This is a genomic window from Saonia flava, assembly GCF_011927795.1.
Lineage (GTDB): Bacteria > Bacteroidota > Bacteroidia > Flavobacteriales > Flavobacteriaceae > Saonia > Saonia flava.
Map to the genome: position 1 here is coordinate 1,666,404 of NZ_JAATJJ010000001.1, position 57,671 is coordinate 1,724,074.

A 57,671-nucleotide genomic window follows, 5' to 3' on the forward strand; every position below is an offset into this window, starting at 1 on the left:
GTTTGTACATTCCATGATTTACAATTCCTCTTATAACATGGGCCAAATCATCGTCATTGGTAAATATGGCACCCCCATCTCCGTAAGCCCCAAGATTTTTTGATGGAAAAAATGAAGTGGCAGAAACATGACCAATAGTGCCTGCTTTTTGTGGTTTTCCTTGATATGTACAGTCTGCACCAATGGCTTGTGCATTATCCTCAATAACATATACATTATGCTTTTGAGCTATTTGCATTACAGCATCCATATTTGCACATTGCCCAAACAGGTGGACAGGAACTATAGCTTTAGTCTTAGGCGTAATAGCCTTTTCAATAGCTTCTGTGTCTATATTAAAAGTATCTGGCTCAACATCAACCAAGACAGGTGTCAGTTGCAAAAGTGCAATTACCTCTACCGTTGCAGCAAATGTAAAATCCGACGTAATAACCTCGTCACCTGGTTTTAGGCCCAGTCCCATCATGGCTATTTGCAGGGCATCCGTACCATTGGCACAAGGGATTACATGCTTTACGCCCAAATAATCTTCTAACTCTTTTTGAAAGGATTGGACTTCTGGACCATTTATAAAGGCGGATGTTTCTAAAATTTGGGCAATGGATGAATTTATTTCTTCTTTTATGGATTGGTATTGACCGTTAAGGTCTACCATTTGAATTTTCCTCATTTTTAAGGGTTGTCTTAACAATTATACAAAAATACGGAACCCATGCCAATGTATTTATGTAAAGAAGCTTAATTTAGCACTAAACAATTCCAGAGTGCATTTTATCTACAATATTATTTCCCATATCACTTGGTTCTTTCTTACAATCCTTGCCTTGCTAAACCCAAAAATGAAGCTTTTTGTGAAAGGAAGAAAGCAAACATTTTCCATATTAAAAAAAGAAATTAATAAAGGGCATGATGTTATTTGGGTTCATGTGGCCTCTCTTGGTGAATTTGAACAAGGGCTGCCCATCATAGATGAATTGAAGCTCACCTACCCAAGCTATAAAATATTGGTTACTTTTTTTTCCCCTTCCGGGTATGAGGTAAAAAAGAATACTCCATCAGCAGATGCTGTTACTTACCTGCCCATGGATACCAAAACAAATGTTCAGCACTTTTTGGATTTGACACAGCCTAAATTGGCCATTTTTGTAAAATATGAGATTTGGCCCAACTACCTTAAAGAACTAAATAAAGGAAACATTCCCACCATTCTTATTTCAGCCATTTTTAGGAAAAACCAGATTTACTTTAAGCCTTATGGAAGTTTTATGAAAAGGGCGCTAGGCAATTTCAATTATATTTTTGTTCAAGATAAAAATTCAAAAAAACTTTTGAAATCCATTAACATCATAAATGTTTCAGTTTCTGGGGACACTAGGTTTGACAGGGTTTCAAAAATTATAAAACAGGACAACTCCCTGAATTTTATGGAGCAGTTCAAACAAAATACCACTTGTTTTGTTGCTGGCAGCACATGGCCCGAAGATGAAGAAATTATTGTAAGTTATATTAATTCAACAGAAAACAAACTAAAATATGTGTTGGCTCCACATAAAATAAATAAAGACGAAATTACTTCCTTAAAAAAAAGCATAAATAAAAACACACTGCTTTATTCTGAAATAACCAACCAGAACCTATCGGATTTTGATGTGCTGATTATTGACACCATTGGTCTTTTGACAAAAATATACAGCTATGCCTCCATGGCCTATGTGGGTGGAGGATTTGCTACAGGCCTTCACAATACTTTAGAGCCCGCAGCTTTTGGCATACCAGTTATCATTGGCCCAAAATATAAAGGATTTAAAGAGGCTGAAGAACTGGTAATTGAAAAAGGTATTTTGACCATCGCCAATAAAGTTGAATTTCAAAATACTACGAATCTGTTGATTGAAAACCCTGATTTTTGCAGTAGAACTGGAGAAATCAATTCTAAATATGTTTTAAAAAACAAGGGTGCCAGCACTTTGATAATAGAACATATTTGTTCTCTTTTATAGTAATTTTCTTGAATTTTCACTTCTATCTTTTGTTTTACCATCATAGAACATATTAAAATTTTACTTTCATTTTTTTTGTTAGTTTTACCAGAACCAACAAACTAATACCCATGAATTCCAAAATTTTTCGCATTTCCCTCACTGCAGCGCTATCTGGCTTTTTATTTGGGTTTGACACCGTTGTAATCAGTGGTGCAAATCTGCCTATTAAGGAACTTTGGAATACTTCTCCATGGTTTCATGGCACCTTTATAATGTCCATGGCTCTTTGGGGAACAGTAATTGGTTCTCTTTTTGGCGGAGTTCCTTGCGAACGTTTTGGAAGAAAGAAAACCCTCTTTTGGATTGGAATATTATATGCTTTATCTGCCATTGGTTCGGGATTGGCAACAGACCCCTATATGTTTTCATTCTTTAGATTTATTGGTGGACTGGGTGTTGGTGCATCCTCGGTAGCAGCCCCAATATATATTTCAGAAATATCTACTGCAAAAAATAGGGGTAAGTTAGGAGCATTATATCAATTTATGCTCGTTTTGGGTATTCTAATAGCTTTCATTTCAAACTATTTATTAATAGGGGTCGGTGGTGAAAATGATTGGCGCTGGATGTTGGGAATTGAGGCTATTCCCGCTATTCTATATACTGTTTTGGTTGTTAAAATTCCCAACAGTCCACGATGGCTGGCCATTACAAAACAGGATGATAGAGGTGCGCTAGAGACTTTAAAACAACTTTACACCGAAGAAGATGCCTTAAATAAATTAAAAGAAATTAAAAGTGATATTTCGACAAAAAAGGTGAAAGAAAGTCTGTTTTCTGGAAACTACAAAACGCCTTTGATTCTTGCTTTTCTTATCGCTTTTTTTAACCAACTTTCTGGAATTAACTTTATTCTTTACTATGCCCCAGAAATATTGGAAAGAGCGGGGTTGGCAACTCAAGAATCACTTTTTAGTTCAATTGCTATTGGACTTATAAATCTAATTTTCACATTTGTAGGTGTTTGGTTAATAGACAGATTAGGAAGAAAACAATTGATGAAAATAGGTTCTTTTGGGTACATAATTAGTCTTGGTATGGTGGGCTGGTGCTTTTATAGTGGTGCAAGCTCTACCCTTCTCCTCATTTTTATTTTGGTCTTTATAGCATCCCATGCTGTTGGCCAAGGTGCTGTTATATGGGTCTTTATCTCCGAAATATTCCCTAATAAGGTGAGGGCATTCGGTCAATCATGGGGTACCGGGACACATTGGGTATTTGCCGCAATCATCACTTTGGTCACTCCTATTTTTTTAGATGCCGACAATGGCATCTTTAAAGATAATCCATGGCCTATTTTTATATTTTTTGCAGGTATGATGGTCCTTCAGTTATTGTTTGTATTGTTCATGATGCCGGAGACCAAAGGAATCTCTCTGGAAGATTTGGACAAAAAACTAAATAAAAGGAAATAGTACTCAATGATATGAATGGATTCGTTAATCGAGCATATTTACCAATTCTAGTATAAGCATCTGTATTTCAAGACATTTATCGAGTATTTTGCCGAAAAACTAACTGAATAAGCAACAATTTATTACATTGTAGGAAATTATATGAATTATGGAAGAATTATCTTTTGGCACCAAAATACTCAATACATTCCTTAGGTTAATGGTATTTGTTTTGGTAGGCATTTTAATTGCCGTTGTGGTCTGCCTAATTTTAGCAGCCTTTGGGTTCTTTTAACACCTAATTATCCCATAATCTTAAACTCTTCTTGAATGCCTATTATACTACTATTATTCATAAAAAAAGCTTCCAAAATAGGAAGCTTTTTTTATAGAAAATTTATTGCTTTAACCTTATAAAGGCACTTCTCTGGTCAAAACCTTTATTATAAAAAATATAGTGATTGATAGTACCAAGCAACAAATTGCGGCTATTCTGTCCTCTGTGATGAACTCCTTTTTCAAATTTAGAATCAAAGTCTTCATAAGTAGATAATTTTATACAAAGTTGGCAACAAACGCTATAGAGAGGAATAAAAGTTGACCAAGTGATAAAATTGTAGACCAAAGGTAATGTCAAGGGAATTGGTCGAAAATAAGTGCTATTGACCCATTTTAATGTTTTAAACCGGTCTTGACTATTTGTTTTTTAACAAAAAAATCATAATTAACTAAAACAGTGCCTTTTGCCTTATAATTCTCCAATGTCTTTCAAGATTTGGCTTAAAAATCAGAACTATTGAACAAATTCCAAAAATAAACAGAATTACCCCAAAAAATACAAAGAATGGGGATAGCGAATGATAATAATACCTGGTTAAACCATAACCCGTAATACTACCATAAAGTATAATGGAGTGAACCACATAAAGAGATAGTGTTTTTTGTCCTATTTTAAACAATAATGGATGTTTAAGGTGATTCCTAAAAAGTAAAAAAAATGTGAAAACAAAAAGTACATCTCCTAAACGGGCAAGGGCATAATTATTGTCCAAAATGGTATAAGAGGAGAAAATTAAAATAGAGCCTATTATAATCATTGCCAATATAATATCCCTATAGAAACTCTTCTTTCCGTTAAACCTATTAAATAAAACAGATAAAAAACCACCAAAAGTTGCATAGGCAAACCATGGTATTATTGTGAATACCGAACCATTTTTTACAGTAAAATAATTATTGAAAATAGTTGGCATAAAAGAATAATCCCATTTTTCCAATTTAAACTTAAACAATAAAAGACCTAGACTTATATTAAGTAAGATCAATGGAAATACTATTTTTTTTGTTTTATAGGTAAGTAAATAAATTATAACAATTAATACGATAGAGAGTCCAATACATTGCAGTACATGAACAATGTAAAATTTATCGTTGATGGTTCCTTGTAGCAAGCCTTTAAAATTCAACTGCAACAAATAACCTATGCCCATTAATTGAAGCCCCCTTATAAAACCTTTTTTTACTCTTGGGTTTCTTATTCCTAGAGAATGTTTTTTCAACAGAATAAATGTGAAAACAAAGCCAGAAACGGCAAAAAAAACAGGAGCGGTAATTCCTCTAAAATAGTCCCAAACGGAAAATAGAAAAAAGTCCTTATTCTTATAATCATTAGACAGCAAAGATGCTACAAAATGACCTTGAAGCATCATAAGTATTGCCCATGCGCGCATCGCGTCAATAAAGTGCAATCTACCTTTTTGAAGGTCATTCCCTTGAATCATTATATAAAAATGTATGGCGAAGGTAGAATAATAAGTATGAAAAACTCCTTGGATTTCATTATTAAAATGAAGACCTATCACAAAAAAACCTTGTTTCCAAAGAGCTATTCTAAAGAGTTGAGGCGGAGAAAATAAAGTTTTCACATCTTACAACAGTAGACCTTTTTTCTAAGGAAAATCTAGCACTATCATTTGTAGGCTTTTGGCATATCTTGAGAGTTTGTTGCACTTAAGATCAAAAGCTATTTTAAACTATCAATTACACTCCCACAAGTCAACATAGCATCACCAAAATACGGATTGCGCACTTCCTTTTCGGCACTTAGCCATTTAGCACCTTTATTGCTGTCCGCCATAGGGCAATGCTGTACATATATTGCATTATTCACGAATTTTAGACCTGAAGTGATAGCAATTATATTCTCATTAAAAATAACGAAGTGCGCTCGTTGATTTTCCAAATCTTTCTTTTTAGCAATAGCCTCAAGCATTTCCATACCTTTAACCAAATGTGCTTTTTCCATCGCACCTAAGTCTTTAAGGTTGAGCTTTTTTAGCTCGGTCAATATTGTTTTTGCCAGATAGGCGGTTTGGTCAGAATCACTGGCTACAAAAGCGTCCTTTAATTTTAAATAGGAAACCAAGATTGTTTGAAATTCGTTTTGAAATCTATCTGGAAACTTCATATCCCTTGTACTTTCTATTCCACCTTTTTCTTTAATGTCCTGCATCCCTATATGACCTTCATGCCCCGTCATTGTTTTTCCGGCTTTTTTGTTCATCATACTTTTTTTACCTTTTAACTGAGCGGTAGCATCCACAGAAAAAGTACCATTGGTAACTATCTCTTCTCCTAACGAAAGACCTGAAATCACTTCCATTTGTTCTCCTTTTCTGGCACCAACCGTTACCTCTCGCATTTCAAACACAGGCTCATCAGCCTTTACTTTTAGGTACACCACTGAACGCTCTCCTGTCCACATCACTGCACTTGAAGGAACAGATAAGGTTGCCACTTGTTCCAAATTTGGACTTGTCATTATTTTTCCCATAACGAACATCCCCGGTTTAAAAATATCGTTTGAATTCCTTAATGTTGCTCGCACTGTTACAGTTCTGGTGGAATTATTCAGTACAGGATCTATAAAAGAGATTCTACCTTGAAATAGTTCATCGGGATAAGCATTACTAACAATACTGATTTTTTGCCCTTGACTAATTTGAGACAATTGGTTCTCATAAGCATCAAACTCTACCCAAACAGTATTCAAATTGTTTACTTTAGCAATAGGTTGTCCTTTTTTTACATAATCGCCTTCTGCGCTCATTACTTCTGAAACTGTTCCTGAAACCGTTGTATAAATAGGGAAATTCTCTTTTACCTTCCCCGAAGTTTCAATGGTATTGATTTGACCTTCTGAAAGCTTCCATAGCTTTAATTTATTCTTAACTGCGTTATATAACTGTGGTTGTGATGACTTTAATGAAGCTGCTGTCAATAATTCTTGTTGGGCAGCGACCAATTCTGGGGAATAGATAGTGGCCAAGAGTTGGCCATTTCTAACTTTTTGTCCTTCATAGTTAACATTCAATTGTTCAATCCTACCGTCAAAATAACTTGCTTGCAAAGCAACAGCTTCCTTGTTGACAGCAATCTTTCCCGAAAGACTTATGGTACTATTAACTTCATCTGTTTGGCCTCCCACTACAGTAGTTTGAATGTTGGCCAACGCCAAGGCGTTATCAGTCATTTTAAACTGCCCAGGGGAAAGGCCATCGGCTCCAGCTTCGGCAGGAATTAAATCCATGCCGCATAAGGGACAATCACCAGGTTCGTGCTGCATAATCTGTGGGTGCATTGAGCACGTCCACATTTGGTCCGCAGTTTCACCAGCATGGTTATGGGTAGATATTGTTTTTTCCTCGGTACGTATGCCGAAGATTAGGTAACCTGCCAAAAGTCCGGTTATAGCTGCAACTGCAATATAAATACTAGTCTTTTTCATTAATTCCTTTTTAATCGTTTCTTAAGTTTTATAATGGAAGTAGAGCTTACATACCAAAGTATAAAGCCACTAAACACTGTAATTAACCCCAAGAGAGAAAATGCTCTTAATACCGTAGTGTTGAAATTATCCCTACCCTCATAGTCCATCGTATGAGTCATCCATAGAAAATCAAAAATGCGCCAACTACGATGACGTACTGTTTGGAACTTGCCATCTATGACAGACACATAAGCCTTTAGATTATCATCGCCTTTATAAGATATTACATAGGCTGGCAATAGCTTCTCACGGTATTCATGATGTTTGCCTACTTTGTCAATCAGAAATATTTTAGAAACCTCTAATTCATCTTTCATACGAGTATTGGCAATGTATAAAGCTTCCTTTTCACTAACACCCGACTTTACCGTGCCATCCAAGGCATTATAGAGTTTGTCATTGTTAATCCAATAAAACGGTACTCCATCGATATCTCGAATTTCTATGTCTCGAATTCCATCGGAATGTTTTAATTCTGAAGGTGCAATTAAGTTCTTAAACGCCTTGGGCCGGTATTTCAAATTCTTAAAATGATCACCATGAATATTATCGATATCCGTCCAACTAAAATATAATCCACTTATCGTCCAGAACAAAAACTGTATGCCCAAAAACAATCCCATATAGCGGTGTATTTTTCTAATTTTTCTTGCTGTATGCCTATTTACCATCCGTTTTAAATTTTTATTCTTCTTAATCTTAATGCATTTGCTATAACAGATACTGAACTAAAACTCATGGCCAAAGCAGCAATCATTGGTGAGAGCAAAACACCAAAGAATGGATATAACACTCCTGCTGCAATAGGTACGCCAAGTGTATTATAAATCAATGCAAAAAATAAATTCTGTTTAATGTTCCCCATTACCGCATTACTTAAATTTAGAGCTTTCACTATACCGTTTAAATCTCCTTTTACCAAGGTAAGGGCAGCGCTTTCAATAGCAACGTCCGTTCCCGTTCCCATTGCAATGCCCACATCACTTTTTGCCAATGCAGGGGCGTCATTGATACCGTCTCCAGCCATAGCTACTACTTTGCCCATAGACTGTAATCGTTCCACCTCTTTTAATTTATCTTCAGGAAGCATACTCGCATTAAAATCTGACAAATTGAGTTCTCTGGACACTGCCTGAGCTGTATCGCGGTTATCACCAGTAAGCATAATTACATCGATTTCCATATTCTGTAGCTCCTTGATAGCCTTGGCACTGGTCTCTTTTATTTTGTCACCTATCACCACATACCCCAATACTTCACCATTTACCGCTAAATAGGAAACTGTTTTTCCTTGCTTTTGGAATTGCTTGGCTTCAGCCTCCATTTCTGAGGATATTTTAGCTCTTTCATGCTCCATCATTTTGGGATTACCCAAACCTAATTTCATATTGTCTACGAAACCTTGGACTCCTCTTCCTGTTATAGCCTTAAAATTCTCGGCTTTCTTAACATTTACCTCTCTTTCAGCCCCATAGGCCACCGTTGCTTCGGCCAAAGGATGCTCACTATTGCTGTTAAGGGCAACAATAAACTGAAGGATATCGATTTCACTAAAACGGTTGTCAAATGCTCCTACCTTTTCAACGGTTGGCTTGCCTTCAGTAATAGTTCCTGTTTTATCAATAATAAGAGTGTCAACCTTGTTCATTTTTTCAAGAGCTTCGGCATTTTTAATGAGCACACCATTTTGAGCGCCCTTGCCCACACCAACCATAACAGACATTGGTGTTGCCAATCCCAATGCACAGGGGCAAGCGATTATCAAAACGGCTATGGCATTTACCAAGGCATAGACATAACGCGGTTCTGGTCCCAAGATGGCCCAAACCGCAAAGGTAATAACTGCAATTAGTACCACAATTGGCACAAAATAGGCCGAAACTGTATCTGCTAGTTTCTGAATGGGCGCACGACTACGGCTTGCTTCGTTGACCATGGCAATAATCTGTGAAAGTAGGGTATCACTGCCTACCTTTTTAGCGGTCATCAAAAAAGATTGATTCCCATTTATAGTTCCGCTGCTCACCTTATCTCCTTCATTCTTGTTTACCGGGATTGGCTCTCCTGTAATCATGGACTCGTCTACGACACTAGTCCCTTCCTTAATCACCCCATCAACCGGAATCTTATCCCCTGGCTTGACTTTAAGCACATCCCCAATTTCGATAGTATCAATACTAACTTCAACCTCTTCTCCATCTACTACTTTTACCGCTTTGTTAGGAGCCAGCTTCAACAATTCCTTTACGGCTGAATTTGTTTTGCTGTGAGCTCGCGCTTCTAACAATTGTCCCAATAAGACAAGTGTCAAAATCACTGTAGCTGCTTCAAAATACACATGCACATTCCCAGATTCTGTCTTGAACTGATCTGGAAACAAGTCTGGAAAAACCAACCCAAATACACTAAACAACCACGCTACACTAGCACCAATTCCTATAAGGGTAAACATATTGAGTTTCCAGGTTTTGATGCTACGATAGGCACGTTCAAAAAACATCCATGTGGCATAAAAAACCACTGGCATGGAAAGCACAAATTGTATCCAGTTCCATTGCCACTGTTCCAAAATGGAGTACAAAGGGTTGTCCGGAATCATTTCACTCATTGCAATCAAGAAAATCGGTAACGTAAATACCGTGGCAACCCAAAACTTTTTCGAAAGTTTGTTATAGGTCTTTTCTTCTGCGGAAAGGTCTGGTTCCATTGGCACCAAGTCCATACCGCATATAGGACAGCTTCCTGATTCATCTTTAACCACCTCGGGGTGCATGGGGCAAGTCCATTGACCTGAATGGACGGACAAAGCTGAAAGACTTTGTTCCTCAACCAAGTCCATACCACATATAGGACAATCCCCCGGTCTGCCATACGTCTTATCACCCTCACAGTGCATTGGACAGTAAAAAGTTCCAGTTCCTTTGCCTTTCGATTTCACTTTATCATCTATTTTAGGGGGATGATTGTGTTCCCCTGGCAAATGAATACTATAGACACCTCCCTCATTTTCTAGAGCCTTCTGAAGGGTTTCTATATTGATATGGCGATTCATTTCGATAATAGCATCCTTTTTTTCTAAATCAACAGTTGTATTAATTACACCATCAACCGCATTAAGTGTTTTCTCAACATGATTTCGACAACCATTACAGCTCATTCCTTGTATGTGATATATGTGTTTCATAGTCCTAAATTAGCTGATCTAAGGTACCTCGAATCTTTTCAAGGTGTTAGCACAATTGTGGGTAATATTTATACTATTTTGTCATATGGTTTTCTATTCCATTCCCTAGCTTTTTGGTATGCCCCCATTGACATTCCCGTTGATGTTTTGAACTGCTTAGCTAGATGGCTACTACTGTTATAGCCCAATTGGTAGGCTATTTCCGAAAATGTCTTATCCCTCATTTGAATAAGTTCCTTGGCCTTCTCTATTTTTAGGCCAATAAAATATTTCTCAATGGTAATTCCTTCATGGGCACTAAACAATTTGCTTAGCACGGAATAATCCCTGTTTATTTTATCCCCAAGATATTCCGAAAGATTTTGATTCATAGTCTGGTTTTTTAAACCGATTATCAAGAGGTTTTTAATTGTGTTGATTATCTTTTCTTTATGATCAACCACAAGTTCAAAACCATTACGAACCAAAATCTCTCGGATCTTGTTTATTTCAATATTCGAATCCTCTCCAAATTGAATTTCTCCCAATTCAATATGGGTAACACGCAATCCGTTTTTTTCCAACTCGGATTTCAAAACAGATTTACACCTGTCGCATACCATATTTTTAACTTTAACAGAAGTCATTGGGAATTTTTTAGTTTTTCTTAGTGTTTATGCCCGTCTTTTTGGTGTTCTTCATTGGCCACATAGGCCATCCCACATTTTGGACAGGTTCCTTCTGTATCACTGCCACTGCCCTCACAATGCATTGGACAAACATAGGCCGATGCATATTCCTTAGCCACTTCTTCAGTAGTTTCTGATTGCTCAGTGGTGGTTTCATTGTTTTTTTCTGCTTTTCCTTTGCACGAAACTGAAAGAAAAAATGTTGCTAAAAAAGCGATTGTTACTAAAGTTTTGATTTTTGTGTTCATTGTTTTAAAATTTACTTGTTTATTAAATAATTGATAAGGGCAGATTGTACGTAATACAACCTAACCGATTGAATTTGATTGAGTTGAAATTTTAATTGTAGCTCTTGAATCTCCAGAACATCTTCAAAATCGATGGTTCCTGTTTCATAATTTTTTATAAGTATTTGTTCCGCATCTTTGGCTTGTTTCAAGTTTTTGGCTTGGATATTGAAGGCAATTCTGGCTTCATTCCGTTGTGATACTGCTTTTGCAAAACTAGACTCTAATACATTCAATCGTTCCTGCTTTTGGAGCTCTATTTCCTGCCTGCGCAACTCATTCTGTTTGGTACGGGAATCGTAGCGTTTGTTGAACATTGGAACTGAAAGTGAAACCATGGGCATAACAATATCTTTTCCATTATCACCAAATGTCATATTAGGTCGTTCCTGCACGGGAACATAATCCAACCCAAAGCCAAGCATAGGTGAACTTTCTTTTTTATTAAGCAATTCTGCATGGGTTACAGTCGCATACATCTTATCAAAGCGCAGTAATTCTGGGTTTAATTGCAAGCTATCTAAAGTAATAGGATCAATTTCCGGTATGCTCATACTAGAAACAACATCAACAGCAATACCAATGCCTCTATTTAATAATCCATTAAAAGCGGCTTGTTCTGCCAGGAATTCTTCTTGCAACACTTCCTTTTGTTGTTCTATTTCATTTTGACGTATCTGTAATCGTAATACATCCACCGCACTTGCCTTGCCAACCTCAACAGAGGTAAGTGCCAATTTTTCATAAGTTTGAAGCAACTTAATATTTTCGTCCAAGACATCTTGCTTGGCTTTTAGACTATATAATCTATAGTAGGATCTAGCCACGTCCAAGGTCAGTTTTCGTTTAACAATAACATAATCAACATAATCTGTCTCAGCCATTGTCTCAGCATACCTTTGCCTAGCGGAGACCGTACCAAACCAAGGCAACATCTGCTTAGCTGAAAATCTTGCTCGTTGTGCTCCAGTTCGGGTTTCGGGCTCGCTCACAAAATAACCAGCGATAAACTCCGTATTGGGTAACCAATTGGCCTCATTCACCTTTTCCTGTGCAATGTTATAGTTCAGTTGATGAGCTTGAATAGTGGGATTGTTGGACTGTGCTTCTTCTATATAGGATTGTAATTGCTGTGCCTTTCCAATTGCACATACAAACAACATAATCATGGTTACACATATACTTTTCATTTGCTTGCTCTTTTGAGTTGATTTTCTTTTTTCCAGCTAAATAGAACAGGTACCACAAATAGGGTGATTAGGGCAATGAGCATACCTCCAAAACTTGGTATGGCCATTGGTATCATAATATCACTCCCTCGTCCCGTGGATGTAAGAATGGGCAATAAGGCCAATATGGTTGTGGCCGTAGTCATTAAACAGGGCCGTATTCGTTTTTCGCCTGCTTCTATCACAGAATCACGAATACCCTGAGCATTATCTGGACTGTTACGGTCAAAGGTTTGAGTTAAGTAAGTGGCCATTACCACACCATCATCTGTTGCAATTCCAAATAGGGCAATAAACCCTACCCATACCGCAACACTTAAATTAATGGTTTGCATCTGGAACAAATCCCTTAGGTTTTCGCCAAAAAAATTAAAATTGAAGAACCATTCCTGTCCGTACAACCATATCATTACAAAACCTCCTGCAAAGGCCACGGCTATTCCCGTAAATACCATTAAGGACGTCGTCACACTTCTGAATTGGAAATAGAGAATCAAAAAGATGATGATAAGGGACAAAGGCACTACCAATGATAAAGTTTTTTCTGCACGAAGTTGGTTTTCATAGGTGCCGGTAAAGCCATAGCTTATTCCTTTGGGAACTGTTAGCTCACCACTATCAATCTTTGCCTGAATGGTCTTCTGTGCGTTTTCCACTACGTCCACCTCAGCAAAACCATCCATCTTGTCAAAGAGGACATAACCTACCAAAAAGGTATCTTCACTTTTAATAACTTGTGGCCCTTGTTCATATCGAATGGTGACCAACTCACTTAATGGCACAGGACTTCCCTTGGCCACAGGAACATAGATTCCTTTTATATCATCTGGATTACCTCTAAGTTCTCTAGGATAGCGAACCCTGACTGCATATCGCTCTCTGCCTTCCACAGTTTGGGTCAAAGGCATTCCACCTACAGCTATTGACAATATGCGCTGTACATCTTCAATAGTTATACCGTATCTAACCAAACGCTCCCTGTCTATATCAATCAATAAATAGGGTTTTCCTACAATTCGGTCTGCAAAAACTGCTTGTTCCTTAACACCTTCCGCTGTTTTAAGAATTTCTTCCAATTGCAGGCCGAAGGTTTCAATTTGTCTCAAATCTTGACCTTTCACCTTTATACCCATTGGAGCACGCATTCCAGTCTGGAGCATTACCAATCGGGTTTCTATGGGCTGTAGCTTCGGGGCAGAGGTTACCCCTGGTAATTTTGTGACCTTAACTATTTCATTCCATATGTCATCAGGTGACTGTATCTTAGGTCGCCAATTACGGTAATATTCACCGTTTTCATCTTCAATTAATTGACCTCGGTCTGCTTTAAAAGCTTTATTCAAATAGCTTGAAGCGTTATTTACTTCCATATTTGGATTAGCTACCACCTTACCATTTTTTAATTCAAAAAAACGGTCTTTATTTATACGGAAACGTTGGGGTTTTCCATCTAAGTTCAATTCATATTCTGAGCGATACTGTATTAAGTTCTCGTACATTGATAGTGGTGCGGGGTCCAATGCAGATTCTGTCCTACCTGCTTTTCCTACCACGGTCTTTATTTCAGGAATACTGGCCACGGCCATATCTAGCTGTTGCAATACTCTTTTGTTTTCTGCGACTCCCGAATGTGGTAATGAAGTAGGCATTAGCAAGAACGAACCTTCGTTAAGAGAGGGCATGAATTCTTTGCCCGTATTGCGCATTATCAGCACACCAAAAATCACAATGGCCGTAGGCAGGGCAAGAAAAAGAAACTTGTTTTGCAAAGCCCATCTTAAAATGCGGGTATAATACATTCGAAATACCCAAAAGGCAGCCAACAGACCACAACTAATGAATGACACGAATATAAGATTCATAATAATACTCCGATCAAAACCTAAGGGTCGCCAATACACTGCCAACAAAAAGACAATGGTAATGACAGAGACAATTATGGCACCTAAATTGTATTCCTTAAGAGAAATTACACCTCTAAGGGATAGTATTGCCAACACTCCAAAAACAACAAGTAACAATCCTAGCCAATAACCTAATAGTACTGCTAAAACCCCCAGAACAATTAAGGCTCCACTAATGATATACCTAAAAATTGATTTAAGATTTCGTTTTTTGAAGAAATAGGCGGCAAATGGAGGTATTAAGAACAATGCAACAATTATAGAAGCAGTTAATGCCATTGTTTTGGTAAATGCCAAAGGGCGAAATAATTTACCTTCAGCACCAATCATTGTGAATACAGGAACAAAACTTATGACAGTGGTCAGCACCGCAGTTAAAATTGCTCCGGAAACTTCAGCTGTGGCATTATAGACAACGGTATTGATAGATAATTGCTTTGAATCTTCAAGAGTATTGTTATCATCAAGATGCCTAATGATATTTTCAGAGAGAATAACCCCTACATCAACCATTGTACCTATGGCAATGGCAATACCTGACAAAGCCACTATATTGGCGTCCACTCCAAATAATTTCATTGAAATAAAAACCATTAAGACCGCTACGGGCAATAATCCTGAAATCAAGATGGAAGCACGGAGGTTAAATACCATAACTATGATTACCAAAATAGTAATGAGAATTTCAAATGTCAAGGCCTCATTAAGCGTACCAAGAGTCTCTTGAATCAATTCCGTACGGTCATAAAACGGCACAATGGTTAATTGAGAAGTACGCCCATCTTTTAGTTGCTTAGTAGGTAAACCTGATGAAAGCTCTGCAATCTGGTCCTTTACATTATTAGTTACTTCCAATGGATTAGCACCATATCTTGCCACCACAACACCACCTACAACCTCGGCACCTTCTTTGTCCAATACCCCACGGCGTGTGGCCGGCCCTAAATTGACTTTGGCAACATCTTTTATCCTTATGGAAGTAAAGTTTTCAGAAGTGACAACGGCATTTTCAATATCAGCAATGGACTTTACATACCCGAGTCCCCTTACCAAATATTCAGCTTGATTTATTTCTAAGGTCTGTGCCCCAATATCCTGATTGGATTGTTTGACAGCCTTTATCACATCACTCAAATGAATACCGTATTGCCGCATTAATTCTGGGTCAACATCAACTTGATATTCTTGAACGTAACCACCAATGGAAGCAACTTCGGAAACACCAGTAGCTGAAGAAAGTGCATATTTCACATAATAGTCTTGAATACTTCGTAGTTCGTTCAAGTCCCAACCGCCTGTTACATTTCCATCCTCATCACGACCTTCTAAGGTATACCAAAAAATCTGACCTAATCCTGTTGCATCTGGACCTAGCGATGGGTTTACACCATTTGGCAAAAGTCCAGCTGGTAGGGAATTGAGTTTTTCAAGAATCCTACTTCGTGACCAGTAGAATTCTATATCTTCCTCAAAAATGATGTAGATGCTTGAAAACCCAAACATTGAAGAACTTCGAATTGTTTTCACCCCTGGAATACCCAATAAAGAAGTGGTAAGCGGATATGTAATCTGGTCTTCGATATCCTGTGGGGAACGCCCATCCCATTTGGTAAATACAATTTGCTGGTTTTCCCCAATATCTGGAATAGCATCTACCGCCACAGGGTCACTGGGCAAAAAACCTACATTCCATTTAAAAGGTGCGTTAACAATGCCCCAACCCACAAAGAGGGCAAGCATTAGAACTGCTACAAGTTTGTTCTCTATTAGGAATTTTATTGCTTTATTGAGCATATAAATTTGGTTATTAGATAATTACACTAGGTAGTATATTTAAATTGACAACAACGCATTTGGCCCAAAACAGTTAACTGCTGGGCTAATTCATTTTATCTAATAAATCAAATCAAAAATGTCTCGTAAAGAACCTGAAAGTCCTTATTGAGCAGGGGGGGGGGATTTACTACAAAAGAGGTGAAAGAAAGATCGGAACTTTCAAATAAGCTTATATAAGAATAAACATAACTCACCAAGAATGTTTGTTGTTCAAAACTTACTTTAACAACATTGTCCTTTAAATCATCCTGACCCTCCATAATAATTTGCTTATCGGCACAACAGGACGTTTTCTCAATTTTGTCACCACATTTTTTGGAAGGTTTCATTTGCTCCATTCCACAGGCTGCGGCTTTCTCAAACAAAGCCACATCAACCAAAGTATCTCCACAATAATGCATATCCATGGTAAAAGACAATGTTGAGAACAACACTATCGCCGACATGCAAATTGCTGATATTTTAATAAAAAGCTGCTTCATTTAACGAACAAAGTTACTAAATTTAAACAAATGTAAGATTTTGTTTAACAGTAGTTTTACTTTATAAATATAATAACGAGAAAATATGATTAAGATTATATTGAGGTATAATTCATCAAAAACACATTTTCTACTTTAATAAAAAAAGCCTCTCCAAATGGAAAGGCTTTCAATAGTACAGGCGGAGAGACTCGAACTCTCACACCTTGCGGCACTAGATCCTAAGTCTAGCGTGTCTACCAATTCCACCACGCCTGCGTTTCCGTTAAAAACGGGATGCAAATATAAAGCAAAATTTCAATTTAAAAATGCTTCACCTTTAAAAAATCCTTTTAGTAATTTTGAGACAGATAAAAACTTCTATGAACAACATTACATCATACATAAAAGAAAATAAGGAACGATTTCTTAATGAGTTACAGGAACTTTTAAAAATACCTTCCATAAGTGCAGACTCTGCCTATTCCAAAGACGTTTTAAAAACTGCAGAAGTCATAAAAATTTCTTTATCAAAAGCTGGTTGCAACCTAGTGGAAATTCATGAAACCGCAGGATATCCTATTGTTTATGGGGAAAAAATAATTGACCCCAAATTACCCACCGTATTGGTATACGGACATTATGATGTACAACCACCAGATCCAATAAAATTATGGGATTCACCTCCTTTTGAACCTGTTATTAAAAAAACTGCTTTACATCCAGATGGCGCCATTTTTGCCCGCGGTGCATGTGATGATAAAGGACAAATGTATATGCATGTAAAGGCATTGGAATTTATGACCGAAACCGATCAGCTTCCCTGTAATGTAAAATTCATGATTGAGGGCGAAGAAGAAGTGGGCAGCAACAACCTTGCACTATTCGTGAAGGAAAATAGAAATAAATTAAAGAATGACATTATTCTCATTTCCGATACTGGAATGATTGCCAATGATGTACCTTCCATTACAACTGGACTAAGAGGATTGAGTTATGTAGAAGTTGAAATAACTGGACCCAACCGAGATTTACACTCAGGTCTCTATGGTGGAGCGGTAGCTAACCCAATTAATATACTCTCCAAAATGATTGCATCCTTACATGATGAGAACAATCATATAACAATTCCTGGATTTTATGATAAGGTAGAAGAACTTTCCAAAGCTGAAAGAGCTGAAATGGCCAAAGCACCTTTCTCATTGGATGAGTATAGAAAAGCCTTGGATATAGATGCCGTTTATGGCGAAGAAGGTTACACTACTAATGAACGCAATTCCATTCGCCCTACTCTGGATGTCAATGGAATTTGGGGAGGATATATTGGTGAGGGAGCCAAAACAGTCATTGCCAGTAAAGCGTATGCAAAAATTTCTATGCGTTTAGTGCCCAACCAAGATTGGGAAGAGATTACAGAATTGTTCTCAAAACATTTTGAAACAATTGCTCCCAAAGGCGTTACTGTAAAAGTAACACCTCATCACGGAGGTCAGGGTTATGTTACTCCTATTGATACTATAGGCTACCAAGCAGCAAATAAAGCCTACACCAAAACCTTTGGTATTCCTGCAATTCCACAGCGTAGCGGTGGCAGTATTCCTATTGTTTCTCTATTTGAAGAGGAATTGGAAAGTAAAACCATTCTTATGGGCTTTGGTTTGGACAGTGATGCCATACATTCCCCCAATGAGCATTTTGGTGTTTGGAACTATTTAAAGGGAATAGAAACCATCCCCTATTTTTACAAATATTTCACTGAAATGAACCGATCCTAAACCATAAAATTTTATGCTAACACAAGAATTTAAAGCGGAGTGGACTACAAAAATGAAAATAGTATTTAGATTTATTTTCGCTTATTTCTCTTTATATATTTTCTTAATGTTCGTGGGTGGTTTATTTGAAACACCCTTTAAATGGATTGGGAAGAATATTTTTAATTTCTCTTATAATTTTGAAGTCAGTGGAAATGGAAGCGGTGACAATACGTATGCATACATAAGTCTTTTCGTTGGAATTATAGCAACCATAATAATCACAATAGCATGGTCTATTCTTGATTCCAAAAGAAAAAGTTATAACAAAGCATTTTACTGGTTTTTAAAAATCCTTAGGATTTTTATCATTATGGCTATGTTACTTTATGGGTTTGTAAAGGTCTTTCAAATACAATTTCCTTATCCTTCATTAACACGAATGTTAGAGCCATTGGGGAATTTTTCCCCCATGGGCCTTGCGTGGACCTATATGGGGTATTCCAAAGGTTTTAACCTGTTTACGGGTTCTTTGGAAATCATTGGTGGTTTATTATTGATTCCTCGTAGAACGCAAACATTGGGGTCTTTTTTGGTCATGGGTATTATGACTCATGTTGCGGTGATGAATTTTATGTTTGATATTCCTGTTAAAATATTATCTGTACATTTAGTTTTAATGTCTGCTGTAATTTTCATGACAGATTACAGACGCTTTGTAAATGTTTTCTTTAAGAATAGACCTGTAGAACAATATGAGTATTATGACCCAGTAAATGAGAGGGGTTTTGATAAAATAGTTTTTTGGGTCAAATCTATAGGTTTAGCCTTACTGATTATAATAGGGTGTATTTTCGGATATAGTACTGAAAAAAGTAATGGGACGAAAAGAGAAAAACCTTATTTATATGGTATGTGGGAAGCCAAAACCTTTATAAAGAACAATGATACCTTACCCCCTTTAATCACAGACGATTATCGCTGGCATTATTTAATTGTAGATTACAAAGGAAGAGCCACAATAAAGACCATGACAAACAACAAGTTATATTACACCTTTGAACCAGATACGACAGCATCAAAAATTAAGATGTACCTAAAAGATAATGAATTGGATATATCAAACTATCAATATTCATATCCAAACTATTCCCAGTTAGAATTAGAAGGATTCAACAATAATGATACATTGAAAATTATTTTTAAACGTAAAGATTTGGATGATTTTTTATTGCACTCAAGAGGGTTTCATTGGATCAACGAATCTCCTCTAAACAAATAGTCTTATATTTTCTTTACATACTTGGTGATAATCACAATTTGTTGTGCCCCAACTTTACCTTCAATATATTCAGCATTTTCACAATCTAAAGAAATTCTTCTTACCGCTGTACCTTGCTTGGCAACCATGCTGGAACCCTTAACCTTAAGGTCCTTAACAAGCACCACATTATCGCCGTTTTCCAAAACCACCCCATTTACATCTCTATGGACAATCTTATCCGCCTCGGCAACACCTTCTCCGGTGGCTTTTGCCCACTCTAAAGTTTCATCATCCAAATAAAGCATATCCAACAAATCCTGTGGCCATCCTTCAGTTTTTAAACGAGAAAGCATTCTCCACGCAACTGCCTGTACAGCAGGGTACTCGCTCCACATACTATCATTTAAACAACGCCAATGGTTGGCATCTGTAGCATCTGGGTTCTCTATTTGATCAATACAAATTTCACATGCCAACAAACTCCCATCCACTCCACCTGTAGATTTAGGTGGGACTTCATAAATTTTTAAATTCTCATTTGCTGTACATAATTCGCAGATAGAACCGCTTCTTGCCTGTAAATCCTCTAATAGACCCATTCTTTGTTTTTGTGCTGCAAAACTACATCTATTTTCTGTATAGAATCAGTTCTTTTCCAAATAGCCATTATCCAATAACCAGTCGGCCATACGCTGTGGCCACGAAGCCAAAGTTTTTAGTTCTGTACGATACCCCATATTAAAGGCATGTCCTCCTTTGGCATAAATATGGGCTTCAACTGGCCTATTCACTTTTCTGTATCCATTTACTATTTTAACAACAGGGCCCGAACAGCATTCATCATCATTGGCAACCACCATAAATGCAGGTGGTGCATCACTCGGAAACTCATCAGGAATTCCCAGTGGCCCAGGATAAACCAAAATTTGAAAATTGGGTTTTCCGTTCATTTTATCAATCCCATTTTTGGCTTGTGGATTTCCATCACCATTCCCATAAGCCACCATGGAAACTACCTCCCCACCAGCAGAAAAGCCGAACATCCCTATTTTATTTGGATCTATATTCCATTCTTTGGCATTCTTTCTAATGGTTCGCATGGCCCTGTATGCATCTTCCTTGGCATGTACATTTAAATCATAGGGAGACCCTTCCTCGCGAGCTAATCTATATTTTAATACAAAAGCGGTAATTCCAAGTTTATTAAGATACAAGGCTGCATCTTTCCCCTCGGCATCAAAGACCAATTCCCTATGGCCACCTCCTGGGCATATTAAAACCGATGTTCCATTGGCAATACTATCAGGAGCTTTGAAAGCTGTTATGGAGGGGTTGTGCACATTTTTTACCCACCAATCCTTTGCCTGCTCTGGCTCATTTTTTAAATGCTCAAAACCAGGCGCCCCGTTTTCCCAGAGTGGGATAACAATAGGTTCATTTTGGGCATAACCAATAATCGAAAAAATAAAAAGAGAAATTATAAGGAAGGTTTTCATTTTGTTTTGGTGGTTTTAATATCCTTAAAAATAGGGAAATACCCTGTTCCGCTTCTTAAAAGCATCATAAATTTAACTCTACGTTTGTAGAATTCAAATATTTATTCTATGTTTGTAGAACAAATTCTAAAAACGTAGAAATGCAATTGTCAAAATCCGAGGAAGAGTTAATGAATATTCTTTGGAAGCATAAAAAGGCTTTCATGAAGGATTTATTAGATGCCTATCCAGAACCAAAGCCCGCTACAACTACTGTAGCTACCCTTTTAAAAAGGATGGCGGATAAGAACTTTATAGATTATAAAAGTTATGGCCGTTCAAGGGAGTATTATCCTTTGGTTAAAAAGAAAGACTATTTTTCTAAACATGTAAACGGGCTCATTAAGAACTTTTTTAATGATAGTGCCTCACAATTTGCATCCTTCTTTACCCAAGAAACCAATCTTTCTAAAAAAGAGTTGGAAGATTTAAAAGCTTTAATAGACAACGAAATCAAAAAGAAATAAATATGCTGGTCTATATTTTAAAATCTGGAGGTTGCCTCGCCATTTTATTCTTGTTCTATAAATTGTTTTTAGAGAAAGAGAACATGCATAGGTTTAAGCGTTTTTACCTACTGTTGTCTTTAGCACTGGCACTGATTATACCAACTCTAGTGTTCACAGAATATATTGAAACAACAGAATTGACTAATTCCGAAATTGTACATTTTACTTCCAACTCAAATGAAGTTATAAACGTACCTCCTGCTTTGAAATCGGATATTTTGGATATAGAACCCCTTTTATGGGTTGTCTATTTAATAGGGCTATTTTTCTTCGGAATTAAATTCACGAAAAATCTATTTCAGATTTTATGGAGAGTCCGTAAAAATCCAAAGCAAATATTGAATCGTTTTACTCAGGTTTTACTTCAAGAAAAACTTCCGCCCCATACGTTTTTTAAATACATCTTCTTGAATAAGAAAAAATTGGAATCCAATAAAATCCCAAAGGAAGTTTTGTTACATGAAGAAACCCATGCCCAACAAAAACATAGCTATGACGTTGTTTTTATTGAGCTATTACAAGTGGTTTTTTGGTTCAACCCCTTTATATATCTATTTAAAAAAGCCATAAAATTGAACCATGAATTCTTGGCCGACCAAGCCGTTTTGCAAAAGGACATTACTACAAAAAACTATCAAAATACACTGCTATCTTACTTATCTCATGATAGCCAAAAGAAGTATCAGCCAGAATTGGCCAATGCCATCAATTATTCATCAATCAAAAAACGATTTACAATCATGAAAACAAAAACATCAAAAAAAGGGGTTTTATTTAGAAGTCTTTTGCCCATACCATTAATAGCTCTATTGCTTTTTGGGTTTAGTGAGACCAAAATAATTCAAAAAGAAAATGAAGCTATTAATATCTCGACTGAATTAAATTACCCCATTGAAATAAGTGGAGAACAATTATTGGAATATAATGTGTTAGCCAAAAAATATAACACACTTCCAATTGAAAAGAGAGTCATTCCTATAGAAGATTTGAAGGTTTTGGAAACCCTATACAAAAAAATGTCTGACGTCCAAAAACGGGGAGCTCAACCTTTTCCAGAATGCCCTCCAACAAAACCACAGAAGACTGTCAAAGAAATCATTATAAACATAAATAAGAACGGTCAACTTTTGGTTCAATCCGATTTAGTTAAATTAGAAAATTTAGAGAATTATTTGTCAAAAATAAATGCCCATTTGTCTTTTGATGAGAGAAAGAAAATCATTAGATCGGTCATTAAAACAGACCCAAAAACCCCTAAGAATGTCATTGAAAAAGTAGACAAAATTCTTACTGAATATGGTTCTGCCACAATAAACTTTATAGGAGTAGAATCCGGTATTACCAAAAAAATACAAGAAAGTGCCACCAGGAAAGAAATGGCGGAATACACCAAATTAGCAAAAAAATACAATGCCATGTCTAAAAACAATTTTGAAGTTAAATCTAAAGAAGTTGAACGACTTAAGTATATATATAACAAGATGTCCGACAAACAAAGGGCTGACGCAGAATCTTTTCCAGATTTTCCTGCACCCCCACCAGCACCTAATGCACCAGGGGCAGTTAACTTACCACCGCCACCACCAATGAAATTCCCGGTAACAGACTCAGAAGTTGCCAAAATAGAATCGTCGCCTGCCATATGGCCAGAAAGTCTACGTAATGCATCTCCGCCGCCACCAACCCAACAGAAAAATGGCTATAAAAGTGCTGCTATTGATAGCATAATTAATAACAAGGAAATTGCTGCCATTGATAAGATAGATTTCTATGTGTCAGAACCACCAACTCCTCCAACACCTCCTTCACCTTTGGACCATGCCATAGAAATGGCCAAACAAGGTGCTACCTTTTATCATGGAAAAAAGAAAATTACGTCTGATGAGGCCATTTCCCTATTAAAAAGAGACGGTGACTTGAGCATGGAAGTATCCAGAAAAAACAACAACCCTCCAGTGGTCAAAATCAGTCGTTACTTGAATTAGCATTTATGTAATATCATAAATTTATCCTAAAGCCTCGGAAATCGGGGCTTTTTGTGTAACAAATCATCGCAAACCACGTTCTAATATTTTATCAATCAATTGAACACTGTTATGATACAACGTTTTTTTATCCTTTGCTCCGGGGCAGATACCAACATTCTTAAAGATTGCTCCAAAGGAGAACAAAACAAATATGCCGGTATTGGCGCCACTGTTTTCTTCACAGCTATAATGGCATTTATTGCAAGTAGTTATGCCCTTTATACTGTTTTTGACAACATCTATACCTCTATTTTCTTTGGGTTGATATGGGGGCTTCTCATTTTTAATCTAGACCGATTTATTGTCTCTACCATTAAAAAGCGAGACAGCTTTAAGAGTGAGTTGTTACAGGCATCCCCAAGAATATTATTGGCCGTTATCATTGCTGTGGTGATATCCAAACCTTTGGAAATGAAAATTTTTGAAAAGGAAATCAACCAGGTATTGTTGGAACAGAAAAATGAGCTTACTCTGGCCAATAAAGACCAAATTGCATTACAGTATGACCCTACGATTGCAAATCTAAATCAAGAAATTTCAAATCTAAAGACTGAAATCAACACAAAAGAAGCGGAAACCAATGCTTTGTACGACACTTATATTTCTGAAGCTGAAGGAACAGCAGGAACAAAACTTCTGGGCAAAGGACCTGTTTATAAAGAGAAGCGAGAAAAACATGATGCCGCCTTATTAGAACTAGGACAATTAAAAGAAACCAATGCCCAAAAGATTGCCGGTATAGAAACCCAAATTGCCAATCTTAATTTGGAATATGCCAATACAGTAAAAGATTCCCAACCCATTATAGATGGTTTTGATGGACTTATGGCTCGTATCAATGCGCTTGGAGAGTTGGCATGGTTCCCATCCTTTTTTATCTTTCTGTTGTTCTTGGCCATTGAGACTTCGCCAATAATCGCCAAACTTTTGGCTCCAAAGGGAGAGTACGATCTTAAATTAGAGGAAGAAGAAAGTGTTCTTAAAACTTGGGTAACGCAAAAAGTAGAACAGAGAAAACTATTACTTTCCACGGATGGGGAATTGAACGAGAAAGTTTATTCGGATATAAAGTCTGAAGAAGAACTCTATATGTACAAAAAGAAAAAAGCAGAGGAATTGCTAAAGCTACAAGCAAACCGTTTTCATGATATTCAGGTAAAAAGTCTTTAAAATCTTAGTTTGCTTATTTAGTATTGGGTATAAAAAAAGGATTGCAGAAAAGCAATCCTTTTTTATTTAGCTTTTAATTTTTGTGGACATTTAAACGGTTAACGAACACTATTTACTTTTTTGGAACAAAAACCCTTTAAGCAATATGGGTTTTTAAATCCAAAATAATTTCTTTTTGGTTAATGCTTATGTCACATAACTGATAGGTCTCTCCAAAGTCATTAGTTTTAATGAATCCAATGTACTTTTTTATTTTTTGCTTCTTTATCATTTTGAATGGTATTAATTAATACCTCAAAAATAGTTCCTTCAACAAATTAAAATTAATGGATTTAGTTGGTTGGAAAGTTTGGCGCGTTTAATGGTGAAAAACTGGAGTTAAATAAAAAACGCACCCTTTAAAAAAGGATGCGCTTTAATCAAACCAACTATATCTACTAACTATGATAATGAAATGCTATTTTGGCCAATTGTCCTACAATTTTAACTGAGTCCTTCATGGAAAGTTTGGACCCATCTGCATGTATCCATCGCTTCAATGGCTGCTCACAAATTAGGCTCTTGGCTTTTTCTTTTCCATAATGGTTTCTCATTCTCATAAAAATTTCAACATCAAATAACCATCTGGTAATAAATTTCTTAGTGAACAATAAATCAACTATATCCTTATCCATTATTTTGGCACCACATTGGGTATCGTTGAACTCCATTCCCAAAATTCGTCTTATAATAAGGTTTATGGTCTTACTAATTATTTTTCTTGCTGACTCCTTAGTAATGTTTGCACCCATTCTGCTCATGCGAGAGCCACTTACTATTTTAAATTCGGAGTTTTCCAATGTTTTGACCAAGTCATCAAAATCTCTAAAGTCAGTTGATAAATCTGCATCCAAATATCCTATGTAATCCAATTGGGGGTCTTTTGCCAAATGAAGCACACCCTGTCTTACGGCCTCAGCTTTACCTCCATTTTTTTCACAATCATATATGCTTATGGTATTTTCATGACCTTTACGCAGTTCTTCCAATACTTTTAGAGTATTATCCGTACTACCATCATTTACAAAACATAAGTGATACCCAAGGTTTTCGTAAGCAAAGTCCTTAAACGCCTCGCCAGACAATCTTTCCTCTTCATTATAACAAGGTATAACAACACCCACACAATACTGTTGGAGCATTCTTGTTTTTTCCTTTTCCGAAGATGTATTCCCAGTTACTTCATTCCCCAAAATCCTCTTTACCCTAGCAGCCACTTCACTGAGGCTTACCGGCTTTTTCATATAATCATCTATTCCCAGGTCAAAACCGCTAACTATAATGTCATCATCTGTATTTCCAGACATTACCATAATAGGCGTTTTGGATTTTCTTTTGGTTCTAATATGTTTAACCACATCCAGCCCAGACATATCGGGCATATTTATATCGACTATGACCAAATCTGGTTTAAAGGAGTCAAATAAATCTTGCCCAGCTTTTCCCCTATCCGCAGTTTGCACTTCGTATCCCAATTCAACTAATCGCTTCTCAAGGGACATTAGGATTAGTTGTTGATCATCAATAGCTAAAATCTTCATAAGTATTTGGTGGATATTGTTAGTTACTTTATACTCTTAACCGAGAACGATATTAATCTTATATCTTGTTAATTGTTCCATAATTAAGATGAATGCCCATAATGGCTAGTTTACTGACTATGTAGTATAGACGATTGGAAATTTTATATCGAAATTCATTTGTGTAATCTTTTTCTTTCAAAATAACGGAATATATTCTTTATTATTGTGATTCTTTTTCTATATTAATATTATTATCTTTATCTAAAAGATATTATTCCTACATATACTTCTGAATGAAGAAAACCAATACTCTTTTAGTCCTTGCACTAATTGTTGGCATTGCATTTCATGGTTCTGCTATTTTTTTCACCCTTGAATACACCTATGATGCACTGATACATTTGTTTTTTGCCGATCATTATGCCAATAGTTGGTTTGAGCCGTGGGATTTTAGGTGGTATACTGGATTTACGGTCCAAGCCTATCCCCCTCTTGTACATCAGGCAATAGGTTTACTGTCCCATATTGGTGGTTTAAAGTTTGGTCTTTTCACAGTTGGCCTACTAGCCATAATTCTATTTATTACTGGGGCCTATCGTTTTGGTGTTCTTATAACTGGTGACAGAAAAATTGGGGGCTACACAGCCTTGTTGGCAGTTTTTTCTTCCACTTTCATAGAAACACTCCACATTTTTGGTCAATTACCAAGTATTGCTGCGCTTTCTATTCTTATGCATGCCCTTCCGGAAATATATTTATGGCTTAAAACGGGTAAATACAAATATTTGCTTACATCTCTTTCTTTGACAGCTGTAGCGGTTACCTCTCACCATGTAACCCCAATATTTGGTATGGTGTTCTTTATTTTTCCGCTCATTGGAATGGTAATTATGGACGATTCCATGGACCGGGTGAAAGATGTAAAGAAAATCACTTTGAAAGTGTTTTTAATTTCATTTAAAAAGCTATTTTGGAGAATCGTAACTTTTGGATTTTCTTCTCTTTTCTTAATCATCACCTGTATTTTGCCCTATTGGATCAACTCCAAAAACAACCCAATAACACAGGTCCCTATTCCACATGGTTCCCGGGACAACTTTTTAGAAGTGACTTCCTCTGGATTAGTGTTTTTTGTTATTCCATGGGGAATTCTTCTGTTTATACTGCCCTACTTTATGTATAGGTTCTATAGCAAAAGATATTTATTTTTTGGACTTTCATTTTCAATGTTGACTTTATTGGGCACCGGTGGCACCACACCTCTTCCTCTAAAACTATTGGGTGAAACGGCCTTCAATATTTTAACCTTGGACCGCTTTACCTTGTGGGCAACCATAATGGCATTGCCCATATTTGGAGAATTCATGTACAGAATTGTAGAGGGGGATATAAAAACCTTGATGCAAAAAAAACTTGGTTCCGTGTATCACCGCATTATGGGTGGTGTAATCATTGGAGGAATGTTATTTATGGTGATATTCACAATGAGTTTGGGTTACTTTAGACCCTCCCAGCCACAAAAAATAAAAATGTTGCCCATTGTAAATTTCTTAAACCAAGACCAACATGACAAATGGCGATATTTACCTCTTGGATTCGGGGATCAAATGGCATGGTTATCAGCACAAACCAAAGCCATGACAGTTGATGGCAATTATCATTCGGCCAGAAGATTGCCAGAACTTACAACAAGGGCTATAGAAAGAATAGAAAATTCCAAATTTAGGGGGGTTGAGGGCATTGGATCACTACAACAATTTTTAACAGTACCAGAAAAATATAACCTCAAGTACATTTTCTCCAATGACAAATTTTATGATCCTATATTGTATTTCTGTGGATGGCACCGTTTGCAACAATTGGAAAATGGTATAATGGTATGGGAAAAATTAAATGTTCCACCTTTACCCAGCATTATCTCCAAAGATGATGTTTCTACCACATTAAAACTTATGTGGGGAATTATTCCTTTATCAACCGTCTTAATTGCTTTTATTATCAATATTCAATTGATATGGTATAGAGTTCTAAAATCAAAAAAAATAAGTCCCCCTGATTATATGACCTATAAAAAGGATTACAAAAATTTTCCTTTTGGGCTAGTTATTATAAATCATATTTGGGCGGCAATATTGTTGCTTTGTCTAGCTTATGGCATGTACCTATTCTATATAAAGAATACAACCCAAATATCTCCCGATAACGTTGTTAAGGCCTATTATGATGCTTTAGATTTTAAAGAATTCCAAAGGGCACATTCTTATTTGGACCCAGAAAGTGATGTTACTTTAGCTCAGTATATGTTAGAAGTTTCTGTAACAGATGGTATTCTAAGTTCATATGCCAAATTAGATTCTATTGGCATTGAAATTATAGACAAAAAGAAGAAAAGTGCGAAAGCTAAAATTAGCACACAATGGATAACACCTTTGGAAAAAGTTTATAAAAATTATTATCATGAATTACTAAAAAGAAATGGTCAATGGTATATTAAGCCTTCTAAGTTAGACAATGATATACCTCCTGATCAGCTTTTTGTGGCTAATGGCTCCACTTTTTATACCCATGGTAGACGTCGAATTACAACTCAACAAACACACCATGAAGATATTTTAAAGCAACCGCTTTTAGAAATATTATCAGCCAAATTAGTACAACTAAATGGTCAGTATAGTATTATTGGTGAACTACAAAATGTTGATGATGTACCATCAGATGTTGTTTTAAAGGCAACTTTATACAACGATGATAATACGGAGCTGGCCAACTTTAATGCAAAATATCATATTAAACATAAGTTGATGCCCAAGGAAACCACTCCTTTTAAAATTAATTTTGAAGGTATAGCATGGTCTTCAACAAAAGATACTATTCCTCCAACATTTAATCCTGATGAATTTACACCAATTAGCTTGGAGGAACAACCAACTAAATTTAACCTTCAATGCGCAGGAAATGTAGCCATTACCGACCTGTATAAAAGTGTATCATTACAAGAGTTGGAATATACTGACCATGGCATAGAAGGATCTTTATTTAATTCGGGAATACAGGAAGTCACTATACCACAATTATTAATTTCCTATTATAGTTCCGATGAAGAATTAATTTGGGTAGATCACCAATTTTTAATAGATGGGGTTAGAGTCCAACGTAAACAGTTTTTTAATTACCACCCTAGGGACATTTCCAATATAAAATTAATTAATTCCAATATGGAAAATTGCTTTATAAATGGGACATTAAATTCGGAAATAGCAGAAAAAATAAATCCGAATAGAAATAAGGAACATATTATAAAGCAGTCGCAACCTTTTAAAGGAAATGGATATGATTTTATAAAATTTGATATTAATAGTTATATAGGAAATCCAAAATAGGATGAGGTTAAAACATATATTTTATATTCTATTATTTACTACTTCTTTATATACATTAGGATATAAAAGCAGTGGTGACTCACCTACATCCGTTCTTAAAACAACAAAAACAGATTATATAGCTGGTGACCCCATAACATTAGAATTTGAAGCCAACACTTCACTAGATCTAAAGTTGATTCTTAAAAATTCCAATGGAACAAGTATAGTTGAGCCATCTAAAAATGGAAACAAGCATCTTTTTGTTATTCCAAAAAATTTTACAAAAAAATCTGGCCCTTGTTACTGGAGGCTTCTTTTTAAAGGACAAATAACTTCTCAAGGAATTTTAAATATTACTCCAAATATGGACAACCCCGTCCATATAGAATCATATTTTGGTCCTAGATCCATAATTGCTGGGAATAAAGATTATTCTATGTTGGTTGTAGTGCCAACTGACTTATATGACAACCCTGTACCAAAAAGCACCAAGGTAAGTGTGAAACATCAATTTGAAAATAACATTCAAATTGATAGCATATCTACTGGAAATCTGTATGCCTCAAAAATGATTTTCTCTACTGAAAAAACAGGAAGAATCTTGGTTTCCTCCTCTTGTGAAAATATAAACTCGAAAGAATTTACCTCAAAGGTATTTCCATCTACTGCAATGAGTTTTGAAATTGATTACAAAAGGGAGCATAAATTCGCAGATGGGAATCAAGTTGTGGAATTTTCCACATCCATTATAAAAGATAAATTTGATAATGTCTTGAGTAATGGCACCATGGTCTACTTCATAATAGAAAATAATGATGGTTACCAACTAAAAACAATGGGAACCACACTAAATGGAATAGCTAGTGCCAAAATGTTACATCCCACTCAAAAAGAGTCATGGAAAATCAAGGCATATATTACAGGAGCTTCTGAAAGTAATACTCTAGAACTAAATTTTGATGCTGCAATAAAAAATTACAAAGTTCACATTTCTGAAAACAACAGAGAAATTGTTATTGGTCCATTAGAAAGTTTTATGGATCAAGTAGTGCCCGACGGCATTCCAATTAAAATGGGCATTTATGATTTAAACAAAAAATTAGTGGATACCAAAATAATTACTTCTCGTAAAGGAATGGGAAAATTCACTTTGAGCAACGATTTTTTTTCACATGGAAACTATTTTTTAGAAATTAAATCCGCAGGTATTACAAAGAAATTCAATATAGAATTAAAATGAGCAAAAGAATAAACAGGAATATTTATAGAAGTTTATTAATACTTTCATTTTTAGGAATCAATGGTTTAATTCTATTTGGGTTAAGCACTACCTTATCCTATTTAAATAGTGGAGCAGACAGAAGTTCAATGCTCCATTTGGAAGCCAATTTAGATGAAAGTTATCTTCCTAAAATGAATTGGGACAGGGCCAAAAATTTAGGAAGGCCAATTGGAGATCAAACTTTAATGGAAATTGAAAAAGATTATTTAAGTGCATGGCATGTTCGCAATATGGCTTATAAAAGCAACGACCCCTTTGGAATTCATGATTATTATACGGATAGTGCAAGAGTAAAGTTATTTGATATTATTAATCTTAATAAAGCAAATGATATTGAATTAAACACAACAACATTGGCACATAATCCAAAAATTGAATTCTATAGCACTGATGGAACTTTAGTTGTAATATCGGACAATAATGTTACATCCTATGAAGAAATTTATAAAGCCGATAAGTTGTTGGTTAAACAAAGGGACACAACCAACTATCAGATTATGATGCTTCTTGAAGATGGATTTTGGAGAATTCGCCATTTAGAAATTAATTCCAAAGAATTGGAAACCGTACAATTGGAAACCCAAGACTCTATTAATAGGGTTGAAGATATAAATTCAATTAAGGGAGTAAATTATTATCCAAAAGATAGTCCATGGGATATGTTCGGAAAAAAATTTAATGATAGTATAATAGATGCCGATTACAAATTAATAAAGAGTATGGGGCTCAATACCATAAGAATATTTATACAATATGAAGATTTTGGCAAAGCCAATGTTTTAAAAGAAAAATTGGACAAACTGAAAGTAGCACTTGATTTAGCTCAAGAAAATAATATAAATGTCATTGTTACATTATTCGATTTTTATGGCAATTACGATGTGTCCGATTGGACGATTACTGATAGACATGCTGAGCAAATTGTTACCATTTTTAAAGACCATAAAGCCATAATTGCATGGGACATTAAAAATGAGCCAGATTTGGATTTTGATTCAAGAGGAAAAGAAATGATATTGGCCTGGTTGGAAAATATGATTCTTAACATTAAAAATTGGGACAAAAATCACCCTGTAACCATTGGGTGGTCCAGTCCCCAAGCAGCGATTAATTTATCCAAAGAGGTAGATTTTGTTTCCTTTCATTACTATCAAGACCTCAATGCTTTTGAATATGCCATGGACAATTTAAAACTAGAAATCCCTAATAAACCTATTGTGCTACAAGAATATGGAATTTCATCGTATAGTGGTATTTGGAATTTATACAAAGGATCTGAAAAAAAACAAGCAGCATATTATGAGCAAATACAAAAGGTTATAAAAGAAAAAAATATTCCATATGTTTTTTGGACTTTATTTGATTTTGAAGAAGTGCCTGTAGATGTGGCGGGCAGATTACCTTGGCGAACAAAAAAACAACATTACTTTGGCTGCATTGACAAAAAGGGTAATAAGAAAGCTTATTTTAAACATTTAAAATAAAAAAGGGAGCAATAAGGTAATTTACCCCGCCCCCTTTTTTGCCTATCCACCTAAAATTATTTTTCAAAGTGCAGCACTGTTTTTTTCTCTACCATAAGTTCGTTCGAACCTTTATACTTCTTCTTGCTTATTTTGTTAAAGTGGTCCAAATACATTTCTGTTATTTGTGACATTGGCAAAGAACAAGCAGCTCTATAATTAGCCATTCCTAAGGCCCTTCTATATGCATCGTTAGAGATTATATTCTCTATCGCATTTGCAAGTGATTCAGAACTATCGGCATCGAAAAATTCTCCCTTATAACCCTCCTCTTCAATTAATGTGCTCAAATCTCCCAAATCTGGCAATGCAACAGCACAGCCATAGCTCCCAGCTTGGTGCAATACTCCGGAACTTCCTGTGGTGGATGTATATGGGAATACTGTCACCGCACAATCCCCAAAAATCTTTGGAACATCCTCTTCCGCCACATATCCTGTAAAACGTAGATTTTTAACATCCTTATATTTCTGGGCAACTGCATCTAAATAACCAGGTGTATTGGGGCTATCTGTCCCTGCAATCACAATTTCCATATCCTCATCGCTTCTACTTCTAATTTTCTCAACGGCATCAATAAGAATTTCTACTTTTTTGTACGTTCCAAACTTACCAAAGGCCATAATTTGCTTTGGTCCTTTTGGAAGATTATAAGTGGGTTCTGGTGGAGTTTCAAAAGCACCGTGTGGTACCAAAGCAATATTCTCTGCTTTATATTTATTTTCCAAAATGGTTACATATTTACTTATGGTAACCGCAACCATATCAGAGGCCAGAACAAATTTTGTTAATGTAGTTCCTATAAAATTATATATTTTTTGAAGTATTTTGTTTTCAGTGAATCCGGCATTCTCCAAATCTACTTGCTCCAATATATTGTGCAATAAGGATATTGTTGGTATTCCCTTTAACTTGCATATATATGGAAGTAGCAACCCAAGTGCGGCAGGTACTTTTTTGTCTCCAAATTTTAAAAACTGAAGATTGAAGAGAACAGCATCCGGTTTAGTTTCGGAGATGGCTTTACCAACACTATAAATATTTTTATAACTGTTAAAACTCCAACATTCTTTGACCGTTATTTTGCATCCCTCTTCCTCAAAAGCTAAATCCTTTGCTCCCTCTGTATGATCACAGATCAATACCAACTCCTCAACTTGATTTTGTAATCGAAAATGTTTCACCAAATAATACCCATACTCTGTCAAGGTTACTTTACTCGGAGGATATGCAGTTACAATTGCTAGTTTCATACTGTTTATGTTAGGTTATATGTGTTTAGAATTAATTACTTAATAAGCCTTTTACTGGCGAAATATAAAAGTTGCACCCCCAATAATATGGCCATGGCTATTATTTGGACAAAGACTACCATTTCCAAATTTTCATGAAAAAGTACCACCAAGACTATTTGTCCCATGCCCAATAAACCAGAAATGATGACCGGAACATATTGATCAAGTGACAAAAAGTAATAGGCAAATATGTTAGAAATAGCAAAGAGCGATGTGGCCAAAGCGTATTTCCATAGTAAACCCGCCATGGCTAAATATGCTTTACCAAACATTAGGTTAATAATAAGATTTGGAAAAAAGAAACATACCGTAACAATGGATATGGATAATACACCTATATATAAAACATATTTAAAAAGGATAGGGGCTGTTGCTTCACCATCCTTTTGTTTTTGAATGACTGTAGGCAACAACAACATAACAAACATCCACGCTACAAAATACACTACTCTTCCTATCAAGGCCAAAGAAGCATATAATCCAGCATCCATTGCATCAAAATAATGCTTCACCAATAATATATCACTGTTGTTTATGATTATCTGAGTTAACTCATAACAAGCCGTGAGCACCATAAATTGGGATACTTTTTTAGCATTTTCTGGTTTTAATACCCCTGTGTTTTTTAAAGAGATTCCTTTTAAATCTGAAGGAAACAATCCAAAGAAAAAAGAAAGTAATATCCCTATGGCGACCAAAATTCCGGGTTTCATGGGGACCACCAATAAAAGTGCTAATGTCAACAACAACCTACCCCACATTTCTGTTTGATAAGTAAGGGACAATTTTTTAAACTTTAACTGACCTTGATAGGTTCCACGATTAACACTCATAAAAAAATAAAAGGGTATTCCAAAACCAAAAGCTATAAACATCCAAGGACTTTCTGCGTTGAACAAAGTCTGCAGATTTTTGGAAAAAAGAATTATTAAAATGCCTACTACAATTCCAAAAACAGTAGCCCATTTGTAACTTTTATTTTTAAAAACCCTCCATTCGACACCTGAAAACTCTACTGCAAATTTTGCTGTCGCCAATTGAAAAGTCATTCCCACAAATGACAGTACAAGCAATAAAGTGATTAATAGAGCCGCCTCTGCAAATGCCTCAGGCCCCAAAAGCCTACCTAACAACAAATTATATAAATAATTTCCGCCATTTACCAACAACACACTACCCATGAACAGTTGTTCTGGCGTAATTTTTTTTAGGACAAGTTTAATGGCGGTCAATAGTTAGTATTTAATTATTATTGTTTTGAACAAACTTTATATTATAAACGTGAAATCTGTATAATATTGTAGTCCATTTCTTTCTTTTATAAACATTTAGGGTTAGGTTATTTAAAAAAAGGGAAGCAGAAACCCACTCTACTTCCCTTGCACTCAACCTAACCTAAACCATTATACTTTATTTGTGCCTATTTATTGGTTAAAAACACTAGCTAATAATTTCAAACTTATTTTTTAAAAAATTGCGGGCACATTTTCTACATTATAGCCTATGAACATAAGTCGGGGGACTTAACTATATATAGCCTTTTCATTTAAACAAAACACCAGAGGCATTTTAATTATCACAACCCGCAATTAGATTGTTTTCTTAGGCAAATATCATATGCGGTGTCATACTTTTCTTTCAGTTTTCGATGGATGGAAGATTGGTGTAGACCAATGAACAATTACTACATTCCAAGTTCATATTTCCATATATATCTTTATTCTGTTCTTATTAGGACTTTAAATACTAATAATTACAAAACTTTATCGTTATATTTTGTAGTAATTAACTTACATAGATTTTATGTCAAAAAAAATTCTTTTTCTTTTCCTATTTATAGGTTTCACGGTATTGGGACAAAATGATATGCAGCCTGGGTTTAAACTATTGGAAACAGGGCAATTTGAAGATGCTGAAACCTTTTTTAAATCTTATCTTGAACGTCAGCCCAATAATAAAACAGCACAAATATGTTATGGTAGAGCAGTAGGGCTAAGTGGCAACCCATTAGAGGCCAATACTCTTTTTTCCAATTTATTGGATACTTATCCAGGGGATTTTGAAATTCAAATTAATTATAACGAATCCTTTCTTTGGGCCAAGGAATTTAAAAAAGCCAAGCCACTATATAAGAAATTGGTGGAGGAGTATCCTGAAAATTTTGGTGCCGTACTGGGCTATGCCAATACATTGTCCAATTTAAAGGAATATCAAGAAGCAACGGATTGGGTAAATAGGGCTTTGGAAATAGACCCTAATAATGAAAGCGCCAAAACATCTAGAAAATATATATATATGGGACATGCCAATGAGCATGTCAACAATCAAAAGTATGAGATTGGCAAAAAATTGCTCAATAAGATATTTAATGATTTTCCAGAAGACAAAGACGCACTTTTGAATTTGGCAAACTTGTACCTCATTATTAAAGAAGTTGATAGCGCTATCCATACCTACAGACGATATGCCACATCACCCAAAGATTCCATTACAGCTTTAAATGGGATTGCTTTGGCATACCATATTGGGGAAAAAGACAAAGAAGCTCTTAGGATAGCCAAAAATTCAAGAGAAAAGGTAATGGTCTTTAAAGATTACGAGCTTAAAGAACGTACTCATGAACGGTATGTCCAAGCCTTGATCTGGAATAGAAAATACGGAAAGGCCAAGGAGGAAATAAAAAAACTCGAAACCCAATATAAAGATAGGGATTGGATCTATTCGCTAAGGGCCACCTTGGGAATGTATACAAGTAATTTTAAGATGAGTATAAATAACTATAATGCGATTTTGGTCAAAGACAGTGCTTCCTTTGATGGTAATTTAGGTAAGGCCAATGCCCTTTTTGCCTCTGATAAAATTATTCCATCCTATAAAGCTGCCTTTCAAACCTTGGAAATATTTAAAAACCAAAAAGACGCCTTATCCTTTATAGAAAAACTAAATACTAAATATACACCATATGTAGAGGAAGTTGTAAAATATACATTTGACAATGGTAAAAACACGGCCTTTTCCAGTAATACAACTGCCAGTGTTCCTTTATCCACTAAACTATTGACCACCTTGTCCTATGAATATAGAACAACCGAAAATACCTTAACCCTAAACAAGGCAAATTCTCATGTTATTTTAGCAGGAGCTACCTATAAGTTACTCCCAAAAACGAACATAAAGGCCTTACTGGGAATTAATAACTCTAGATCAACTGATAACACATTTACCCAACCTATAATGGATTTTAAGTTACAGTTACAACCTTTAAAACTACAGAATATAGAATTAGGTTACCAGAGAGAAGTACAGAGTTTTAACGCTGATCTTATTGAAAGAGAAATTGTCCTGAACCATTATGGACTTGCCTATAATCTAGGCACCAATATAAATCTTGGATGGTATACACAGGCCATACATACCCAACAAACGGATGATAATACCCGAAATTTAGTTTTTACATCCCTCTACTATAATATAATGAGAAAGCCTGCCCTAAAAATGGGCCTTAATTACCAATACTTATCTTTTAAAGATCAAGTACCAACTATTTATTTTAGCCCAAGTATTTACCAAGCTGTTGAAATTTTTGCAGACATTCGAGGGGATATTTCCGAAAAGACCAAATACATGGCCAGTGCTGCAACAGGTATACAGAAAGTGGAACAGGATGATAAAACATCCCTTTTTAGGGCAGAAATTGGTTTACAGCATCAATTCTCCAAAAGATTTAGCAGTAATTTATATGGTAAGTATAGTAATATTGCTTCTGCCACGGCCGCAGGTTTTGAGTTTACAGAGATTGGCTTAAAATTGAAATGGCTTTTGACCAAAAAGCCATTGTTTTATAAGAAATTAAATGATTAATGGACTTGTATTTTGCACAAACAATAATCGACCAAGTAAAAATCAAAATGTGGTTGTGCTAGTGTTCCATAAATAAAAAAGCTTACATCTAAGAACGGTTCTTTTTCTGACTACCAAATACTTACTTAAGAGGAATCATCTACAAACTTATAATCTTCTATACTAATCAAAGCAGTATTGGAAAAAACTTCTTATTTGGCTGTTCTAAGTATCTCTAAACAATAACCTCAAGCTGTAATATAGAATACATCTTATATTATATTTGCGACGATGGCCCAACTCTTATATGGTTTTTAAGTATATAGCTAAATAAGCAACTTGTATTAATTTAGCATTAGGCCTTTGAGAACATTGGGCAAACCTTGTCTTCAAAAAGCAAGAGGATTTGTTTTAATCTAATAGGAAGTAACAGGTATAAAAAGCAGAATAACCATGCAATAATTGCATGGTTATTCCTCAAACATGGTGATGACTTATGTATTCCATCTGTGCCCTCTTACCAATGCACAGGTCATCACCTCAACAAACACCAACCAAAATCTTTAATTCTTTATTAATTTACCTTGATAGGTTCTATTATTTACCATATCCACCAGTGTATATACATACATACCATTGGACAAATTATTCGCTTCAAAACGGACAGATTTTTGATCGTCCATAGTATGTACCACTTCCCTATGTATCACTTGGCCCAATAGGTTGGACACCATCATTTGCACCTCATTCACTTCTTGAGGAAAGCTAATAATCACATATTCAGTAAATGGATTGGGGTAACTTTTTACACCAAAATTTTCAGTTTCAATCTCTTCTTGCACAACACTTTCTTCTTCGGTTGGCATTACAAGCATCTCTTTATCATTTAAAGCCATAGCCTCAACTTCTAGGTCAAAGGATTTAAAGTTCTCATAATCTCCTTGCACTGAAAATACAACCGTTCTTAGTTTAGTAAAGTCCATAGATTGCCCCAAATGGTTTTTAAATTCACTGAACATAATGCTTGTTGGGGTTAAACTATCATTTGCAACAATAGTGGTTCTTAACCTTTCTTCCCAAATATCTGTTGCATCTGTAACCAAGCTAATTTCCAAATCTACATCGCTTTGTAATTTAAACTGTAAACGATCATAATCTGTAATGTCCAAAACCAAATCCCCAGCCAAAATATTTCTAAATACATTAATGGTACCTTTTACCTGCCCTTTTGCAGAAACACTTCTTTCCACAGGATACGCAGAAGTACTGTCACTCTCTACTTCCGCAAAGATTTGAAAATCCTCAATACTGTCTATTGTACTGTCGTAATCTACTCCCCAAGGACCATCGGCTAAATAAATAGCATCATATTGAAATGAATTCTCCGCCGTTATGGATAGGCCTATGTCAAAAATAAAACCAGGTTCAACCACAATTTCTTCATTCCATGCACCCGACAGTGTGTACATTTCATTCATGTTCTCCAAGTCCAACTGCTCGGTCCTTTTAAAATTACCATCCAAATTCATCCATTGCGCATTAACCTTGTTTACAATGTTAAGATGTAATTTACCTCGTTTATAGAACCCACTTTGGATAAATACTGTGGGAACAATATTGTCCTGTGAGTTTTTGGCCAACTGCCCTTCTAATTTTAGTTGTTTTAATATGTTGTTTACGATTGTGGTTACCTGCCCCATGGAGCTGCCCCATACCTGAAAATTTAGATAATCTCCAGCTGGGTATTGATCTAAGTTCCAAAGGCTATACAATGTATTTCCACCATCTTGTTTTATTGAAAATGTCAAGGCATATTCCACATCTCCAGTAGCTCTCTCTATTTGAGAGTACACCAATTTATATCCTTGTAAAGTTACAGTTCTAACATCCAATAACTTTGAGCTATTAAGACGATCACATATGGTTTTGGAGTGATCATAAACTCCTCCTTTGGTCTCTGTTGCCAATGCCGCTGTTACCCGGTCTTCTTCTTGGTAATAATCAATAGAGAATATATTTACCGCATTCGTAATCTCCAACAAATCTTCTGGACTGGAAACATAAGTTGTTTCCGTTCCCAACATACCTGTCTGTGGAAAGTAAGAGTCCAAGGTTCCAGATTTGGCACCAATAGACTTATAGGTCTTCTTTAAATATTTTCTCTGTGCCTTTTTTGTATTCTTGGAAGTTCCTTTCTTATTTCTTGTAAAGTTTCTTTTCGCAATAAGTGTTGCCAAATCGCCATTGCTTTCCAGACCACCATCATTTGCTGAGGAAATTGGAGTTGCATCCGTAACACCTGCATAATTTGCAGTTCTTAAGGCAGTGTACGGGTTTGCTGTCACATAAAATATAGCATCATTAAAATCATTGTCACACCAATCTAAATCTCTTCTCACATCCTCAAAACCAAGGATAATTCGCTCGTTGTCCGGGTCTTTCAACAATACATTATGATGCCTTAAAGTCTCATCACTCTCAGGGTTAAAATCTGGATTGGAGTATACTTGCCAAATATCATGTGCCACTTCCTTACCATTCCAGGCATTTGCTAATAATACCCAACCAATACCAGTACCTGCAGTAAAGGTTCCTATTTTAACTTTATCTCCTACTTGCAATCCCCCTCCTGCTCCAAGTTCCGAAGCATTTGGATATATAATGGTAATATCCTCTTGATTGGGAACTGTTGTTGGTGGATTATTTATATCATAGGTATAATATCCCAACACGTTTGTATATCCAGCTCCCTCAGTAATAAATGTGACCCAAACATCTGCATTATCGTCCAAAATCAAGTCCGTATCATAACCAGATGTAATATATTGAGGATTGTATTCTGGAACTGGGAAACTCTCGGGGAGAGAATTGTTAATTGTTTCCAATTCTGACTCTGTAACTACATCTCCTGGCGTTTCCAAGTACAAGGGTGTTCCATCATTATCATATGCACCTAAATATTGATAATTAAATACATCACTAGATGGTAAAATTGTAATGGTATTTTCTGGCCCCACGCCCCAATTGTTTACCGCTGCCATTGAGCTTCCCGTATTTCTATCCACTAGTTGGACCATAACCAAAAATACCTCTGGAGCTATCTCTTGGCTGGTTTCATTAAATCCAGATAAATGAATAGATCCATTGAATGTGGAGGACGATGCTGAAGCAGGGACGTTTACACTCTGCCAGTGCATACCTGTACTCCAATTAATTTGGCTACCATTGTTTTGAGATTTTAATAAGGCTATAGAAAAATAGGCATCTACATCACTGACATAATCAATGGAAAAATTTATAGTTTCACCCAACTCAATTGGATTTTGTTGAAAACTAAAATTAGAAACTGCTCCTGTTTGGGCAAACCCGAAAGAAAAACAGCTTAATAGGCTAATGAGTAAAAATTGTTTCATGATTTGGGATTTAATATTGAACAAATATCACAACTACTTATACAAAACATCTGTAGGTATAGATGAATAACATTTTACTATAGTTGGATATAATCTTACTGTCGAGTGGCTATTTTATAATCTTATAATAAATTTAATCTTCTCATTAACTCCGGTCTATTGGACCTGCTAATGGGAATCACATTTTTTCCTATCAAAACACTGTTGTCCTCAATATCAATTATTTTAGTGAAATTTATTATAAAGGATCTATGTATTTGTAGAAAGATGTCTTCTGGCAATTTTTGCTTTATTTTTTTTAATGTAGAATGTACTGTGTAATTTTCCTTTTCAGTTTTTACATCTATATAATCCCCTTTTGCTTCGATCAATAAAATTTCATCAAACTGTAATTTTATTAATCTTCTATCTATATTAATGTATAATTCTTGCCCTACTGAGGAACTTTTCTCTTCCTTGTTTGCAATGACCGGCTGTTTTGCCATACTACCCTTTACTTTTAGAATTGATTTTTCAAATCGTTCTGGAGTAATAGGCTTAACCAAATAATCCACAATTGCCTCATATTCATATGCTTCAATGGCAAAATCTTTATCAGAAGTGGTCAGTACAACTCTTGGCGGATCCTTAAGGGTCTGCACAAAATCAAATCCTGAAAAACCTGGCATATGGATATCCAAGAAAATAACATCAACAGTTTGCTGGTTTAAAAATTTAATGGCGTCCATGGCATTGGAAAACTGGTCAATTACATCCAAATCGGGTATATTTTCACTTAGTTTTGCAACCACAGCTCTTGCCATTGCTTCGTCGTCTACTATTATACAATTCATAGTTGGATTATAATGTGTTTACAAATTTTTGTACTCCTTCTAAAATGCCCTTAAAATCCCCTTCAAGTATTGTTTCCCCTCTTTTTAAATCTTCTTCATATCGTACAGCAAGTCTATATGCATCTTCTAAACCAAAAATATTTAGTTTATGCTTTAACTTATGCACTATCTCCGCTGTTTCAAATAATTTATTTTCTTTAACCGTATTCTCATAGGTTTCTACCTCAACAGGCAATTCGGTTTTAATAATATTAATAAATTGTTTTTCAAAAGCCTCATCATCACCCGATAATTCTTTTATATATTTTAAATTAGGCGTCTCTTTCATTTTTATTTTTTTAAGGTAAAAAAGAATGTAGTCCCTTTATTTACTTCAGAAGTCAACCAAATATCCCCTTCATATAGATTGACTATTTTTTTAACCAAAGACAACCCTATTCCTGTGGCACTATAATTATCTTCTAGTTTTTTGAACATGTCAAAAATATTGGCCTTATACTGTTCTGGAATTCCCTTGCCATTATCTTTAACGCTAAACTCCCAAAAATCATCCTTATCCTCCACATCTATAAAAATCTCTCCACTTTCCAAGTGCTCTGAAGCTGAAATAGCATTAGTGATTAGATTTTTGAACAATTGCTCCAATGTAAATTTTTGAGCCTTTAAACTGGGTAATTTTTTAGAACAAGAAATTGACACATTATCCGGTATGAATACCGTATTTTTAATTTCATCCACGAGTAAATTCAAATCCATCTCTGTGGCTTTCTCTTCTAACGAGTCTATTGTAGCATGGGTTAAAATACCATTGATTAATGCATCCATTTTAGCCAAATTTTGGAATAAAAGGTCAATATTGGATTTACTACTATCGGTAAAATTTTTGGCATCGTCTTCCTTAATCCAGTTCAAAAGAGCATCCATATTTCTTATTGGTGATTTAAGATCATGCGAAACCATATGGGCATAGTTGTTCAATGCTTCATTCTGTTGCTCCAAATTGGTCAACAACACATCTTTCTCACTAGTAATACGTGCTATTTCTTGTGCTTGATCCTCAATATCCTTTGCCAACTTTATTGGATCAAAAGATTGCGCCCTAAACATAGCTTCTGACTCAGTATTTGGATTATTTCTATATAAAGATACCATAGCCCCCTCCAATGCCTGAAGTATCTTTTTTTGGCTTTCTGCTTCCTTCCTTAACTTGCGATTGGCAACAAATAATTCCTCTGAGCTAATTGCTGTTGCCCGCTGAATCATCATTACTTGTTCATCAAAATTTTTATAGGAAGATTCCACTGATTCCAAAAAAACCTCTATTTCCGGATTATTTGAAAGATTCTCCGGCAGATATTTTCTAATCTGTCTCTTTAATAGTGAATGCATTACTCGCTAAAAAGGGTTAAGGTCATCGTTTGATTATGCAATTGACATTTACTCTGTCCGGCAAAAGGAGCTATTTCCCCATAAGAATAAAAACCGGTTATTTTGGCGTCTGCCCCTATAGTATGACTAACCTCCTCTATTTCCTCCTCCGTTCTTTGATCCATCACCAATTTTCTGCCCACACAACTCACTAAAATAGCCAATTCTGGATTGTTTTTTCTATCTCTCATGGCATACTTCGCTGCCTCAGACGCTCCCTCAACTATATCATCCACCGTCGCCATCATTAATTGTACCCTTGACTCCTGCGGAACATCACCAGCCAATATCATTGAATTTTGCTCTTCATCAATATTTAATATTGTTCTAACAATAGGTTCTTCATCTATTTTGCTCCATACTTTTAATGGGTACAAGAGTGCGGCCTGTGGTAAATCATTTGCTTTATCCCCCAAATACGTTTTGTAAAGATCTAATGCAGGCTGGCCATCTATTTCATAAAGAATATTTCCTTCAGATTTTGTTACGACTCTTTCTGGTCCAAAACCAGTCCAACCACCATAATTGGCCGCTGTTATTTCTAAAGTATCACCGTAAAAACCAATAACAATGACTTCTCCAATTTTAGGCTCTTCATTATAGGAGGCCAATGTCTTTTCAAATCTAGCATCATCACCACATAACCCTCCACTTATACTTACTTCTTTATCAACAATTTCTTCAATAGCATCAATTAAAGTACTGCCGTTCACAGAGCTTCCTTCAGATATCACCAAAACATGTTTTAGGTCATCTAATGACAATCCTTTCATTAAGGCATTCCCCAAAGCACGAATATCATTGTCAAATGATAGCACGTTTTCCCTGTTAATAATAAAATTACTTTTCTCGAATTGAATTGCAGTCAAAACAATACTTCCATCATATACCGAATCCTCCAATATCTCACCAGATGTACTTCCATAAACTATATGGCCATCTGGGAACAGGCTTACAACCTCATCATGTATCTTATTCTTTTCAAATGCATGACGGTTTCCAAAAACTAAAACCAAAGGTTTTTGTAGAGGTTCTTTTTTAGAAGTAAAAATCCAATCATTTTTAGATTTCCTTTTCGCTTGTAATATTTTCATTTTATTTTTTTAAGGTAAAACTAAAAGTGGTTCCTTTCCCAATTTCACTGTCCAGCCAAATCTCACCATCATAGAGATCAATTATTTTCTTTACAATGGACAAACCTATGCCAGTAGATCTCTCTTTGTTTCCAATGGACTGAAATATTTTAAATATTTTTTCATGATATTCTTTAGGTATCCCTACCCCATTGTCTTTTATACTAAATTCCCAATGCGAAGGGGTTTCTTTGCTGCTTACGGAAACAAGACCTTTCTCTTCTTCAATATGTACAACGGCATTTCCAATTATATTCTGAAAAAGCTGGTGTATTTTGGTCTTGTCGGCAAAAATTGTTGGAAGTTTGTTTAACGTCTTTACTTCCACATGGTCCGGAATATATATAATGTCCCTAATATCCTTAATTACTGTATTAACATCAACTTTGGTATTATCAAGATTGTCACTTTTAATAGTGGAATATTTTAATATCCCATCTACAAGTTTATCCATTGCCTCAACTTTCTCCTGCATTGCCTTTAGCTGAAAAACACCATTTTCGTCCAGAGAGCTGGCATAATCCTCCAACAACCATGTTGACAATGCACTAATACTACGTAAGGGAGATTTTAAATCATGTGAAACAATATGTGCATATTCTTGAAGCCCTTTATTACTGGCTTCCAGCTCTTTTAATAATTGTTCTTTTTGTTCTTCAAGATTTCTCTGCTCTGTAATATCCTCAATGATTGCAACTTGATATCCCTTTTGTTTCTTTTCTTGCTCTACCCTACTTATAAGAGTTTTGGCCAAAAACGTAGAACCATCCTTTTTATAAAACCTTTTTACCAGCGAGTAATTTTCTTGATTCTCACTAGGTTCAAAATTGGATATCTCTTTAATAGAGGTAGAATTATTACATGTCATCGAAATTTTGTCCAATGAAAGCTTTTTTAGTTCTTGCTCTGTATAACCAAATAAATTCACGGAGGCATTATTAGCCCTAATTATTTTGTCGTCGACAGTAAGTACAATCCCAAGTGGAGAATTTTCAACTATAATGTCCAATTGTTTTCTTTTCTCGGCCAATAATTTTTCTATTTCGTCCTCTTTGGTGATATCTCTTATTACACCCTGGGCAGCAATTGGCTTTCTATTTTTATCATATATTATACTGCTATTGACATGAATAAATTTTTCATTCTTGTCCTTGTCTAATATTTTGGTTTTGTAATTTTTTAGTTCGCCTACTTCATATAATTTATGAAAAGATTCTTGGGTATATTGTACATAATCTTTATGAACCAAGTTCATAAGATTAATTTCTTCTATATTATTATCATACCCCAAAAGTTCTTTAGCAGCACCGTTCATCCTTAAAATATTCCCCATAATATCCATAACAATATAGGGGTCTATAATATTATAGAAAACACCTTCGAGTTCAGAAGTCTTTTCCGAAAGCATATTTTCTAACCGCTCATTGGATTCCTTTAACTGATTTGTAGCATCATAAAGTTCTTTGGATTTTTCCTCCAAAATACGTTCGGCCTGTAAACGTGCTTTTTTTTGTCGTTCCAAAGCCTTTTTAAGAAGGGTCACTTCTTTATTCTCCATCTTGGACAATATTAAATTTGACTTCGGTCCCATTTTCATTTAATAATTCAAAATTAACTGTTGCTGTTTTATTAAAATGCTCAAAGGACTTTTCAATAAGTCCGTGTGCCAAACGATATAATCCTCTTGATGAAGAATATATCATCGTTAAGGAATTATCTGTTTGCTCCAAGATTTTAAAGGTGGGCAATTCCGCATCTGGATATAATTTCTTCACATGCAGATGTATATGGTCTTCTATGGAATAAATTAGACTTAATGGAGAAGAATAACTCTGAATAACTTCTGGATGTGCTTTACTCAAACCATTAAAAAGATATAAGCCAAAAGCATATATTAAGTCATCCACCGGAGCTTTAACCTCCTTACTTAAATTGGTGATAAGACTTACCATTTCATTAAATTCGTAGGTGCCAACAGAAGTATAAATACCTTCAGAGGGTAAATGGGAGTTTTCAATAATTGAATCAGCAACCTCTAATCCAAATTTTTCTTCCACCATTTCCAAAAACTCAGTAAAAACTATTCCTTTCATTTAAAGTATTTTAAAAATTAAATGTAGGAAAATATGTACTTTTTTAAAAAAAAATGTTGTAAAATTACAAAATCTGTTAGGCCTTGACCAATTCATTGGTGTCCCAATATTCCAAAACCTTTTTTAATTTATTCTCGTAATCCTCATATTTTAAAGGCTTTATAACATATCCCGCAATACCAATTTTATAACATTCCAATAAATCCGCTCTATTTTCAGATGTTGTCAAAATAATAGTAGGTAAGTATTTTAGTACATCATCTTCTTTAAGGATTTTAAGAAATTCCGTACCACTCATTCTTGGCATGTTTAAGTCCAGCAAGATGATATCTGGCAAGCTCGCTCCCGATTTTAAAATATTTAAGGCCTCTTCCCCATTCTTAGCCTCTGTTATATTATGTTTTAATTGTAGCTTAGAAACAGTTCTATTTAGTTTCATAGTTTCAATTGCGTCGTCTTCAATAAAAAGAATATCCATAGTACTTCACTTTAGATTACAAATGTGACACTTATATAATGAACATACCTATCTAGTGTAGGTGAATAGCATTTAAGTGTAGATGAATGGAAAAATGGTATCGATAAATATTTTAGAATATTGGACAATTAGAATGTTTTTGATACATGAATGAGCTTTCCATAGGGCTTATATTATTTCCATTTTCTTAAGAAGAAAGGATGCGTTCATATTTTGACAAATTCCTTCTTTAAACTTATAGTCAAAATGAAGTTCACCGTTCACAATTTCAGCATCAAAATAATAATTCTTTACTGGTTTTAGTTCTTTGGCAATATCGCACAGGCTTAAATCATGCGTGGCTATTATTCCAGTAGAATTGGATGCTACTAACCGCTTTACAAACCTACGGGAGCCCTTTGCCTTATCTATACTGTTGGTGCCCTTTAAAATCTCATCCAAAACAATAAAATAACGCTCCGTTTTAATTTCATCCACAATAAACTTCAATCGCTTTAACTCAGAGTAAAAATAGGATTCATCATCGGTAAGCGAATCTGTGGTACGCATACTTGTAATTAGTTTAATTGGAGAGTATTCCGCCTTTTTAGCACAAACAGGAAGTCCAATATTTGCCATTACAATTTGCAATGATATGGTGCGCAAAAAAGTACTTTTACCAGCCATATTGGCTCCTGTAACAATAAAAAATTGTTCTTCGTCTATCTCTACGTCATTGGGAACACTCTTCATGGAGTCCAGCAAAGGATGTGATGCTCCCTCAGATTTTAATACCGTTTTATTATTATTTATTTTCGGAAAAGTATATGTTGGGTGATTAAAAGTGAAATTCCCTAGACTATTATAAGCATCAAAAAAAGCAATTGTAGCAAACCACTGTTCAACATGCAGCCCATATCTTTCTATCCACTTTTCAATAGAGTAGCTCTGTCTTAGATCCCACAATAGAAAAGCATTTCCTACTAATCCCATCAACATATTGTTACGTTGATCCAAAGCACCTAAAATACGTGCGAACTCCTTTAATATTTTAGAGGTTTTTACTTTTTTGGAAACAACAGTTGCCCTTTTTTCCTTTAATAATTCTGAAGAAAGACTAGTCTTCTCAATCTCCAAAATCAATTTCTGATATTGATGAAACGTACTTTGTATTTTTGCAGTATCAGATGACAGCTTATTAATTTTCTTGAGAAACCTTCCTGTTATACCTAACCCAACAAAAAACCAACCTGTAACTATCCAACCAGAAACAAAACCTAAAAAATAAACTGTAATGAGAATGGCTGAAAACACTGAAAACACATTGGGCAAATGTTTCATGATTTCGGGAACAAAGCTCTTGTAATTTGCCAACCATTTTAGAATGGTTTTATATGAGGTCTCTGTTTTTACCAAGCCCGCTACTGCCGAATATTCCTGTCTCCATTCAGGCATTTTGGATAATTCCTTTATAGCTTCCTGTTTCTGCTTTATCTGTGCTATTGAATTTTCGGTAAGAATATGTGCCAAAACTTCTGTCCCTTGTGCTAGGCAAGTCCTATTGCTATATTGATAAAAAGAACCTTTGCCGAACAGGTCAATATCCTGACTAAAATGATGCAAAGGGTCCTTAAACTCATTTCCCTCTGGCAAGCCATTAAACTTTCTATTTAACACTTCAACTTCGGTTTTATTCAGCTTAATAAGAGCATTTAATTTGTCACTTTTATATTGTAAATCTGAATGCCTAGAAACCAAAAAAAGAAAGATCATTATAGTTGCAAGAATAATCCCAACAACCAATCTAGCGTTCCCAAATGCAAAATAAACCGCTGCAACCGCAATGCAAAAAATTGCCAAGCGAAGCATACTGGATGTAAACAAACGCTCTTTTATTTTAGACAACAGGGTTGTATGTTGCTCTATTTGATTGGCGTAAAAAGTAAAAAGCTCTTGCATAAAAGGAATCTGGTTTATGGGACTAAGATATATATTCCATCTTAGTTTTTCTCCATTGCGTTGAGCATAGCTATTTGTCCTAAGTGATAAATATCATGTTGGGAAATACTCGTCAATATTGGTCCAAAATCATAATCCTTTCCTGGTACTTTTTTGGAGAGCAATTCCTCTGTAGCATTATCCAAAAAACCAATTAAATCTATTTGTGTTTTACTTAAATCCTCTTTTAACTCATTCCATTCTTTCTCATTCTCAATATGTGTTTCAGACCAATCGGAATCACTATCCATTATGATATCGTAATTCATATCTCCTTGCAGCTTCTTTAAGACAAAAATTCTCCAATTTATTATATGTTGTACTAAAACCGCAATGGATTTTTCACCATACTTTTTTGTATTAACATTTTGCCAAGCAATGGTGTTTAGCTTTTTCATGACAGAATCCCCATACCAAGGTTGTCCATTGAACGACTCCTTTAAGTCGGTTATAATTTTGTTAAGTTGACTTTCCATAGGTTCTACTTAAGGGACGCCCATTCTGCTTTTAGCTTTTTGGTAAACTTGGAAACCACCAAATCATAGGAATGGTCTATTAGTTCCATTATCAATTTGGGTGGCAAGTTTTCTAAGTGAAGTGTATTCCAATGTACTTTGCTCATATGGAAACCTGCAGTAATTTCCCCATCATATTCTTCTCTTAGCTCAATGGCTCTTTCTGGGTCACATTTAAGATTCACCTGTGAAGGTATTCTTTCCAAAGGAGCCAAAGCAAACATTTTGCCCATTACCTTGAACACTAAAGTTACGGCATCAAAAGGAAACTCTTCTGTTACTCCTTTTTTGGTTATACAATAGTTCCTAAACTCTTCAATGTTCATTTTTCCAACAATTCTTTAGCGTTATTCCATACTATTCTATGTGCCCTAATAGGTTTGTCCCCAATCTCCGTACTGGTAACGGTTTCAATGTTTTTTCCTCCCAGAATAGCATAAAAATCAATAGCCGAAGTATTACTTTCCAATACCCATAAATATAACTTGGCATTGGGAAAATCGTTAAACGATTCTTGTGCTATCAACTTAATTAACTTAGAACCAATCCCTTTTCCTTTAATCTTGCTCGAGACATGCAAGTTATCTATAAAGGTTCCATAAACAGGGTCATCGTTCATGTAGGCACACAAAAAACCGCAAATTTTGTTTCCTTGTTCTGCTATAAGTATATGCTGGTTATGTTTTGATGTAGCAAAACGCTCCCGCCAAACCCCAAGCCGCTCATCCATAACTTGGTTGTCCAAGAAATCATCTGTAAAATCACCTCTATAATTTTCTTGCCAACTTACCGCATGCAAATTTGCAATGGCTAAATAATCTGATTTTACAGCAAGCCGATAGGAAATCATGGGATTACTTTATGGTTTGGGAATCATAGACAATTACCTTTTCCCAAAGGTCACTGCATTCTTCCACAAAAAGCAAATGTGGTGGTTCTGATTGGTATTTAGCCTGCGCCTCCGCGGACTCAAAAGAAACAATCAAGGAATAGGTAAACGAACCATCTACCACATCTCTGGATGCTTTGGGTGGCGTGCCAATAAATTGAGTTTTGGCATAGGCAGAGTTGTTCATGAACTTGGTAAGCGAAGCTTCAAACTTTGCTCTATCTTCCTGACTATTTGGGTTTTTAAACCAAAAATACACCGTGTGTGCAAAGGCTGGGTCAAAAGTTTTCATATTGGTTTCATTTTGACCACAAGATACCATGGTCAGTGTTAAAATTAAAATTACTAGCGCATTTTTCATTTCTCTATTTTTCTAAAAATTGTTTTTCTCTATTTGATATTTCTATAGCTGAATAATCTAATTTCCAGCCAATGGTTTCCACTATTTTTTCCATAATCAAAATAGCTTCCAAAGCTTCCTTTCTTGCTGTTTCCATCAATCCGCTTTCTGGAATTTTATCTCTTATGTGTTGTTTTGCCTCTAAATTCAATGTGGTTAAATCATCTGGGGAAAAGGTGTTGAAAAGTCCATTTTTTATATCATAAAATTGCAGGTCGGGTTCAATGGACAGAATCTCTGGTTGTGGAAAATTATTAAGCTTTATAGTTTTATTTTCAGTATCCGCATCCATTAGCACTTTTTTTAAATCGTACCCAATCTGTGCTTTTGCATTAATTACAATCAATGCTTTCTTTTTACTGCTTACCAAGCTCATAAAATGCTCCTTGGTATTTTCATATTTATAAATTTCAGCAAAATCCCCCTCAACAGAAATAAGCTTACAAACACTTTTTATTTTCTCCAGTAGCACTATGGATTGGTGTTGAGTTAATTCTTTACTCTTCTTCTTACCAAACAATCCATAAAGCCAATACATAAGTATTGCACCCAAAACAAGTCCTAAAAAGATTTCTATAATACTATCCATTGTTTCCTATTTCTCCTAAATGGGTATACTTAAATCCTTTATCATATTTTAATCCGTAACCAAAAATTCTGTCAAAAGAAGCATGTGAAAACAATATAATTCCAACTAATTGACATAAAGTTTGTGACCAATACAGTCCCAAAAAATATATTAAAACAGCCAATCCCTTATGATGAAAGATATTATACATAAATGCTCCAACTTTATTTCCAAACAGGTAGCCCAACATTCCAATATCTGGAGTCAACAATAATACTAAAAACCACCACCATTGATATTGTAACTGACTAAAAAGAAACATTCCCAAAAGGAACATTCCCAATTCTTCAATTTTTAATGTCAATTTCATCAATTTAAAATTTTATACAATACAGGTCTACTTGGACTTGCATCATTTTCAAAAGGAGCTACTTGTAAATTTAGGAGATAGGGACCATCTTTTATGGAGTTTTTTACATATATAAACTCTGTTATTGTTGCCTGGGTTCTTATTTTTCCTCCTATTTGCCAAAAAGCTTTGTGCGAGGCCAAAGTTCCGTTGTCCTTTTCTTTATCTACAGACGGAAGGTCTATTAATAAATGTTCTACTTTTTTGCTCACCAAAAATCTCATGGCCTCTTCACTTATGTAAGGTGGGTTTGTGTGTGAGTATTGTCTTGTTAGTTTCCCTTTAGTATTAGGCAATGTTCTTATTACCAAGGCATCACAATTTTTACCCTCCAAAACATATTCCATTAGTTTTTTAGAAATAACAAAGTCATTTTCTTTTTTTTCTGGAGCTATGGTTACCACCTCTGCCAAGAAGAAAAACTTTTTTAAATGCTTATTTATGGAATAGAAATCTTTGGTAATGTGCCCCACACATTCTGTATGTGTTCCATGTGCATGTGGGTTAAACTCGATATTGTTAAAGTTAACAGAAGCTCCTTCCGATACTTTTACCTTACGGCCATCCGAAATGTGAGGTTCTATTTTTGGAGAATCTACATACCAAGCATTTACATTGGATGCCTTTCCCCGTAATGGAATGGATATATCCAAAGCTTTGGACAAATCAATTCTGTAGTTCCTGGAGTTTTGTTTAATGGTTGCAATCAAATCAATTTCTTTTTCTCTCCAATTTAACATAAAAAAGGTCCGAAGCAATCCCATCTGTCAAAAACTTTCCCTTTTTTGTTACCAAAAGGGTATCATTATCAATATAAAGCAATTGCCCTACAATATGTCGTTGCGCTTCTTTAACCAAATATTGGCGGTACTCTTTTCCAAAATCCAATTCTATTTTAGGTAAAGACACTCCCCAAATTGTTCGTAGACCCGTCATTACATATTCATTGTATTGGTCTGCTATAGAAAGTTTTTCAACCTCAATAGGCAACACACCTTCCATGATTGATTTAATATATTTTGCATTGTTCCTAATATTCCATCCTCTTCTTTGTCCATCAAAGGAGTGAGCCGATGGACCTATCCCCAAATACCTTTTTCCCTGCCAATAAGAAGTATTGTGTTTTGAAAAAAAATCTGGTTTTCCAAAGTTTGAAACTTCATAGCAAATATAGTCCGCCTTTGTTAATTTATCCACTAAAATACTAAAGTGAGCAGAAGCTATTTCATCATCAATAGGTTTAATCTTTCCTTTCTTTATAAAATCTGCCAGTGCCGTTTTAGGTTCAACCGTTAAAGCATAACTAGAAATATGTGGAATATTAAAAGACAATGCTTTTTCTATATTACTTATCCATTTTTCATTGCTCATATTGGGCATTCCGTAGATAAGATCAATGGATATATTGTCAAAATACCGAGTAGCTTCAATCAAGCATGACTCCGCTTCTTTGGCATTGTGTGCCCGGTTCATCAACAATAAATCCTCCTCAAAAAAAGATTGAATCCCAATACTTAGACGATTTATTCCGATAGTTCTATAATCTTTGAAAATAGTTCCGGACCTTTCTTTCACCGATATCAAATCATCTGGATTGGCTTCCAAGGTAATTTCTGGATTGTCTATAACCTTATAGTTTTTATATATGGTTTCTAGAATAGCCTTTAATTCACCTATTTCTAAAACGGAAGGGGTTCCCCCGCCAAAATAAATGGTTTCTATTGTGTCCTTATTTTCATTCTTACGCAACTGCAATTCTCTTATGATTGCATCAATCATTTCCGATTTTTTTTTCAAAGAGGTAGAAAAATGAAAATCACAATAATGACATGCTTGCTTGCAAAAAGGAATGTGCAGATAGATACCGGACATTTAATTATTTCTTTACTCGAGAACTGTTCTGTTTTACAAAAGCATCCCAGCCAGAATAAGATTTTCCAACTTCAATTCTGCCTTCATTGTAAAAATGACAAACAGCGGCCGCAAGCCCATCGGTACTATCCAAATTCTTGGGAAGTGTTTTTAAGGCCAATGTGCTTTGAAGCATTTTAGCTACTTGTTCTTTACTGGCATTTCCATTCCCGGTAATGGCCATTTTAATTTTCTTGGGAAGATACTCCGTTATAGGAATTTGTCTTGATAGTCCTGCCGCCATAGCAACCCCTTGGGCACGACCCAGTTTTAACATGGACTGTACATTTTTTCCAAAAAAGGGAGCCTCAATAGCAATCTCATCTGGGTGATAGGTATCAATCAATTCAATTGTCCTTTCAAAAATGAGCTTCAATTTAGTATAAGGGTCATTGTATTTTTGAAGTAAAAGCTCATTCATTTGAACAAACTCCATTTTTTTGTTCACCACCTTAATGATACCAAACCCCATAATAGTGGTTCCCGGGTCTATTCCCAAAATAATTTTCTCTTGTCCCAAGCTTAGTTTGTATTTATAATGATGGGAATTCTAAATTTTGCCGTTACCGGAATACCTCTTTTTATGGCTGGTTCCAAATGGGGCAAGGTCTTTAGGCTCTGTCTTATAATACCATCAAATTCTGGTAACTGACTCAATATTTCTTCATTCTTTTCCATATCCACCACAGATATTTTTCCAACATCGTCAATTAAAAAATCCAAATAGAGTGTGTCCAAAATGTCAGACTCCAGAATAAATTCAAACTCTCTCAAAGTTGATGAAAAATGGGCCAACAAGGTATCCTGAAAACATTCCCGTTGTTTTGTCTTTGAAACGTTTTCATTACAATTATCAAACATTGGGTATTTTTCCACATCGTTCCAATCTAGCTCCGACATTAGTTGGCTTGTCAATTTTTGCGTCTTGGTCTCCCTGGACTCAAACAAATCACAGGAAACCAACATCACTAAAAATCCTATAAACCAAAGCTTACGCATGCAACACTGTATTCTTTGGGGAAATTACGATTTTTTAAGGTATTTTAATCCACTGCGTAATGGATTTCCTCTTTGAGTTCTGATATACGTTTTTTAGCAAAACTGCTAAAATAACTTTTCTCCTGGCCCAATTTCACCAATAGCTGTTGGTAATATTCCAACTTTACTTTTGGGTCTTTGTAGTATTCATCTGCCAACACACATACTTGGTAATAGACAATCGTATTGGTAGTATCTTCCTGGTACGCCTTTTTATAATAATCAAAAGCCTCTTTTATTTTATTCTGTTGTTTTGCCAAACGTGCCAATGCACTATATTCTTTACTTAGCATAGGGGTTTGCTCCTCTATGGATTTTTTAATGAAAATGGCGGCACTATCCAATTTCTTTTGTTTTTGATACACCTCTCCCAAGTTAAAGTAAGCTTCCGCCCTGGCAGAATCAAAATCCAAAAGTTTGGTATAACTAGTTTTTGCTTTTTCAAACTCCCACAATTTAAAATAGGCATAACCCATTTTCTGATAAATATGGGCTTTGTTCTCTCCCAATTCAATTAGTTTTTTAAAAGTCTGGGCAGCCTCAGCATACTTTCCATTGTTAAAAAGTGCGAGTGCCTTAAGATTGATAATGGAAACATCATTGGGGTGTTCAAGAAGTCCAATATTTAAAATTTCAATGGCCCTGTTATCTTCTTGTTGTAACACATAATACTTGCCCAACTGAAAAATACTTCGAAGATGGGTGCTGTCCAAAGCAATAGCCTTTTTAAAAGCTTCCGCTCCTTTTTCTGACTTCTCTTGTTGCTGGAAGGACCTTCCCAAATAGTACTGATATTCTGGATTGGTATTATTACTTTTTATTAGGTCTTCAAATAGAAGTTGAGCTTTTGGATAATCTTTGACTTTTATATAGAGTTTTCCCAGTTCAAATTTTGCAATCTTACGATTGTCATCCTTCTGCACCAATACTTCATATTCGGAAATTGCCTTATCATGACTTCCGATAGCATTGTAAGCCCTTGCTATTTGTAAATTGGAGTGCTTAGAACCTATTTTTGCATATTCATTTATGGCATGGGTATAATTGCCCAAAGCGTAAAGACTGTCTGCAACGTTCAAAGCCGAGGACTGTGCCTCGGCCTTTAAACAAGCTAAAATCATAAATAATAGTACTGCTTTTTTCAAATAATTTCTTTTTGCTAGAGTTTAAAAGTAATCGGTATAGAATAAGGAACATTTACTGCATTTCCATGATGTATGCCCGGTTTCATTTTGGGCAATCTAGATATAATCCCAACTGCAACATCTTCTAACCTTCTATCTGGTCCACGTTTACGGATATTTGCAATGTTTCCATCTCTATTAATTGTAAACATAATATTCACTCTTCCTTGAACACCTTCTGTTTGAGCATCTTTGGGGTACCAAAAGTTTTTCTTTATATGCTCTATCATTTTCTCATTAAAACACGTTTTTTTATCATCTACATCTTCGCAGCCAGGAAAAATTGGAACCTGATCTACCGTTCCATAAGGGATATTTTTGTTTGATAGACTATTGGTCAAATTCTCAGAAATTCGATTTTTTAAGGCTAACAACTGCTTATCTAGATTTACAATTATAGAGTTTTTATCATTTGAAGTTTTTAATAATCTGTCTCGTTCTTCTAATAGTTGATTATATTTTTCTACCGCTGATGAGACCTCATCGTCACTTCCTTTTAATTTAAAAGTAATAGGAATAGAATAGGCAACACCGACTTTCTTACCCCCGTTTTTTCCTGGTTTCATTTTAGGTAATCTGGAGATAATTCGCTCTGCCTCTTTTTCCAATAATGAATCCGGTCCTCTCATTCTAAAATCGACCATTTCCCCTTTTTTGGAAATAGTGAACATTACATTTACCCTCCCTTGAATACCTTTTTCCTGTGCTTCTTTAGGGTAGTTGAAGTTTTTTCTAATATGTTCATGTATTTTTTCATTAAAACATGCTTTTTTATCCTCAATATTTTCACAACCTGGAAAAATGGGCACTTCATCTACTTTGGCAAAAGGAATTACCGTTTCAGAAAGGTCTTTTTCCACTTTATACAATTCATAAAGCTTGGAAGATGGTAAAGATGGATTTCCATACTTTTTTAATATTTCTTCTGGGACTTCCTCACCTAAAGCGGGATATGTTACAGTAAGTAGTTCATTAACATACTGTCTATAAAGTATTTTATATTCAAAGAAATCCTCTTTCTTTATTATTTCTTCAGATTTGAATCTGGAAGGAAGTTTTGAACTTAAATACACATTGGAAATGGAACCTTCAATTTCAACTTGTTTTTTTATTTTGTTTTTAATTTCGTTTATAAGTTTAACATCATTAAGACTTAATGTTGTTTCATTATATGTGTACGAAGCTTCTGTGGCAGAAGTATAAAATAGCATACCTAGTATTAAAGGCACCAATGCCAAATACTTTAACTGATAAATTCTTTTCGTTTTTTGTTTTTGTAACATGACTATTCGTTTTTTGATTAATGATGATTTAAAAAATGGATTGATGAAAGATATATTCTGTGTCTGAAAAACTTGTGACAACAGTAATTGATATTGCTCCTTTTTGTGGGTTTTGGCCACTTGGGCATCTGCAATAAATTCGTGCAGTTCAGAGATTCTACT

General features: G+C 35.3%; 48 protein-coding genes and 1 tRNA gene (2 of these 49 cut by a window edge). 11 read left to right on the plus strand and 38 right to left on the minus strand.

Translation table 11 applies throughout. The features are described 5' to 3' along the window. Positions 1-670 carry the 5' portion of a DegT/DnrJ/EryC1/StrS family aminotransferase gene (locus tag GGR42_RS07350; RefSeq protein WP_167962380.1) on the minus strand. It extends 479 nt beyond the left edge of the window, so 670 of the gene's 1,149 nt are visible here — the first part of the coding sequence; it begins with the start codon at positions 668-670; its stop codon lies beyond the left edge, outside the window. 94 nt (positions 671-764) lie between these two features. Here GGR42_RS07350 and GGR42_RS07355 point away from each other — a divergent pair, with 94 nt between their 5' ends. Beyond that, a complete protein-coding gene (locus GGR42_RS07355) occupies positions 765-2,000 on the plus strand; it encodes a 3-deoxy-D-manno-octulosonic acid transferase (RefSeq protein ID WP_167962382.1) in 1,236 nt (411 codons plus the stop codon). A 110-nt stretch (positions 2,001-2,110) separates the two neighbouring features. Then, on the plus strand, positions 2,111-3,457 hold the full coding sequence (locus tag GGR42_RS07360) for a sugar porter family MFS transporter (protein ID WP_167962384.1): 1,347 nt from the start codon (positions 2,111-2,113) through the stop codon (positions 3,455-3,457). 707 nt (positions 3,458-4,164) lie between these two features. Here GGR42_RS07360 and GGR42_RS07365 read toward each other — a convergent pair. From GGR42_RS07365 to GGR42_RS07410, 10 genes are all read right to left on the minus strand, one after another. After that, entirely contained in the window at positions 4,165-5,361 is a 1,197-nt protein-coding gene (locus GGR42_RS07365) for a heparan-alpha-glucosaminide N-acetyltransferase domain-containing protein (protein ID WP_167962386.1), read from the minus strand. A 98-nt stretch (positions 5,362-5,459) separates the two neighbouring features. Next, complete coding sequence (locus GGR42_RS07370; RefSeq protein WP_167962388.1) at positions 5,460-7,223, minus strand: efflux RND transporter periplasmic adaptor subunit; 1,764 nt, start codon at positions 7,221-7,223, stop codon at positions 5,460-5,462. Then, complete coding sequence (locus GGR42_RS07375) at positions 7,223-7,936, minus strand: PepSY domain-containing protein (protein ID WP_167962390.1); 714 nt, start codon at positions 7,934-7,936, stop codon at positions 7,223-7,225. Before GGR42_RS07375 ends, GGR42_RS07370 begins: the two co-directional genes overlap by 1 nt. Positions 7,937-7,941: 5 nt before the next feature. Beyond that, positions 7,942-10,449 carry a heavy metal translocating P-type ATPase gene (locus GGR42_RS07380; RefSeq protein WP_167962392.1) on the minus strand — a complete coding sequence of 836 codons (2,508 nt, stop codon included), beginning with the start codon at positions 10,447-10,449 and terminating at the stop codon, positions 7,942-7,944. A 68-nt stretch (positions 10,450-10,517) separates the two neighbouring features. Further along, positions 10,518-11,075, minus strand: a complete 558-nt coding sequence (locus GGR42_RS07385; protein WP_167962394.1) for a helix-turn-helix domain-containing protein — start codon at positions 11,073-11,075, stop codon at positions 10,518-10,520. A gap of 20 nt (positions 11,076-11,095) precedes the next feature. Beyond that, the gene (locus GGR42_RS07390; protein WP_167959099.1) at positions 11,096-11,365 is read right to left on the minus strand and encodes a heavy metal-binding domain-containing protein; all 270 of its coding nucleotides are present in this window, start codon (positions 11,363-11,365) and stop codon (positions 11,096-11,098) included. An 11-nt stretch (positions 11,366-11,376) separates the two neighbouring features. After that, the gene (locus GGR42_RS07395; RefSeq protein ID WP_167962396.1) at positions 11,377-12,594 is read right to left on the minus strand and encodes a TolC family protein; all 1,218 of its coding nucleotides are present in this window, start codon (positions 12,592-12,594) and stop codon (positions 11,377-11,379) included. Further along, entirely contained in the window at positions 12,591-16,331 is a 3,741-nt protein-coding gene (locus GGR42_RS07400) for an efflux RND transporter permease subunit (RefSeq protein ID WP_167962398.1), read from the minus strand. Before GGR42_RS07400 ends, GGR42_RS07395 begins: the two co-directional genes overlap by 4 nt. A gap of 107 nt (positions 16,332-16,438) precedes the next feature. Then, on the minus strand, positions 16,439-16,855 hold the full coding sequence (locus tag GGR42_RS07405) for an HYC_CC_PP family protein (RefSeq protein WP_167962400.1): 417 nt from the start codon (positions 16,853-16,855) through the stop codon (positions 16,439-16,441). Between the two features lie 176 nt (positions 16,856-17,031). After that, positions 17,032-17,113: transfer RNA gene (locus tag GGR42_RS07410), tRNA-Leu, on the minus strand. Between the two features lie 104 nt (positions 17,114-17,217). Between GGR42_RS07410 and GGR42_RS07415 the strand changes: the two genes are divergently transcribed. Together GGR42_RS07415 and GGR42_RS07420 are read left to right on the plus strand one after the other, a co-directional pair. Further along, the gene (locus tag GGR42_RS07415; protein ID WP_167962402.1) at positions 17,218-18,609 is read left to right on the plus strand and encodes a dipeptidase; all 1,392 of its coding nucleotides are present in this window, start codon (positions 17,218-17,220) and stop codon (positions 18,607-18,609) included. Positions 18,610-18,622: 13 nt separating this feature from the next. Further along, positions 18,623-19,870 (plus strand): hypothetical protein, encoded by a 1,248-nt coding sequence (locus GGR42_RS07420; RefSeq protein ID WP_167962404.1) that lies wholly within the window; start codon positions 18,623-18,625, stop codon positions 19,868-19,870. A gap of 2 nt (positions 19,871-19,872) precedes the next feature. On the opposite strand, the gene GGR42_RS07425 is transcribed toward GGR42_RS07420, so the two are convergent. Together GGR42_RS07425 and GGR42_RS07430 are read right to left on the minus strand one after the other, a co-directional pair. Continuing rightward, on the minus strand, positions 19,873-20,451 hold the full coding sequence (locus GGR42_RS07425; RefSeq protein ID WP_167962406.1) for a PhnA domain-containing protein: 579 nt from the start codon (positions 20,449-20,451) through the stop codon (positions 19,873-19,875). A gap of 45 nt (positions 20,452-20,496) precedes the next feature. Continuing rightward, a complete protein-coding gene (locus GGR42_RS07430) occupies positions 20,497-21,348 on the minus strand; it encodes an alpha/beta hydrolase (protein ID WP_167962408.1) in 852 nt (283 codons plus the stop codon). Between the two features lie 140 nt (positions 21,349-21,488). Here GGR42_RS07430 and GGR42_RS07435 point away from each other — a divergent pair, with 140 nt between their 5' ends. From GGR42_RS07435 to GGR42_RS07445, 3 genes are all read left to right on the plus strand, one after another. Then, positions 21,489-21,854 (plus strand): BlaI/MecI/CopY family transcriptional regulator, encoded by a 366-nt coding sequence (locus GGR42_RS07435; protein WP_167962410.1) that lies wholly within the window; start codon positions 21,489-21,491, stop codon positions 21,852-21,854. 2 nt (positions 21,855-21,856) lie between these two features. Next, on the plus strand, positions 21,857-23,881 hold the full coding sequence (locus GGR42_RS07440) for a M56 family metallopeptidase (protein WP_167962412.1): 2,025 nt from the start codon (positions 21,857-21,859) through the stop codon (positions 23,879-23,881). Positions 23,882-23,992: 111 nt separating this feature from the next. Then, on the plus strand, positions 23,993-25,093 hold the full coding sequence (locus tag GGR42_RS07445; protein WP_167962414.1) for a DUF4407 domain-containing protein: 1,101 nt from the start codon (positions 23,993-23,995) through the stop codon (positions 25,091-25,093). Positions 25,094-25,229: 136 nt separating this feature from the next. Here the strand turns inward: GGR42_RS07445 and GGR42_RS16950 are convergent, their stop codons facing one another. Together GGR42_RS16950 and GGR42_RS07450 are read right to left on the minus strand one after the other, a co-directional pair. Next, positions 25,230-25,364, minus strand: coding sequence for a hypothetical protein (locus tag GGR42_RS16950; protein WP_262887095.1), 135 nt, complete (start codon positions 25,362-25,364; stop codon positions 25,230-25,232). 166 nt (positions 25,365-25,530) lie between these two features. Beyond that, the gene (locus GGR42_RS07450; protein WP_167962416.1) at positions 25,531-26,673 is read right to left on the minus strand and encodes a response regulator; all 1,143 of its coding nucleotides are present in this window, start codon (positions 26,671-26,673) and stop codon (positions 25,531-25,533) included. A 275-nt stretch (positions 26,674-26,948) separates the two neighbouring features. Here GGR42_RS07450 and GGR42_RS07455 point away from each other — a divergent pair, with 275 nt between their 5' ends. From GGR42_RS07455 to GGR42_RS07465, 3 genes are read left to right on the plus strand one after another with little or no spacing between them, the layout of a single operon-like run. After that, a complete protein-coding gene (locus GGR42_RS07455; protein ID WP_167962418.1) occupies positions 26,949-30,035 on the plus strand; it encodes a hypothetical protein in 3,087 nt (1,028 codons plus the stop codon). Position 30,036: 1 nt separating this feature from the next. After that, a complete protein-coding gene (locus GGR42_RS07460; protein WP_167962420.1) occupies positions 30,037-31,257 on the plus strand; it encodes a hypothetical protein in 1,221 nt (406 codons plus the stop codon). Next, positions 31,254-32,783, plus strand: coding sequence for a glycoside hydrolase family 2 TIM barrel-domain containing protein (locus GGR42_RS07465; protein ID WP_167962422.1), 1,530 nt, complete (start codon positions 31,254-31,256; stop codon positions 32,781-32,783). Before GGR42_RS07460 ends, GGR42_RS07465 begins: the two co-directional genes overlap by 4 nt. 56 nt (positions 32,784-32,839) lie before the next feature. Here the strand turns inward: GGR42_RS07465 and GGR42_RS07470 are convergent, their stop codons facing one another. Further along, positions 32,840-34,075: a glycosyltransferase gene (locus GGR42_RS07470; RefSeq protein ID WP_167962424.1), complete on the minus strand. Its 1,236-nt coding sequence runs from the start codon at positions 34,073-34,075 to the stop codon at positions 32,840-32,842. A 35-nt stretch (positions 34,076-34,110) separates the two neighbouring features. Then, positions 34,111-35,349, minus strand: coding sequence for an oligosaccharide flippase family protein (locus tag GGR42_RS07475; protein WP_245201410.1), 1,239 nt, complete (start codon positions 35,347-35,349; stop codon positions 34,111-34,113). A gap of 571 nt (positions 35,350-35,920) precedes the next feature. Between GGR42_RS07475 and GGR42_RS07480 the strand changes: the two genes are divergently transcribed. Next, a complete protein-coding gene (locus GGR42_RS07480) occupies positions 35,921-37,978 on the plus strand; it encodes a tetratricopeptide repeat protein (protein WP_167962426.1) in 2,058 nt (685 codons plus the stop codon). 542 nt (positions 37,979-38,520) lie between these two features. Here GGR42_RS07480 and GGR42_RS07485 read toward each other — a convergent pair. The 21 genes from GGR42_RS07485 to GGR42_RS07585 all read right to left on the minus strand — a co-directional run. Next, positions 38,521-41,370, minus strand: a complete 2,850-nt coding sequence (locus GGR42_RS07485) for a DUF4114 domain-containing protein (protein WP_167962428.1) — start codon at positions 41,368-41,370, stop codon at positions 38,521-38,523. A 122-nt stretch (positions 41,371-41,492) separates the two neighbouring features. Continuing rightward, positions 41,493-42,203 carry a LytR/AlgR family response regulator transcription factor gene (locus GGR42_RS07490; protein ID WP_167962430.1) on the minus strand — a complete coding sequence of 237 codons (711 nt, stop codon included), beginning with the start codon at positions 42,201-42,203 and terminating at the stop codon, positions 41,493-41,495. 7 nt (positions 42,204-42,210) lie between these two features. Next, complete coding sequence (locus tag GGR42_RS07495; RefSeq protein ID WP_167962432.1) at positions 42,211-42,531, minus strand: Hpt domain-containing protein; 321 nt, start codon at positions 42,529-42,531, stop codon at positions 42,211-42,213. A 2-nt stretch (positions 42,532-42,533) separates the two neighbouring features. Then, positions 42,534-43,592: a sensor histidine kinase gene (locus GGR42_RS07500; protein ID WP_167962434.1), complete on the minus strand. Its 1,059-nt coding sequence runs from the start codon at positions 43,590-43,592 to the stop codon at positions 42,534-42,536. After that, the gene (locus GGR42_RS07505) at positions 43,592-44,725 is read right to left on the minus strand and encodes an FIST signal transduction protein (RefSeq protein WP_167962436.1); all 1,134 of its coding nucleotides are present in this window, start codon (positions 44,723-44,725) and stop codon (positions 43,592-43,594) included. Before GGR42_RS07505 ends, GGR42_RS07500 begins: the two co-directional genes overlap by 1 nt. A gap of 1 nt (position 44,726) precedes the next feature. Then, on the minus strand, positions 44,727-46,322 hold the full coding sequence (locus tag GGR42_RS07510) for a PAS domain-containing sensor histidine kinase (protein ID WP_167962438.1): 1,596 nt from the start codon (positions 46,320-46,322) through the stop codon (positions 44,727-44,729). Continuing rightward, positions 46,312-46,857: a heme NO-binding domain-containing protein gene (locus GGR42_RS07515; RefSeq protein ID WP_167962440.1), complete on the minus strand. Its 546-nt coding sequence runs from the start codon at positions 46,855-46,857 to the stop codon at positions 46,312-46,314. Before GGR42_RS07515 ends, GGR42_RS07510 begins: the two co-directional genes overlap by 11 nt. 76 nt (positions 46,858-46,933) lie before the next feature. Beyond that, positions 46,934-47,335, minus strand: coding sequence for a response regulator (locus GGR42_RS07520; RefSeq protein WP_167962442.1), 402 nt, complete (start codon positions 47,333-47,335; stop codon positions 46,934-46,936). Between the two features lie 168 nt (positions 47,336-47,503). Continuing rightward, positions 47,504-49,273 (minus strand): MutS-related protein, encoded by a 1,770-nt coding sequence (locus GGR42_RS07525; RefSeq protein ID WP_167962444.1) that lies wholly within the window; start codon positions 49,271-49,273, stop codon positions 47,504-47,506. Between the two features lie 41 nt (positions 49,274-49,314). Further along, positions 49,315-49,788, minus strand: coding sequence for a DinB family protein (locus tag GGR42_RS07530; RefSeq protein WP_167962446.1), 474 nt, complete (start codon positions 49,786-49,788; stop codon positions 49,315-49,317). Between the two features lie 5 nt (positions 49,789-49,793). Next, positions 49,794-50,153 carry an MmcQ/YjbR family DNA-binding protein gene (locus GGR42_RS07535; RefSeq protein ID WP_167962448.1) on the minus strand — a complete coding sequence of 120 codons (360 nt, stop codon included), beginning with the start codon at positions 50,151-50,153 and terminating at the stop codon, positions 49,794-49,796. Next, entirely contained in the window at positions 50,150-50,677 is a 528-nt protein-coding gene (locus GGR42_RS07540) for a GNAT family N-acetyltransferase (protein WP_167962450.1), read from the minus strand. Before GGR42_RS07540 ends, GGR42_RS07535 begins: the two co-directional genes overlap by 4 nt. A gap of 4 nt (positions 50,678-50,681) precedes the next feature. Next, positions 50,682-51,077, minus strand: coding sequence for a Dabb family protein (locus GGR42_RS07545; RefSeq protein WP_167962452.1), 396 nt, complete (start codon positions 51,075-51,077; stop codon positions 50,682-50,684). 4 nt (positions 51,078-51,081) lie between these two features. Then, positions 51,082-51,705 (minus strand): DUF4230 domain-containing protein, encoded by a 624-nt coding sequence (locus GGR42_RS07550; RefSeq protein WP_167962454.1) that lies wholly within the window; start codon positions 51,703-51,705, stop codon positions 51,082-51,084. Further along, a complete protein-coding gene (locus GGR42_RS07555) occupies positions 51,698-52,054 on the minus strand; it encodes a DUF4260 domain-containing protein (RefSeq protein ID WP_167962456.1) in 357 nt (118 codons plus the stop codon). Before GGR42_RS07555 ends, GGR42_RS07550 begins: the two co-directional genes overlap by 8 nt. After that, positions 52,054-52,833, minus strand: a complete 780-nt coding sequence (locus GGR42_RS07560; RefSeq protein WP_245201411.1) for a cyclase family protein — start codon at positions 52,831-52,833, stop codon at positions 52,054-52,056. The genes GGR42_RS07555 and GGR42_RS07560 overlap by 1 nt, the downstream gene beginning before the upstream one ends. Next, positions 52,805-53,965, minus strand: a complete 1,161-nt coding sequence (gene hemW, locus GGR42_RS07565) for a radical SAM family heme chaperone HemW (protein WP_167962460.1) — start codon at positions 53,963-53,965, stop codon at positions 52,805-52,807. Before hemW ends, GGR42_RS07560 begins: the two co-directional genes overlap by 29 nt. 4 nt (positions 53,966-53,969) lie before the next feature. Continuing rightward, positions 53,970-54,524 carry a crossover junction endodeoxyribonuclease RuvC gene (gene ruvC, locus GGR42_RS07570; RefSeq protein WP_167962462.1) on the minus strand — a complete coding sequence of 185 codons (555 nt, stop codon included), beginning with the start codon at positions 54,522-54,524 and terminating at the stop codon, positions 53,970-53,972. Positions 54,525-54,526: 2 nt separating this feature from the next. Further along, entirely contained in the window at positions 54,527-55,003 is a 477-nt protein-coding gene (locus tag GGR42_RS07575) for a hypothetical protein (RefSeq protein WP_167962464.1), read from the minus strand. A 44-nt stretch (positions 55,004-55,047) separates the two neighbouring features. Next, on the minus strand, positions 55,048-56,187 hold the full coding sequence (locus GGR42_RS07580; RefSeq protein WP_167962466.1) for a tetratricopeptide repeat protein: 1,140 nt from the start codon (positions 56,185-56,187) through the stop codon (positions 55,048-55,050). Between the two features lie 14 nt (positions 56,188-56,201). Then, positions 56,202-57,671, minus strand: the 3' portion of a protein-coding gene (locus tag GGR42_RS07585) for a M56 family metallopeptidase (RefSeq protein WP_245201412.1). Its footprint extends 594 nt past the window's final position; the window shows 1,470 of its 2,064 coding nt (coding positions 595-2,064); the start codon falls outside the window, past its right edge — the gene reads right to left on this strand; its stop codon occupies positions 56,202-56,204.

Coding starts and splice junctions, on each gene's coding strand:
- GGR42_RS07360 (WP_167962384.1), top strand. CDS start 2,111: ATGAATTCCAAAATTTTTCGCATTTCCCTCACTGCAGCGCTATCTGGC.
- GGR42_RS07370 (WP_167962388.1), bottom strand. CDS start 7,223: ATGAAAAAGACTAGTATTTATATTGCAGTTGCAGCTATAACCGGACTT.
- GGR42_RS07375 (WP_167962390.1), bottom strand. CDS start 7,936: ATGGTAAATAGGCATACAGCAAGAAAAATTAGAAAAATACACCGCTAT.
- GGR42_RS07380 (WP_167962392.1), bottom strand. CDS start 10,449: ATGAAACACATATATCACATACAAGGAATGAGCTGTAATGGTTGTCGA.
- GGR42_RS07385 (WP_167962394.1), bottom strand. CDS start 11,075: ATGACTTCTGTTAAAGTTAAAAATATGGTATGCGACAGGTGTAAATCT.
- GGR42_RS07390 (WP_167959099.1), bottom strand. CDS start 11,365: ATGAACACAAAAATCAAAACTTTAGTAACAATCGCTTTTTTAGCAACA.
- GGR42_RS07395 (WP_167962396.1), bottom strand. CDS start 12,594: ATGAAAAGTATATGTGTAACCATGATTATGTTGTTTGTATGTGCAATT.
- GGR42_RS07400 (WP_167962398.1), bottom strand. CDS start 16,331: ATGCTCAATAAAGCAATAAAATTCCTAATAGAGAACAAACTTGTAGCA.
- GGR42_RS07405 (WP_167962400.1), bottom strand. CDS start 16,855: ATGAAGCAGCTTTTTATTAAAATATCAGCAATTTGCATGTCGGCGATA.
- GGR42_RS07415 (WP_167962402.1), top strand. CDS start 17,218: ATGAACAACATTACATCATACATAAAAGAAAATAAGGAACGATTTCTT.
- GGR42_RS07420 (WP_167962404.1), top strand. CDS start 18,623: ATGCTAACACAAGAATTTAAAGCGGAGTGGACTACAAAAATGAAAATA.
- GGR42_RS07425 (WP_167962406.1), bottom strand. CDS start 20,451: ATGGGTCTATTAGAGGATTTACAGGCAAGAAGCGGTTCTATCTGCGAA.
- GGR42_RS07430 (WP_167962408.1), bottom strand. CDS start 21,348: ATGAAAACCTTCCTTATAATTTCTCTTTTTATTTTTTCGATTATTGGT.
- GGR42_RS07435 (WP_167962410.1), top strand. CDS start 21,489: ATGCAATTGTCAAAATCCGAGGAAGAGTTAATGAATATTCTTTGGAAG.
- GGR42_RS07440 (WP_167962412.1), top strand. CDS start 21,857: ATGCTGGTCTATATTTTAAAATCTGGAGGTTGCCTCGCCATTTTATTC.
- GGR42_RS07445 (WP_167962414.1), top strand. CDS start 23,993: ATGATACAACGTTTTTTTATCCTTTGCTCCGGGGCAGATACCAACATT.
- GGR42_RS16950 (WP_262887095.1), bottom strand. CDS start 25,364: ATGATAAAGAAGCAAAAAATAAAAAAGTACATTGGATTCATTAAAACT.
- GGR42_RS07450 (WP_167962416.1), bottom strand. CDS start 26,673: ATGAAGATTTTAGCTATTGATGATCAACAACTAATCCTAATGTCCCTT.
- GGR42_RS07455 (WP_167962418.1), top strand. CDS start 26,949: ATGAAGAAAACCAATACTCTTTTAGTCCTTGCACTAATTGTTGGCATT.
- GGR42_RS07460 (WP_167962420.1), top strand. CDS start 30,037: ATGAGGTTAAAACATATATTTTATATTCTATTATTTACTACTTCTTTA.
- GGR42_RS07465 (WP_167962422.1), top strand. CDS start 31,254: ATGAGCAAAAGAATAAACAGGAATATTTATAGAAGTTTATTAATACTT.
- GGR42_RS07470 (WP_167962424.1), bottom strand. CDS start 34,075: ATGAAACTAGCAATTGTAACTGCATATCCTCCGAGTAAAGTAACCTTG.
- GGR42_RS07480 (WP_167962426.1), top strand. CDS start 35,921: ATGTCAAAAAAAATTCTTTTTCTTTTCCTATTTATAGGTTTCACGGTA.
- GGR42_RS07485 (WP_167962428.1), bottom strand. CDS start 41,370: ATGAAACAATTTTTACTCATTAGCCTATTAAGCTGTTTTTCTTTCGGG.
- GGR42_RS07490 (WP_167962430.1), bottom strand. CDS start 42,203: ATGAATTGTATAATAGTAGACGACGAAGCAATGGCAAGAGCTGTGGTT.
- GGR42_RS07495 (WP_167962432.1), bottom strand. CDS start 42,531: ATGAAAGAGACGCCTAATTTAAAATATATAAAAGAATTATCGGGTGAT.
- GGR42_RS07500 (WP_167962434.1), bottom strand. CDS start 43,592: ATGCATTCACTATTAAAGAGACAGATTAGAAAATATCTGCCGGAGAAT.
- GGR42_RS07505 (WP_167962436.1), bottom strand. CDS start 44,725: ATGAAAATATTACAAGCGAAAAGGAAATCTAAAAATGATTGGATTTTT.
- GGR42_RS07510 (WP_167962438.1), bottom strand. CDS start 46,322: ATGGAGAATAAAGAAGTGACCCTTCTTAAAAAGGCTTTGGAACGACAA.
- GGR42_RS07515 (WP_167962440.1), bottom strand. CDS start 46,857: ATGAAAGGAATAGTTTTTACTGAGTTTTTGGAAATGGTGGAAGAAAAA.
- GGR42_RS07520 (WP_167962442.1), bottom strand. CDS start 47,335: ATGGATATTCTTTTTATTGAAGACGACGCAATTGAAACTATGAAACTA.
- GGR42_RS07525 (WP_167962444.1), bottom strand. CDS start 49,273: ATGCAAGAGCTTTTTACTTTTTACGCCAATCAAATAGAGCAACATACA.
- GGR42_RS07530 (WP_167962446.1), bottom strand. CDS start 49,788: ATGGAAAGTCAACTTAACAAAATTATAACCGACTTAAAGGAGTCGTTC.
- GGR42_RS07535 (WP_167962448.1), bottom strand. CDS start 50,153: ATGAACATTGAAGAGTTTAGGAACTATTGTATAACCAAAAAAGGAGTA.
- GGR42_RS07540 (WP_167962450.1), bottom strand. CDS start 50,677: ATGATTTCCTATCGGCTTGCTGTAAAATCAGATTATTTAGCCATTGCA.
- GGR42_RS07545 (WP_167962452.1), bottom strand. CDS start 51,077: ATGAAAAATGCGCTAGTAATTTTAATTTTAACACTGACCATGGTATCT.
- GGR42_RS07550 (WP_167962454.1), bottom strand. CDS start 51,705: ATGGATAGTATTATAGAAATCTTTTTAGGACTTGTTTTGGGTGCAATA.
- GGR42_RS07555 (WP_167962456.1), bottom strand. CDS start 52,054: ATGAAATTGACATTAAAAATTGAAGAATTGGGAATGTTCCTTTTGGGA.
- GGR42_RS07560 (WP_245201411.1), bottom strand. CDS start 52,833: ATGTTAAATTGGAGAGAAAAAGAAATTGATTTGATTGCAACCATTAAA.
- hemW (WP_167962460.1), bottom strand. CDS start 53,965: ATGTCCGGTATCTATCTGCACATTCCTTTTTGCAAGCAAGCATGTCAT.
- GGR42_RS07575 (WP_167962464.1), bottom strand. CDS start 55,003: ATGCGTAAGCTTTGGTTTATAGGATTTTTAGTGATGTTGGTTTCCTGT.